This is a genomic window from Collinsella sp. AM15-2 (genome assembly GCF_003471985.1).
Classification (GTDB): domain Bacteria; phylum Actinomycetota; class Coriobacteriia; order Coriobacteriales; family Coriobacteriaceae; genus Collinsella.
This window is the reverse complement of sequence record NZ_QRKO01000013.1, coordinates 1-57,671: the sequence shown is the minus strand read 5'-3', so window position 1 is coordinate 57,671 and position 57,671 is coordinate 1. Positions and strand designations below refer to the sequence as shown.

General features: G+C 57.0%; 46 protein-coding genes, 3 tRNA genes and 1 pseudogene (1 of these 50 running past the window's edge). 21 read left to right on the top strand and 29 right to left on the bottom strand.

Going from position 1 to position 57,671, the window contains the following annotated elements:
- Positions 1-607 carry the 5' portion of a DUF2142 domain-containing protein gene (locus DW171_RS06910; protein ID WP_055252548.1) on the bottom strand. Its footprint begins 1,448 nt before the window's first position, so 607 of the gene's 2,055 nt are visible here — the first part of the coding sequence; it begins with the start codon at positions 605-607; its stop codon lies off the left edge, out of view.
- 873 nt (positions 608-1,480) lie between these two features.
- On the opposite strand from DW171_RS06910, the gene DW171_RS06905 reads away from it, so the two are divergent.
- Positions 1,481-2,482, top strand: coding sequence for a glycosyltransferase family 2 protein (locus DW171_RS06905; protein WP_055252547.1), 1,002 nt, complete (start codon positions 1,481-1,483; stop codon positions 2,480-2,482).
- Position 2,483: 1 nt separating this feature from the next.
- On the top strand, positions 2,484-4,064 hold the full coding sequence (locus DW171_RS06900; protein WP_118237750.1) for a hypothetical protein: 1,581 nt from the start codon (positions 2,484-2,486) through the stop codon (positions 4,062-4,064).
- Between the two features lie 423 nt (positions 4,065-4,487).
- On the opposite strand, the gene DW171_RS06890 is transcribed toward DW171_RS06900, so the two are convergent.
- From DW171_RS06890 to DW171_RS10430, 11 genes are all read right to left on the bottom strand, one after another.
- Positions 4,488-4,808 (bottom strand): DUF2304 domain-containing protein, encoded by a 321-nt coding sequence (locus DW171_RS06890; RefSeq protein WP_055252467.1) that lies wholly within the window; start codon positions 4,806-4,808, stop codon positions 4,488-4,490.
- A gap of 4 nt (positions 4,809-4,812) precedes the next feature.
- Positions 4,813-5,505 (bottom strand): glycosyltransferase family 2 protein, encoded by a 693-nt coding sequence (locus DW171_RS06885; RefSeq protein WP_055252468.1) that lies wholly within the window; start codon positions 5,503-5,505, stop codon positions 4,813-4,815.
- A 49-nt stretch (positions 5,506-5,554) separates the two neighbouring features.
- Entirely contained in the window at positions 5,555-6,787 is a 1,233-nt protein-coding gene (locus DW171_RS06880) for a lipopolysaccharide biosynthesis protein (RefSeq protein ID WP_055252469.1), read from the bottom strand.
- Entirely contained in the window at positions 6,788-7,927 is a 1,140-nt protein-coding gene (gene wecB, locus DW171_RS06875; RefSeq protein ID WP_055252470.1) for a non-hydrolyzing UDP-N-acetylglucosamine 2-epimerase, read from the bottom strand.
- A gap of 25 nt (positions 7,928-7,952) precedes the next feature.
- Positions 7,953-8,759, bottom strand: a complete 807-nt coding sequence (locus tag DW171_RS06870; RefSeq protein ID WP_158570933.1) for a glycosyltransferase family 2 protein — start codon at positions 8,757-8,759, stop codon at positions 7,953-7,955.
- 16 nt (positions 8,760-8,775) lie between these two features.
- On the bottom strand, positions 8,776-9,963 hold the full coding sequence (locus DW171_RS06865) for a glycosyltransferase (protein WP_055252472.1): 1,188 nt from the start codon (positions 9,961-9,963) through the stop codon (positions 8,776-8,778).
- Positions 9,964-10,068: 105 nt separating this feature from the next.
- Positions 10,069-11,208, bottom strand: coding sequence for a glycosyltransferase family 4 protein (locus DW171_RS06860; RefSeq protein WP_118270795.1), 1,140 nt, complete (start codon positions 11,206-11,208; stop codon positions 10,069-10,071).
- Between the two features lie 647 nt (positions 11,209-11,855).
- Entirely contained in the window at positions 11,856-14,672 is a 2,817-nt protein-coding gene (locus tag DW171_RS06850; protein ID WP_118270794.1) for an N-acetylmuramoyl-L-alanine amidase, read from the bottom strand.
- Between the two features lie 207 nt (positions 14,673-14,879).
- Complete coding sequence (locus DW171_RS06845; protein ID WP_055252476.1) at positions 14,880-15,983, bottom strand: hypothetical protein; 1,104 nt, start codon at positions 15,981-15,983, stop codon at positions 14,880-14,882.
- A gap of 140 nt (positions 15,984-16,123) precedes the next feature.
- Positions 16,124-16,246, bottom strand: coding sequence for a hypothetical protein (locus DW171_RS10385; protein WP_255413388.1), 123 nt, complete (start codon positions 16,244-16,246; stop codon positions 16,124-16,126).
- Between the two features lie 48 nt (positions 16,247-16,294).
- Positions 16,295-16,945, bottom strand: a complete 651-nt coding sequence (locus DW171_RS10430; RefSeq protein ID WP_226790514.1) for a DDE-type integrase/transposase/recombinase — start codon at positions 16,943-16,945, stop codon at positions 16,295-16,297.
- On the opposite strand from DW171_RS10430, the gene DW171_RS06835 reads away from it, so the two are divergent.
- The 4 genes from DW171_RS06835 (at position 16,938) to DW171_RS06820 (ending at position 20,909) form a co-directional block, all read left to right on the top strand.
- Positions 16,938-17,261, top strand: a complete 324-nt coding sequence (locus DW171_RS06835; protein ID WP_118270792.1) for a phage holin — start codon at positions 16,938-16,940, stop codon at positions 17,259-17,261. The two genes, DW171_RS10430 and DW171_RS06835, sit on opposite strands and share 8 nt — an antisense overlap.
- 64 nt (positions 17,262-17,325) lie before the next feature.
- Positions 17,326-17,817 carry a hypothetical protein gene (locus DW171_RS10320; RefSeq protein ID WP_226790515.1) on the top strand — a complete coding sequence of 164 codons (492 nt, stop codon included), beginning with the start codon at positions 17,326-17,328 and terminating at the stop codon, positions 17,815-17,817.
- On the top strand, positions 17,810-19,084 hold the full coding sequence (locus DW171_RS06825) for an SIR2 family protein (protein WP_158571031.1): 1,275 nt from the start codon (positions 17,810-17,812) through the stop codon (positions 19,082-19,084). The genes DW171_RS10320 and DW171_RS06825 overlap by 8 nt, the downstream gene beginning before the upstream one ends.
- A gap of 43 nt (positions 19,085-19,127) precedes the next feature.
- Entirely contained in the window at positions 19,128-20,909 is a 1,782-nt protein-coding gene (locus tag DW171_RS06820) for an ATP-binding protein (RefSeq protein ID WP_158570936.1), read from the top strand.
- A gap of 418 nt (positions 20,910-21,327) precedes the next feature.
- On the opposite strand, the gene DW171_RS06815 is transcribed toward DW171_RS06820, so the two are convergent.
- Entirely contained in the window at positions 21,328-21,624 is a 297-nt protein-coding gene (locus DW171_RS06815; RefSeq protein ID WP_055252705.1) for a hypothetical protein, read from the bottom strand.
- A gap of 433 nt (positions 21,625-22,057) precedes the next feature.
- Between DW171_RS06815 and rhuM the strand changes: the two genes are divergently transcribed.
- The 3 genes from rhuM (at position 22,058) to DW171_RS06805 (ending at position 24,454) form a co-directional block, all read left to right on the top strand.
- Positions 22,058-23,002 (top strand): RhuM family protein, encoded by a 945-nt coding sequence (gene rhuM, locus DW171_RS06810; protein WP_118270789.1) that lies wholly within the window; start codon positions 22,058-22,060, stop codon positions 23,000-23,002.
- Between the two features lie 184 nt (positions 23,003-23,186).
- Positions 23,187-23,729, top strand: a complete 543-nt coding sequence (locus DW171_RS10170) for a hypothetical protein (protein ID WP_055252273.1) — start codon at positions 23,187-23,189, stop codon at positions 23,727-23,729.
- Positions 23,729-24,454: a nucleotidyl transferase AbiEii/AbiGii toxin family protein gene (locus DW171_RS06805; protein ID WP_158571030.1), complete on the top strand. Its 726-nt coding sequence runs from the start codon at positions 23,729-23,731 to the stop codon at positions 24,452-24,454. Before DW171_RS10170 ends, DW171_RS06805 begins: the two co-directional genes overlap by 1 nt.
- On the opposite strand, the gene DW171_RS06800 is transcribed toward DW171_RS06805, so the two are convergent.
- The 6 genes from DW171_RS06800 to DW171_RS06775 form a co-directional block, all read right to left on the bottom strand.
- Positions 24,404-24,970, bottom strand: a complete 567-nt coding sequence (locus tag DW171_RS06800) for a hypothetical protein (protein WP_187360521.1) — start codon at positions 24,968-24,970, stop codon at positions 24,404-24,406. The genes DW171_RS06805 and DW171_RS06800 overlap by 51 nt on opposite strands.
- 191 nt (positions 24,971-25,161) lie before the next feature.
- Positions 25,162-27,648 (bottom strand): glycosyltransferase, encoded by a 2,487-nt coding sequence (locus tag DW171_RS06795; RefSeq protein ID WP_118270787.1) that lies wholly within the window; start codon positions 27,646-27,648, stop codon positions 25,162-25,164.
- A complete protein-coding gene (locus tag DW171_RS06790; RefSeq protein ID WP_118270786.1) occupies positions 27,649-28,716 on the bottom strand; it encodes a glycosyltransferase family 2 protein in 1,068 nt (355 codons plus the stop codon).
- 12 nt (positions 28,717-28,728) lie between these two features.
- The gene (locus tag DW171_RS06785; protein ID WP_158571029.1) at positions 28,729-29,847 is read right to left on the bottom strand and encodes a glycosyltransferase family 2 protein; all 1,119 of its coding nucleotides are present in this window, start codon (positions 29,845-29,847) and stop codon (positions 28,729-28,731) included.
- A gap of 74 nt (positions 29,848-29,921) precedes the next feature.
- Complete coding sequence (locus DW171_RS06780; protein WP_117640954.1) at positions 29,922-30,962, bottom strand: glycosyltransferase; 1,041 nt, start codon at positions 30,960-30,962, stop codon at positions 29,922-29,924.
- 6 nt (positions 30,963-30,968) lie between these two features.
- Entirely contained in the window at positions 30,969-32,072 is a 1,104-nt protein-coding gene (locus tag DW171_RS06775) for a glycosyltransferase (RefSeq protein ID WP_118270784.1), read from the bottom strand.
- Between the two features lie 256 nt (positions 32,073-32,328).
- Between DW171_RS06775 and DW171_RS06770 the strand changes: the two genes are divergently transcribed.
- Positions 32,329-33,348 carry a glycosyltransferase gene (locus DW171_RS06770; RefSeq protein ID WP_117786538.1) on the top strand — a complete coding sequence of 340 codons (1,020 nt, stop codon included), beginning with the start codon at positions 32,329-32,331 and terminating at the stop codon, positions 33,346-33,348.
- Positions 33,349-33,368: 20 nt separating this feature from the next.
- Here DW171_RS06770 and DW171_RS06765 read toward each other — a convergent pair whose 3' ends face one another.
- From DW171_RS06765 to DW171_RS06755, 3 genes are all read right to left on the bottom strand, one after another.
- A complete protein-coding gene (locus DW171_RS06765) occupies positions 33,369-35,156 on the bottom strand; it encodes an AAA family ATPase (RefSeq protein WP_255413389.1) in 1,788 nt (595 codons plus the stop codon).
- A 214-nt stretch (positions 35,157-35,370) separates the two neighbouring features.
- Positions 35,371-37,185: a hypothetical protein gene (locus DW171_RS10165; protein WP_158571028.1), complete on the bottom strand. Its 1,815-nt coding sequence runs from the start codon at positions 37,183-37,185 to the stop codon at positions 35,371-35,373.
- Positions 37,186-37,324: 139 nt separating this feature from the next.
- On the bottom strand, positions 37,325-37,756 hold the full coding sequence (locus DW171_RS06755; protein ID WP_118270782.1) for an Rrf2 family transcriptional regulator: 432 nt from the start codon (positions 37,754-37,756) through the stop codon (positions 37,325-37,327).
- Positions 37,757-37,980: 224 nt separating this feature from the next.
- Between DW171_RS06755 and sufC the strand changes: the two genes are divergently transcribed.
- The 5 genes from sufC to sufU are packed head-to-tail and all read left to right on the top strand — an operon-like array spanning position 37,981 to position 43,226.
- Positions 37,981-38,781: a Fe-S cluster assembly ATPase SufC gene (sufC, locus tag DW171_RS06750; RefSeq protein ID WP_117638112.1), complete on the top strand. Its 801-nt coding sequence runs from the start codon at positions 37,981-37,983 to the stop codon at positions 38,779-38,781.
- A 12-nt stretch (positions 38,782-38,793) separates the two neighbouring features.
- Positions 38,794-40,206: a Fe-S cluster assembly protein SufB gene (gene sufB / locus DW171_RS06745; RefSeq protein ID WP_022094821.1), complete on the top strand. Its 1,413-nt coding sequence runs from the start codon at positions 38,794-38,796 to the stop codon at positions 40,204-40,206.
- A complete protein-coding gene (locus DW171_RS06740; RefSeq protein WP_117716830.1) occupies positions 40,206-41,477 on the top strand; it encodes a SufD family Fe-S cluster assembly protein in 1,272 nt (423 codons plus the stop codon). Before sufB ends, DW171_RS06740 begins: the two co-directional genes overlap by 1 nt.
- A complete protein-coding gene (locus DW171_RS06735) occupies positions 41,474-42,799 on the top strand; it encodes an aminotransferase class V-fold PLP-dependent enzyme (RefSeq protein WP_199412243.1) in 1,326 nt (441 codons plus the stop codon). The genes DW171_RS06740 and DW171_RS06735 overlap by 4 nt, the downstream gene beginning before the upstream one ends.
- Positions 42,792-43,226, top strand: a complete 435-nt coding sequence (gene sufU, locus DW171_RS06730) for a Fe-S cluster assembly sulfur transfer protein SufU (RefSeq protein WP_117766943.1) — start codon at positions 42,792-42,794, stop codon at positions 43,224-43,226. The genes DW171_RS06735 and sufU overlap by 8 nt, the downstream gene beginning before the upstream one ends.
- A gap of 658 nt (positions 43,227-43,884) precedes the next feature.
- Here the strand turns inward: sufU and DW171_RS06725 are convergent.
- On the bottom strand, positions 43,885-44,697 hold the full coding sequence (locus tag DW171_RS06725) for a transposase (RefSeq protein ID WP_118270781.1): 813 nt from the start codon (positions 44,695-44,697) through the stop codon (positions 43,885-43,887).
- Positions 44,698-45,100: 403 nt separating this feature from the next.
- Here DW171_RS06725 and DW171_RS06720 point away from each other — a divergent pair, with 403 nt between their 5' ends.
- From DW171_RS06720 to dinD, 4 genes are all read left to right on the top strand, one after another.
- Positions 45,101-45,835, top strand: a complete 735-nt coding sequence (locus DW171_RS06720) for an iron-sulfur cluster assembly scaffold protein (RefSeq protein ID WP_006235554.1) — start codon at positions 45,101-45,103, stop codon at positions 45,833-45,835.
- 18 nt (positions 45,836-45,853) lie between these two features.
- Positions 45,854-46,858, top strand: a complete 1,005-nt coding sequence (locus DW171_RS06715) for a GGGtGRT protein (protein WP_055252290.1) — start codon at positions 45,854-45,856, stop codon at positions 46,856-46,858.
- 256 nt (positions 46,859-47,114) lie between these two features.
- Positions 47,115-48,641, top strand: a complete 1,527-nt coding sequence (locus tag DW171_RS06710; RefSeq protein WP_118270780.1) for an FAD-dependent oxidoreductase — start codon at positions 47,115-47,117, stop codon at positions 48,639-48,641.
- Between the two features lie 161 nt (positions 48,642-48,802).
- Complete coding sequence (gene dinD / locus DW171_RS06705) at positions 48,803-49,663, top strand: DNA damage-inducible protein D (protein WP_118226724.1); 861 nt, start codon at positions 48,803-48,805, stop codon at positions 49,661-49,663.
- 264 nt (positions 49,664-49,927) lie between these two features.
- Here dinD and DW171_RS06700 read toward each other — a convergent pair.
- From DW171_RS06700 to DW171_RS06690, 3 genes are all read right to left on the bottom strand, one after another.
- Positions 49,928-50,000, bottom strand: a tRNA-Lys gene (locus DW171_RS06700).
- Between the two features lie 43 nt (positions 50,001-50,043).
- Positions 50,044-50,119 (bottom strand) — tRNA-Lys (locus DW171_RS06695).
- Between the two features lie 22 nt (positions 50,120-50,141).
- A tRNA-His gene (locus tag DW171_RS06690) sits at positions 50,142-50,218 on the bottom strand.
- Positions 50,219-50,384: 166 nt separating this feature from the next.
- Here DW171_RS06690 and DW171_RS06685 point away from each other — a divergent pair.
- Together DW171_RS06685 and DW171_RS06680 are read left to right on the top strand one after the other, a co-directional pair.
- Positions 50,385-51,566 carry a pyridoxal phosphate-dependent aminotransferase gene (locus DW171_RS06685; protein WP_118270779.1) on the top strand — a complete coding sequence of 394 codons (1,182 nt, stop codon included), beginning with the start codon at positions 50,385-50,387 and terminating at the stop codon, positions 51,564-51,566.
- Positions 51,567-51,703: 137 nt separating this feature from the next.
- Positions 51,704-52,594, top strand: a pseudogene (locus tag DW171_RS06680) (ROK family protein).
- Between the two features lie 114 nt (positions 52,595-52,708).
- On the opposite strand, the gene DW171_RS06675 reads toward DW171_RS06680, so the two are convergent.
- The 3 genes from DW171_RS06675 to rho form a co-directional block, all read right to left on the bottom strand.
- Positions 52,709-53,158, bottom strand: a complete 450-nt coding sequence (locus DW171_RS06675; RefSeq protein ID WP_117798239.1) for a VanZ family protein — start codon at positions 53,156-53,158, stop codon at positions 52,709-52,711.
- Between the two features lie 7 nt (positions 53,159-53,165).
- Complete coding sequence (locus tag DW171_RS06670) at positions 53,166-54,566, bottom strand: hypothetical protein (RefSeq protein ID WP_118270778.1); 1,401 nt, start codon at positions 54,564-54,566, stop codon at positions 53,166-53,168.
- Between the two features lie 313 nt (positions 54,567-54,879).
- The gene (rho, locus tag DW171_RS06665; protein WP_118270777.1) at positions 54,880-57,321 is read right to left on the bottom strand and encodes a transcription termination factor Rho; all 2,442 of its coding nucleotides are present in this window, start codon (positions 57,319-57,321) and stop codon (positions 54,880-54,882) included.
- Between the last annotated feature and the right edge of the window lie 350 nt (positions 57,322-57,671).

Here is a 57,671-nt window from a genome sequence, read left to right as displayed (position 1 = left end):
CGCCGACAAGGAACAAGCAAATCAACAGATAAGTTAAACGACCCGCAACTACACCGATTATCTTAGAGACAAAGTAACTAGGCACCAAGCAAATTATTGCGACAAAGAGGGTCATCAGCGTGACACCCGGAATAGAGTAGACAAACAGTTTGCCAATAGACCTTTGATACGAATGCCCTGAAGGCCCGATCTTGGGAACCGCGGCGTACGAATTGGAGACATGTACGATTATGCAGCCCGAAATAGCGACGAAAAAGATTAGAATACGTCGCTTGCTCCAATCTGATAACTCTAACGGGGTAGACAACGGCGCTCCCCAAAGCGTAAACACCTCAAGAAGAATGGCACCTATAGCGCTTAACCCAATGATACAAGCGAGCATCTTGGGAGAAGAAACGCCATATTTGGTCTGTTTCGGAGTCCTAAGAAAGAAATGATACGAATAAGCAATGAGTACAGCTCCGACAAACGCAGCCAGGGCATAGACAAAAGCCGCGGAAGGACGTAGCTTGATAAAGGCCAGCGACGCAGCAGATAAAACGCCGACGAGCAACGCGGCAATTACCCCAATATCCGCCTTACTCAGATCGGCCTTCCCAATAGTCATCTTTCTTTATCCTCCAAACCTCAAGCGGGGCTAAGGGCAGTTTCAGAGTTTTCCCCTCACTTGCTATTCTGCACTGGTTAGTATCGATACAGCATGCCTGGGCTCAATCGATTTCTCATCATCTGATGATACAGTGAGCCCTCTTGGCTATTTGCTCATTCTCAAGTTCTTGTTCCAAGATTAGCAACATCCCGCGCAATTTTGAACGGCGCCTTGCAAGGCATGCCCTAGACGCAATAAATAAGATGAGAATTACACATGAAGCGGAAAACCAAATAATCAGAGAGGCAATGGTGCTATCCGCAGAAATCTCACCATTGCCTCCCTTGTACCATTCTGAGAAGGCCCAGCCGATAGTAGCTCCCGGAAAACCCATGCCACTGACATAAGCGAAACGATCTCGCCGTCCCCATTTGCGGCATCAAGCAGTGCAAGCAGGATTCTTACTTACTGCGCCAAACCAAGCTCCATCTTTTGAGGAGCCTCGGATGTGCAGCTTGAACAAAAAGAAATTCTAACCAAACGCCTCCCGGAAACTTTCTTATCGTTGTTACTCATTTTGAGCTCATACTCCGCACAGCCCAAAATCCCAGAATCGCCGTGACATCGTTTATGCGAAAGCATATCCGGGATTTTTATATTTAATATCCCTAACACACTCCCCAACTCACCTGCAGCGCTACGTATCTTCTTGATCGTCCAATCACTTCATAAGCGCAAGCTATTCAACGCGAGAATTCTCGCGGCGTTTCAGTTTGGGGATTTTTACCATGGTTGATTCGTCAGGAGATGACGAGTCTAGCACCGGGGCTGCGCCGCGAGGTGGAGTATAATCACTTTTCGTTGAACGTTTTGTCCGTGAAAGGCAAGTGCATGCAAAGCGATGATACTCAGACTCCGTCCCCGAAGCCGATTCTGTGGATGGTCATTCCTTGTTACAATGAGGAAGCTGTCTTGCCGGAAACATCTGGGACGTTTTTGTCTGAGCTCAGCGGATTGATTTCGGCCGAAATCGTAAGTGATAAAAGTAGCATTCTGTTTGTAGACGATGGGTCGAGTGATAGCACATGGACCATCATTGAAAGACTCTCAAACGACGATGCTCATTTCAGGGGAATATCACTGTCAAGAAATCGAGGTCATCAGAATGCCCTTCTTGCGGGGCTTATGGAAGCGCGTAAGTACTGTGACGTCTCCATTTCTTTGGATTGCGACGGGCAAGACGATATCTCGGCCGTATCTAAAATGATTGAAAAGTACCTGGACGGTAGTGACGTCGTATATGGCGTTAGAAACGACAGGTCTACCGATACGTTCTTTAAAAGGATGACTGCGGAGGCTTTCTACGGCATGATGAAAGAGATGGGGGTAGATACCGTCTTCAATCATGCAGATTATAGGCTCTTGAGCCTTGCCGCTCTGGATGGGTTGTCGGAATATGGAGAATCAAATCTGTTCTTGCGCGGAATGGTTCCGTTGATTGGGCTTCCCAGTTCAACCGTTGAGTACTCGCGCGCAGCTCGCGTTGCGGGTGACAGTCACTATCCCCTACGAAAGATGATCGCTCTCGCTGTTGACGGGATAACGAGCCTTTCGATTAAGCCTATCCACCTAATTAGCGCGGCGGGCGCTGTAATTGGCCTCGTTGGCCTATTGGGGACCTTTTGGGCGATCCTCTCTTATTTCTCTGGGGCGACGGTTTCGGGCTGGACGAGTACCATCTGTGTCATCTTGTTTTTGGGTGGCACGCAACTCCTGAGCCTCGGTGTTATCGGCGAGTATGTGGGCAAGGCGTATCTTGAGACAAAGAGTCGCCCGCGCTATCTAATCGAAAAGAGAACGTATGAAAGCAACCGACGAAACCTAAGGGGCTAACGTGGTCGAATCTTGTCCTGCGACACGTGGAGTCGTTAAGATTCCGTGGTTTTTGCGTTTTGGCAGATGTGTCGCTTTGGCGTATTTCTCGCTTGCCCTGCTTGCCGTTGCTTTCCTTGCCCCGCGCCTGCCTTATGCCTGCAAAGGGGAGGAGGCATCCCTTTCTTTACCTAGTCTGGCTGTGGTTGTGATAGTGGGGCTCGTTGTCTCTGTGGCATTGGCTAAGAGACGGCCAAAGGCGAACGTGGACTTCCTTGGTCTTCAAATGTTTAGACGCGTTAGCATTTCATTGGCCGTGGTAGTTTTCGTGCTTCAAATCTGCCTAATCAATAGCATATATTTTGAGACAGGCTGGGATGTCGGTGTGCTGATGTCGGGGTTGTCCGATGAGGGAGCCACGCTGGATTATTTCTCGCGCTATCCCAACCAGCTGTTTTTGCTTTTTATCTTCAAGACTGTGGGCCACTTTTGCCAACTTATTGGATTCCAAAACGTATACCTCATGCTTGACGTGGTGGGAGCAGCGTGTGTTACTTTGGCTGTTGTTCTGACCTCCTTTGTTGTGGCGAGGCTGGCGGGTTTTGGTCCTGGGTACTATACGCTTGCGTTCGGCTGTTTGTACTTGAGCTTCTCTCCTTGGATTGCGGTTCCTTATTCAGATACGTATGGAACTATCTGCCCCGCGCTGGTCTTGTTTCTGTACAACAATACTGGCCGAAGCCCGTTACGCACATTCGGCATGCTCTTTTTCGGCGTGGTCGGATACTTTATTAAGCCTACGGCCATCTTCGTTGTTGTCTCAATTGTGCTTATAGAGGCTGCATGCGCGATAAGTCGTCGAAGGTTTGTCGTTGACGGGCAGTTGGATTGCTCTCAAATCAAATCGCTCTTTTTCCAATTCGCTGCGATCACATGTGCTCTTGTTCTCTCGTTTGGCGCCAACTCACTCGCAAGGGAGGCGGGTCCGGTGATTGACGCCGATAAATCCTTTTCGATGGCTCATTTCTTGATGATGGGATTTAATGACGAGACTTATGGGTGCTACTATGAAGACGACGTTATCTATTCCGCCTCATTTGGTAGCCAACAGGATAGATCACATGCAAATTTCGAAAAGTGGGCTGAGAGGTTAGAGTCTCTGGGTCCCCAGGGTGTTTTGAAGTTGATGGTCCAGAAGACTATTTCGAACTATTCGGACGGTACTTTTGCGTGGGCTGCTGAAGGAAACTTTTTTTTGAGTACTCCTCATTCTGACAACACGCTGTCAAAGTTCTTTGGAGAAGACGGCTCTTTCACGCTGTTCCAGGTTTTTGCCCAGCTTTGCTGGATGTTTGTCCTGGTCGGTATGTGTCTGAACTGGCTGAAGTTCCCTAGATCAAAGACGGAGTATGTGGTTTTATGTTCGGTGTTCTTGCTCAGCGTGTTTTTGATGCTGTTTGAGTGCAGGGCCAGGTATATGTTTCTCTATTCTCCATTTTTTATTGCGCTCGCGGTGCTTGGATGGAGAAACCTGATTGATGTGTTTGCGAAGCGATTCTCGGAAAACAGACTGTCTGGCCGAGAAAGACTCCGCGGGGTTTAACTTGCGGCGAGAAACCTCTTTCTAGACCAGTAGTTCTACATCATAACAACGGCTATGGCGGCAATCTTTAACTATTCTGTAGTCCAGGTTCGCCAAGTAGGTTCTAATCCACATGCAAATCTCATTGATGACCAGACCTGGTAGTGCAAGGGGTTGAATTGTCACTCTTGGATATTTAAATGAAGGCCGCATTTAGATGGTAGCTATCGAGGAGGGACCTGCCGGCATCCGTAGCGCATTGAATGCCGTGAACATGTCGTGCATGAAGCGAGGGCTAAGCTGTGGGTGAGCTTGTCGAGCACGGTCACGTGCACCCCGGGGTAGTTCTTCACTACGTAGTGCACGAAGCTGGACCCGATGAAGCCGCAGCCACCGATGACGATGATGTTGGTGGGTTCGAAGGGCATAAAGACTGGTGTCATGCTACTTGAGAGCGAGCTCTTCAACAAGTGCGTTCACGCGACGTCTGAGCTCTGCAATCTTTACCGTGTTGGAGAACTCTCGATAAAGAAGCAGCGCAATTGCATAGAGGAATACGAAGTTCGACGGGCTTTCGAAGCCAAGGGCCCCTGCGAGCCAGAAGGCAATCTGGGGAACGGCTGCAAACACGACAAAGCTCAAAGCAAAGAACAACCAGAACACGGAGTCGAGAACCTGTATCTGAGCCTTACGGAGCTTCTTCACTATCACGAACAAGATGGCAAATGCACCCAGAATGAGTACGACCCTTAAAACGCTAGACATATAATCACCTGAACCACTGAACGAAAAGAATGGAGATGCAAGCTCGCGCCATGTAAGCAATCGACTTGGAGATATTAAGATAGCTCTCCCCCGCCTGGCGTTCACGCATCTCAACTTGAACCTCGCTCACCTTCGCCCCCTTTTTTATAAGAAGTGAAATGCTCTCGGGCTCAGGGTTAAGCGAGTCGTCCTGCGCGAAGCGCTTAATCATTTCCTTGCTAAACATTCTCATTCCCGAGGTAGGGTCAGCTACGCGCTTTCCCGTAGTCAGCTTGATCATGACTGTAATAAGGCGTGAGCCAATCATTCGAGCGGAGATTTCCTTTTTCACGTGGAGGAAGCGTGAGCCAATTACGATATCAGCGTTTTCATTAATAGCGGTCTCGAGCATTTCATCGATATACTCAGGCATATGCTGACCGTCCGCATCAAACTGAAGGGCATAATCGTAGCCGTTGCGGAGCGCGTACTTCATGCCCGTCTGAAATCCAACGGTGAGGCCAGAATTGACTGGCAGTGTTACGTAGTTGTACCCACGATCGCGACAAATCCGCTCAGTTAAATCCTTGGAGCCGTCGTTTACTACGAGATAGTCAACACTTGGAGCGACACCTACCAGCTCGTCAACCGTGGCCTCGAGCGATTCTTCCTCATTATACGCTGGAATAATAACCAGCAATCGATGATGCTTATCCATACATCCACCTTACCTTTTATCTTCCGAAACGTAATCCAGGCATCACATACTATTTCCAGTAGCCTTTTAGCTGAATAACTAACACGGTTGCCATGAAGCCTATTCCACAAAGAGCAGAAATGAGACAGACATATGTAACACCATCCATCGAATACAGAGCAATTAAAGGTAAGGCGCAGAGAGAGGAAATTAGAGCAGCAACATTCCCAACAAAGGCACCCCGGAAGTTTCTGATAGCCATTAGCAAATCGTTTACAAACCACATATACCCCGTAAGCATCGCAAGCGCCACAAGCGGAGGAAGTAGATATGAAAAGCCAGACATCTTTTTCCCATACACAAGAACAAGAACCGGCTCACCTAAAACCATTACTCCAATAGCGCACACCAGCCCCAGAACAACGATCCCGACCGTCGCCTTTGTCAAAAGCGCATTGAAGCCTTTCCTGTCCCTAGCAGCAAAACTCTCCGAAAAATAGCCTAGAAGAGGATTGTAGATATAGGAGGCGCCCGTCTGAATAAGCGCAACAGGAGCAGCTGCGGCAGCATAAATGCCAAGAGCAGCCTCCCCTTGAACACCAACAAGGTATTGCCTTGGAATCGAAGATGCTGACGCCGCGGCAATGGACGCAAGAACGATGGGGAGACATCTCAAGGCCAGTCGAAGGCACTTTTTGAACGAGATGCTTGGGGCCAATGGGCCGAATTGAAGGGTCCTTGGCAAATCGTAGACAGCACCAACGAGGATCACGACAACGGTCATTGCAACTATCGCCGCCTCGAGCGATTCGCATAAGCCAAACACTACGGTAAAGGCAACAAGAGATAGAATCCCCTGAAAAGACAGAGACTTACCGATGTAATCCATTCGATGATGGCGCTGATCGCACGCGTGAAAGACGTCTACAACCAAGGAAATAGACTTGTAGACGGCATAGAGCAGAATAGCTGCAATCGCTCCCGATTCGCATGTAAACAGCGAATAGCCGGTGCACAGAGCGAGCGCGACTCCGCAAGTGAAAAACCGAAACGCCAGGTATTCACCCGTGGTATTCTCATTCTCAACATCTGAGACCTGGTACGTATACATGCGATACTGAGCGATAGGGGCAAAGATGTTGTAGATGGACATTGCCAAAGAGAAAACGCCGGATGCCTCGTAACCTGAACCAAGGCGAACGATCAGAATCGTAATCAGCCATTGGCAAGCAAGGTTAACGATGGAACCGAACGAGTTCCACAGCATATTCTCTTTAAGAGAGAGCTGCTTAACCTCACTCATCTACCGAACCAATGCTTCCCCGAGACTTTGCAGCCCCTTCTCCAGAACATCAGCAATTCGCTCACTCGCATGACCGTCACCATACGGGTTGCTGGCATGAGCCATGCGGGAATATGCTTCTTCATTCTCTAAGAGGTCGCAACATGTTGAGAAAATAGCATCTTCACTTGTGCCAACAAGCTTAAGCGTGCCCGCCGCAACGCCCTCAGGGCGCTCGGTCGTATCACGCATCACCAAAACCGGCTTACCCAAGCCCGGGGCCTCTTCCTGAATGCCGCCTGAATCGGTAAGAATCAAGTAGGAGCGGGCCATGAAATTATGAAAATCAACCACGTCTAGAGGATCAATTAGATGAATGCGGTCGCAGCCGTCCAACTCTTCATGAGCCGCCTTGCGAACGACAGGATTCAAATGTACAGGATAAACAGCGCGCACGTCATCATGCTTTTCAACAATTCTGCGAATAGCCCTGAACATGTGGTGCATGGGCTCGCCAAGATTCTCTCGACGATGAGCCGTAATCAAGATCAGGCGCCTATCTCCAACCCAATCAAGCTCGGGATGCGAATAATGATCGCGCACCGTCGTACGAAGCGCGTCAATGCCAGTATTTCCCGTCACGAAAATTCGACTGGAATCCCGATGCTCAGAAAGCAGGTTGTTGCGAGCTGCTTCAGTTGGAGCAAAGTGCCAAGCGGCAAGTATGCCGGTTGCCTGCCTATTAAATTCCTCGGGATACGGTGAGTGGATGTTGTATGTACGCAGACCCGCCTCGACATGGCCCACGGGAATGCCCTTGTAGAAGCATGCAAGTGCGGCGGCAAAGGACGTCGTCGTATCACCGTGAACAAGAACAACGTCGGGCTTGAGCTGATCCAGCACGCCGTCCAAGCCATTAAGAACAGCCGTGGTAACATCGAACAAAGTCTGTCTTTGTTTCATGACGTGCAAATCAAAATCGGGCACAACCCCAAACTCCTCAAGGACCACGTCGAGCATCTGGCGATGCTGGCCGGTAACGCAAACCTTCGCGTTAAGGCCAGATCGGTTCTTCAGCTCCTTTACGAGAGGACACATCTTGATTGCTTCGGGCCTTGTTCCAAATACCAACAGGACCGTCTTCTTCGACAAAGAGCTCATGCTGCACTCCATACTTCACTCAAGCCTATTTGCACAAACCAAACATTTTCAATAACGAACGGTACATAAATCCACAAAACGGAATGGCTTTTGCCCTTATTCCGACTGTGCTATGCATCAACTCTGAAACGTACAGGCGATATCCCTTCCAGTTCGTAATGAGCAGCCGATCAGTATTCTTCGTGTAGCCATCGGCAAGGTATTCGCACACGTAGAGAGGAAAGGCGTACCCACGAATTAGATATCCATCGTTGCTGAATCTATTAAAGACAACTGCTTCAGGAACAAACCGCTCATCTTCAAAAACCGGGAATCGGTACTTCCTCAACCGTTCCGTCACAAAGGCCTCGGCAAGGTCACCCGTAATCCCCTTCGATCGGCGATCAATTGACGAATAATCGATGTACGAACCCACATTGTCTTGCAGAATTCCTCCCGTAAGCTTGTTGCCCGGAAAAATACGAACTCCCGACAAGGCAATCAGGCGCTCGTTAGACATAACGGTTTCACAGTTCTCCCCAATACGCTCCAAGGCATCATCGGTTAGATAATCGTCGCTGTCTACCGGGAAAAACAAGGCTCCCTTCGCCTCATCAAGACCCTTATTCCATGCAACGTGCTTTCCGCTATTGACCTGGAAAAAATAGCGGATAGGAAATTTCACCTGACAATCTTGCTGCATCGCCTCGACGAGCTTTCGCGTATCATCCGTGCTTCCATCATCAACAATTATCCATTCGAAATCTCGAAAAGATTGTCTTTTCAGACTTTCGAATAGCTTGGGAAGGATATATGCGCGATTATAAGTCGGGGTAAAAACCGTTATAAGCATAGACGACCCGCTCACTTTAGCAACTGGACCCAACGCTTCCCAAATCCCTGGCAAACGGGATGAGGGAATTTGCAAAAGAAACCTTTTGCACCAGGCGATCACATGAATCCCTGTCGCATACCGCATTGTCCATTTTCAAAACGAGATCATCCACATCCCCGTTATACAGAAGTCCAACACCATGTCTATCAATCTCTTCGGCAATGTCGTAAACGTAAGGAGTAGTGATTACCGGCCTGTGCGCCGCGACGTATTCCAAGAACTTGTTAGGGTAAGCAAAGTGGTTCGTTGGAACGTCCTCTCTCAACATCACGAAGAAGTCCGCAGCACAGAACACGCTAGGGAGGTCAGATGGCTTGAAGCTATCGAATTCAACGTCGTCACAATCACCGATTGCGGCGCGTGCAGAAGTAACGTCACCAGACAAAACAAGTAGCTTTGCCCCACGCCTCTTCAGTATTTCGCGATACAACTCTGCAGTTTGCGGAAGGCATTGCCACGACGAAGCTCCGCCTGAGTAAACGAGCAGCCACTCGTCATCTTCTACGCCGTACTTCCTCCTATAATCCTCTCGATACTTAAGCTCCTCCGCACGACCAAAGCTTGGCTTCGCCCCCGTCGCACACGGAACAATGTAGAACTGACCCTCTTTGCAGCCGCACTCTCGACAAAGGAAACTGCGATACGCTCGAGAAACACAAAAGATACGGTCGAACTTACGCAAATATTTGCGCTGCTCGTATCTCTCAACAAAAGCGGCGGCACGGTGGAATGAGCCAAGGAAGAGGGGCTCGTCGCGTGCAAGAAGGGAGCCGTCGCCGTAATAACCATGAACATCAGCACATACAAAAGCTCCCGACGCCTCGGCGGCGCGCTTCATCCGGTCGACATAACGAAACAGCCCCACGCCAGAAAGGATGATCGCCTTGTAGGAGCCACTCAAAACCTTTTTTTCCGCAGTGGTAATTAGCTCTTCATATCCCGACAGCAGCTGCATGGGATTCATAAAATCCCGCCGAACATAAACGCCGGGTCCAAAAGCTTCACCACCCTCAGAAACACCCAAGCGAACATTGCAAAGAGCCGCAACATCAGACTCAATGCCCCACCCATTCTTTAGAGCATCTGCTCTATTTTTAATCAGGCTAAACTCGCCGCCCGAGGTGGCAACATTCCTTGAGGTCACAATAAGAATATCGTGCATCACTATACCTTCTCATTCTCCTACTTCTGAAGAAAACAATATCCGAACGAGGAAACAAAACCGCGGCAAACCCCAGTCAACGGAAAAGCAACACCAACGTAATTGCTACGCACCAAGAAGTTCAACGAGCCTCTCTGCAGTATTGCCCCACGTACAATACTCTCGAACTCTACTCTGGACCAGCCGTCCCTTTCGCCGCGTCTCCGCTTTCGATGCGCACGCCACTCGTATTGCTGCGGCAATTTGGTCGGGAGCACAGCCATCCAACAAAAAACCGCAATCTTCCTCACCAAATACTTCGTCAACTCCGCCCACCAAGGGAATGATTGCCGGGGTGCCGCACGCCGAAGACTCGAGAAGGGTCGTACAAAAACCCTCTGATCTCGTAGGAAGACACAGCACGTCTGCGGCCTGAAGCAAGGACGACACATCCGCCGGACGCAAAGGACCAACATAGGAGACATTCTCAGGAGTAGAATCCATCAACTCACGCAGGGGACCATCACCCGCAACCACCAACTTTACGGGCGTTTCATTCAGTTGCTTCATAGCCGCAAGAAGGGAGTCGATACCCTTCTCGGGAATCAACCTTCCAACAAAACAGGCAAGAACAGAATCCGTCCCGACGCCCAATTCGGCACGAAAATCTCGATTTGAGGCATTGGAGCAATAAGCATCAACGTCAATCGCGTTAGGCAGGATATCAATGCCAGAAATACCAAATTGTCGAAGCCAATCCAGGCTTTTCTTAGAAACACCGCAAAACACTGGATGAAACCGCTTGGCAATCGAAGTAATTATGTGTTCATAGGCGCGAACGAACACATCCAATACTGCGTTTCCGAATGTAAGATACTGCGATCCATGGTCAAGAACGATGGGGGTAAGATGATGGCGCCTGGCGAACCGAAGCCCACAGATTGAATGGGGATAAAACCTCGTATTAACTAGGACGCCATCGAAGCACTCGCCATCAAGAGCCCTCAGCATGCTCCGATAAGCTCTTCCAAAACGCGAGACAGGGAACCTGCCACCAAGCAATGGAAAACACGGCAGTCTTACAACCTCAATACCATCGTCTGTTACCTCTCGAGACGGCAGCGAATCGCAATTACACGTGACCACGACCGGCTTATGGCCCATGCCAATGAGCGTAACTGCGAGGTTTCTGGTATAGGACTCAACACCGCCAATGTGAGGCAGATATTGAGCGGAAAAGATTGCTATTCTCAGCGCTTCAGCCATTGATTCTTTCTTACTCTCTCGTCATCTCTATCTCGCTCTAGAAAAGCCAGAACGAGCTTGAATCTTGGCATAAGAGCTCCCAATCTCTTAGCAAAAGATATAGTTTATGGTAGCAGACCGCCCTACAAACAAAAGGACGGAGCTCACGCTCCGTCCTTTTGCTACTTGACGGTCACGGGATTAGTCGTAAAACCGTTACCCAGATACTCGCTTGGTCGACGAGGGACATGGTCGGACCGGACCAGTCGACCTCCATGTTCCTGCCCGCCTTGCGGCCGACCCTGCTCACGACGTTCCTGCTGACCGTGAACTGCCTGTATCGCTTGCAGAAGCGGTCGTAGGACATCGCCGCCTCGCCCCGCGCGGCGCATCCTCGCGGTACTCGCCGTGCAGGAAACTGAGCGTGATGCCGACCTTCGACGCGTGCAGTGCAGAGGCGATCACGTTGAGCGACAGGTTCGACGACGTCAGCCTGAGCACCACCCTCGCCGGTATCCTTCTCGCCAAGATCAGTTCCTTTCTCTCGACTACCGGTATGGCGTCTCGAGCGTATAGGCGGCGAGCCGGTGGGTCGCGGGCGCGGATGTGAGCGGCACTAAAGCGCGCTACAGGTGGTACAGAGAAGGACGATTACTCATGTAGACCCATTACATGCACAAAACATCAAGGACAATTGCATTTAAGCCTTCGCCGTAACCTTTACCGGGAACGGCCCAACGTCCATTTAGGTCCGTCGTCTTGGGAGCACACCCACGGGAAACAAGATTAAAGCGTGGGTCAATACACGGATTATTCAAAGGTTCAGTTGTTGCGTACGCTTTTAAATGCTGCGCCTGAACCCTAAGCCCTTCTCTAACGGAAGAAAAAGTATATCCGGGATTTCCAGGACCGGTGGCTCCAACACCTCCAAAATTGCACTGATTTGCCTGGACCAAATTTCCGAATCTTAAATAGCCCGTCTCTTTCATGACTTGAGCATATAAAACTTCAGGACATACTCCCTCAAATGAGGCTTCTTCGTAAAGGATCTTACAAAACTCATCAATAGAGGCGCTGCCTTTGCTTTTATACACGCTTGTTGGATAAGTATGCTTCCCAACAGTCCTGCCGTAATGAACGGCAGCATCCTCGTAAGAAGTGAAAGACGAGGACATTATATAGCCCTCAAATCCAGTCATGCTCGAACCATTACGGTGCTCTTTCATCCCATATTCGAGATAGTGGAGATAATACTCTTTTAAATTACTTCCGTAAGCCTTCCTAAGATCGAGGTACCTCGTTCTATAACTATAAACGTCGAACGCCTCGGAGCCGCGGCGGCCCTCCGACATTCCGTAGTTGATGAAGTGCCGCAGGACGGCCGAGTCGTCGACCACAGTCACGCCGCCGTAGGTCGACTTGGTGAAGGCCTTCTCGACGTCGCCGTTGCGGGAGAGGTAGAACTCGGGGTCGTAGACGGGAGCGTAGTCCACGCCGCCCGCCTTGGTTGCGGCGCCCTTGAGCTTCGAGCAGCCGGTGGCGTGGCGCCCCTCCTTCTTGCCGTACATAAGGTAGTGCGAGTAGTAGCTGGCGAGGTCGGTGCCGAAGGCGGCGCGGAGATCGGGGTACTCATTGTAGTAGCTCTGCACGTCGAACGCCTCGGAGCCGCGGCGGCCCTCCGACATTCCGTAGTTGATGAAGTGCCGCAGGACGGCCGAGTCGTCGACCACAGTCACGCCGCCGTAGGTCGACTTGGTGAAGGCCTTCTCGACGTCGCCGTTGCGGGAGAGGTAGTACTCGGGGTCGTAGACGGGAGCGTAGTCCACGCCGCCCGCCTTGGTTGCGGCGCCCTTGAGCTTCGAGCAGCCGGTGGCGTGGCGCCCCTCCTTCTTGCCGTACATAAGGTAGTGCGAGTAGTAGCTGGCGAGGTCGGTGCCGAAGGCGGCGCGGAGATCGGGGTACTCATTGTAGTAGCTCTGCACGTCGAACGCCTCGGAGCCGCGGCGGCCCTCCGACATGCCGTAGTTGATGAAGTGATCCAGGGCCTTATCTTTGCTTCCGTTTGCCCATTCGTTAACATCTGGATACTTATTGAGATAGTAGTCGGCATCGAAAACAGACGAATAATCAAGCCAAGAGGATTTGGGGAACTGCGCGATGATGGCATCCGCATCAGCTTCTCCAAGACGTTTGCACCCGGCATCACTAAAGTACTTGTTCGCATCGCCCCAATTGGAGATAAATCCGTGTTCAATCAAAATACCGGGGATTCCAGCTTCACGAGCACAACGAATAACGGCGAATTCGTCGCCTACCTGCATCTGAAAGACACCACGGTTTGTAAGTCCGAGAGCAACAAGATTGTTCTGAACCTTCTGGGCCAGTTCGTACGAAACCTGGGTATAGTCAGCCCCGTTCACGGTAGGCGAATATACCTCGGCACCATGAGCTGCTGACGAACCCGAATTGATATGGAAACTGATATAGGCCTGAGCGCCCTGTTTGACGCAACGCTGAACGCGGTAAAGGAAGTCGTTGCTTCCGTAACTGCCCGACTGCTCACGAGCGAGAATTACCTTAAATCCGTAATTCTCAAGCTTGGTCTTACACGCGCTAACAATCTTCCAAGTTAAGTCGGCTTCGCTCTTCCCATTGCCCTGAGCGCCAGAATCGGATCCACCGTGACCGGCATCAAGTGCAATCACACGAACGTTTTTACGAGCTGAACGGGAATCGATGCTATAAGCCGCAATGCCGTCATCATCTTCAGAACCGGAAAGCGCCTCTTCAATAGAGAAAGCCTCGACAGGATTGCCGTTCTCATCGGCATAGTAGACCGACATATCATCGGAATTGTCAACGCGATCAGATGAAGAAGACGAACTGACTACGTCAAAGCTGTAATCCTCAGACGAGAGGTCCACTGAATAGACTGCTTTCGAATCCTTCACCTGATACGTAATACCGGTTAAAAAATACCGCGCTACCAACAAATCTTGTCCGAATGTAAAGCCCGCAGCATTCCCAGAGAAAGCCGAAGCTTCAACGGAGCGCTCTTCGCCAAAATTGCTGACGAATGATAGGGACGCAGAGGTCAAAACATCAGAATCAGATGCAGTTGCGAACGCCGCCTCTTGCATAGCACCCAAAGAAAGAGAGGGCTGCGCAATGTACAAGTATTGGAAAGAGGCATCGACAGAAGAGGAATCGGGAGATTGGGCCGGCTGAGCGGCCGATTCGACTTCCGAATTACAAGAGTCGGCTTCGGCGGTCTCCTCAGTATCCTCACAAGAGTCGGCTTCGGCGGTCTTCTCAGTATCCTCGGAAACGAAATCCGAAAGTGAAGAGGAGCTAGAGGTCTCGGCTTCATTATTTGAGAGCGAGGAAAACTCAAGTGCATAGGCCGACGAAACGGGAGCAAGGAAGGAAGAGGAAACCAGAACAGCGGTAACCAAATTAGCAACTGCGCAACGAACCTTTTTCATATATGCACTCCCAATAAATTACGTAAATCTAAATAGTAGACTTTAACCAAAACAAAATAGAGCTCAAGCAATTCTAACTGAATTACTTGACCTACTGTTAACCCAATTTCGCCCTTACACCATTATCGGAACCGAGCTGAGGAAGGCAGCGTAGGAGAAACGCGATTACGAATTTGTGCACAGCTTGGGACTTGGCCCAACAATGGCCTACCTTGGCAAAGAGACCCCTGCAATCTTGTCCCACAAAACATCAAACACCCTACCCGGATGCTTGAACAGCGCCCGATACAGAACCTGTCGAATCGCCTCGACGCAGGACGCGACAACATACACGCCGGTCACTACAAGCATTACGGACAGCAGCCCCCACGCTGGGTGGCAGTGGGAGAACACAAGCAAGTTCTTCCACAGCAGCTCCTGCATGTACGCGCTGTCCGTGGCAAGGTACACGCCAAACGACAACGTGGCCAAGTAATTGACAGCAGGCCAATGCGCAGGTTGAGCATTAAAGACAAACAAGCACACCGGAAGTGCGATCGCAAGCGACAAGAGGCTTCCAGGATTAGTCACCACCGATCCGTACACGCTGGAAGCGAAAGCGCTCAAAAGGAGCACGTCCTTTTGAGCCACAAAGTAGCAAACGTACACAGCAACGTACGAAAGAACGGGCAGCACCAAAACCCTCGGACCCGCCCCACCGCAATAATGCCACTTAAACCAACATGTCACGCACGCGATCACGACCGTCTGACCCGTCAGGGAGGAAACAAAGCCACCAATTGTCGAATACGGCACAACGGGCAAGACCCCATATAGCACGACCAGTAGCATACAGAGCTCGCCCAGCCGCCGGCTCGTCAACGCACGCAACCCGTCGAACAGATAGGGTGCCACAAGAATCAGCAGAATATACACCGTAGGAAACCACCACAGCGAGGCGAGCGGAGCAAAGACGGCAGCCATCAGCTCTCCAGCTTGCAGCCCATCCCCCGCATTAAACACGCCAAAGTACAGGACGAGCGGCACACTGTAAAAGAGCATCTGCCCCAGCAGGGTCCAAGCCCTTCGCAGCTGACCCTTAAGTGTCAGTTGTGCGTCGGCCAGATACCACACCGTAATGATAAAAAACACGGCAACGGCAATACGCCCCGAAGGGTACAACACGCCGTGCAGTACCATGCGTGCAACGGTCCCGGGGAAAACGGAAATAGGCTCAGCATTATGAATCACGAAATGATGAGCCACTATGAACCACATCGAGATGATGCGCAGAAGCTCAACCTTTGAATTGCGCCCTTTTGAACGTCCCAAGCTCTCCCCCATCAACCGTGCAACTTTTATGAGTCGCTAACGTATCCCGCATACCAACAATTTAGCCAATTACACCTGGAGGGCAAGTTGTGTCACGAAAAGTGGTGTAAGCCCCTCCAGGGCCGTTGTCGGCCGATATCCTACGCGACCTTACCGAGCTTGTCCATGAAGGCGGCCTTCAGCGCGGCAACGGTGGCGCCCCCGACGCGCTTGTGGCGGCACCACTCCGCGACGTTGCGCTCCAGGTGGACTGCTTCTGTCAAGGCTAAACTGAACACCGGGGACTGCAGTGGAAACCCCGGACTGTGTTCCTACGCTACAGGACCTAGGCTTCTTCGGAACTGCATCGGGCTCATATAGCCCAGGTCGCTCTTGCGGCGCTTGTCGCGGTACCAGAACAGATAGGCGTCCGGCATCTCCATGAACTCCCCCATGCCAGCATCGTCCCAGCCCCTTCCGTGGAAGGACTCCACCTTCAGCCTGCCGAAGAAGCCCTCCGCCCTTGAATTGTCGGGTGAGCACCCCTTCCTCGTCATCGAGCGCACGATGCCGTGCCCATCGCAGATGGCGATCCAACCGGGCCACCGGTAATGGCTGCCGCGGTCGGAGTGCACCCAGTGGTGCTCACCATACGCAAGCTGCGAGCAGGCCCGCAGGAGCGATGAGTTGGCAAGCACCGCGTTCGGGGGCGTGCCGATGGACCAGCCGACGGGCATTCCGTTGAAGCAATTGATCGCCGGCGAGAGGTGCACTTGCCGGCGGGGATGCGGAATTCCGTGATGCCTGTGACCCACAGCCCGTTTGGCTGGCCGCGAAGCGGTGTCTGCCCCTCTCGTCCAGGCAGGTGTTCCCAGGCGCCACGTAGACCTCGCCCACGTACGGGCTGTACCTGCGCCTCCTCCGCGGCGCGCAGGCGACCAGCCCCTTTGAATTGCCCATGGAAGGAGAAGACCTATGGGCATCAACTGGAGGGTCCGCACGAAGCCGCTGGCGTTCTGGCTGGGCATCGCGGGCGCGGCGGCGACACCGGTGCTCGCGTACCTGGGACTCGGCTACGAGGCCATTCCACGCGCATGGGCGGCCCGCGGCGCGACCGACCCAGCTCGGCACCCGGAGCGAACGCAAGTTCGGCGCGGGCGGCCCCCGACGGGCGAGCACGTGGCAGTGGTTGCTCCGCTGGGGGGCATAATAATGAACGGTTGGCCTGCGTCCCGTGGCGGTTGCTGCAAAGGCTCCGCTTGGGAACAGATGCAATATTGCGTCCGCACCTTCTGTTAGAATTGTTCACTAGTGTTTTATGCTGCGGTTTTCTGATCCGCCGGCATGGGCTAAGGGGTGTTTTTTGGCTGTACAGGGTAAATCAAAGGAGCGCGTTCAGGACGTTGGCGAGGTCTTCACCAACGAGTGCGAGGTGAACGCCATGCTTGACATGGTGAAATCCGAGACGGAGCGCATCGACTCCCGGTTCCTGGAGCCGCCGTACGACAACGGCAACTTCCTCGCTGAGGTGCTGCGACGCAAGCTTTCCGTGGTGGCCTCGCGCTACCGCAAGAGCGCGACCGACTGCATACACGGTGCCGTCGCGGCGAGAAAGGCTGGCGCAGAGAAGCCGAAAACCGCGGCCGACAGCGGCGCGGCCGGCGTCGAACAAGGCCCAGTTGAACGCACTGGGAGCCGGGTGCAAGGTGCGCCACAAGGCATGGGGCGCCGGCACCGTGACGAGGATAGACGGCGGCTCGATCTACGTGAGCATCGGGGGCAAGGAGCGGATGTTTCAGTTCCCGGGCGCGTTCGAGCAGGAGTTCTTGAGTTTATTGGGAGCATGCATGTCTGACAACGCAATAAACATACCGGGCAACGTGTCCTCCGATATGCAGAAAGAATCCTCCAAACCCCTTTTTACCTTGCAGAGGGGTGCAACAAGGCGTGAGGTAAACGCGGTAGAAGCCAGACATTTTGTTCAAGGCATTCTTTCCAGGTCGATTAACCTAGCCACGCTTATCGGCTCTGGCGCATCTACTCCGGCCATTCCCCTGATGGGTGAAACCTTCAGGAACTTGCGAGCGGACCTCAAGCTCAACGATCCCGATCTATCTATCCTTCTGGAAAGTCGGATAACTAAAATTGCCTGTCGAGATAACGAAGACCCTGCGAAGTACTCGAACATAGAGAACCTCCTCTCGTGGCTGAGTCAGCGCATCGAGGGCTCTCTAGATAGCGCCGATGACGACAAGAGGGTTTCCGATGCAGTTCGCAAGGCCTTTCTCGAGTCCGTCGACATCAAATACAGCGCGGAGCACTCCGACGTCCTTGATAGCTATCGTAAGTTTGTTCAGGGACTTGGCGTATCGCGACAGATCCTTGCGCGCGGTGGTCAAGCTGCCTTCGACGTCGTTAATCTCTTCACAACAAACTACGACCTATTTCATGAGATGGCCCTTGAATCGAGCGGCTACGCCTATGTGGACGGGTTCTCGAACGGGCTGATACCCACATTCAACCCGCGGGAATACCATCGCAGGCCGATTGACCTCGACGAGAGATTCAGGGATCACTACGAACCGGTGAACCCCTTCTTTCGCCTTTACAAGATGCACGGGTCCATCAACTGGAGGATTTATGACGGAAACGTCGTAAGGGTCCCCAGGTTTCCCGACATCACCGACGAGTACCAAGGCGACAGACAACTTATCGCCCCGATGACTTCCAAATACGCCTTGACCCAGGGCTCCCCCTATAGCGATATGTTCCGCGAGTTCGTAAATGCCCTCGCCGTCCCCAACACAGTCCTTCTGACTTGTGGATTCAGCTTCGCGGACTCTCACATATCAAACCTTATCAGCCAGGCTCTTGCGAGGCCCGATTTCACGCTCCTCGCCTTTATCGGCAACCCGGCAGAAGCAGATGTCGGTTCCCCTACACGTGTGTTCTACGATAAGGCAGGTGGCGCGAACACCTATTTCGTATATCCAAGTGAAAGGGAACTGGACCGCAAGCGCCCGCTATACTTCTCGGAATTTGCTGACTTTATCGGGCCCGAGATCACCTTCGGAGACGATGTGGCATCTGGATCTTTGGGGCTTGGTGACAAGAATGACTAATGAGGTTCCCAATCCGGGTTGGCTCATCGGCACCATCTGCTATATGGATCAGGAGAAGATAAGACTACGCGCATCACGTTCCGACTTTTCAGACCGGATGCTCGATGGCGAGCCAAGGCATCTAAACGGGCTCAATCAATATCTCTTTTCCTATCTCTCTATCTCGACAAAGATCATTTTTCGCGTGACTTCCGTAGAAGAGGCCGAGAGGCCGTATTCCGACCAGCCTTCGTCGAGGTTTAGCACGAGCTATATCTTCACCGCCGTCCCCATTGGAGAGATTGAAGGATCTTCCTACGTGCCCGGCGTAGTTGACCTCCCCATGGTCGGCTCCAATGTCTATGCCTGCGATGAATCAATCCTCAAGAGGGTCTTTTGCGTGCGGGAAGGAGTCGAGATTGGGTCCCTCGCTGGGTACGATTCAGTAAGACCCACTTTTGATATCGATTCCCTGTTCTCTGGTCATCTCGCTATTCTCGGTAATACCGGCTCGGGAAAGTCCTCAACCGCGCGGCTCCTGCTTGATAGGGCGGCATCGCTCTTAGATGCCGAGGACGCGCTCGATGCAGAGCCCCGATTCTTCGTCTTCGATCTGCACGGCGATTATGACTTTCTCACGCGCGGCGGTTACGGCTGCACGAGACGAATCGGCGCTGATGAGTACCACCTCGCGCCCGGAGAGTTGTCGATGGATGACTGGTCAGCTATTCTCGACCCCTCGCGACGCATCCAGAAACCTCTGCTTGAGAGGGCCGTGAGATACTCCCACCTCAACGAGGAGGGCAAGAAGAAGCTATTTGCTGCCTTTGCATATACCGCAATTCGGGACACGAGCATCGATAGCCACGCAGCGAGGAAGTTTCAGGTCTCAAAGTATTACCAGCCGATTGAGGGAGAACTTAACAAGATTCTCGAACGCGAGTCCGGACCTTTCTCTCGCCCTCAGACCGCTCATAACCTGTTAGTGTCTTTCAACCTGGAATACGGAAACATATCGAAAGATGTCGTCGAAGGGCTTGAGTCCCTTTTGAAGGAGTTCATCGAGGACGAATACATGTCCGATGGACTTCCCAATATCGAACGCATCTTATGTGAGTACGAAAAACCTAAAAGCGAGGTCTCAATCTCTGACGTCGTTGATGCGCTTGACTTCGTGTTCGACGAAGAAGAAGTGCGGGGCAACCGTCAGATAAGGTCGTATTCAGAGGGGCTGGTTACTCAGCTTAGAAACCTTAGGGAAAGGTATTCGCAAGACCTCTTCTCACTTGAGCGGGGCGAGTCAATTGCTGCCCTCTTAAACAAGGGGCATGGCATTCTTGTGCTAGACGTATCTCAGATAATCGACGAGTCAGGATTGAAGTTGTTTTCCCACTACGTTGCGCGCACCCTCTTTCAGGCTAGCCTAGATGCAGGAAGAGGCTCCTCGACACCCATCTATCTCATTTTTGACGAGGCGCATCGCTATATCAGGGATGCAGACCTGACAGACGACTCAGTGTTCAATCGAATTGCACGGGAGGGCCGTAAGTTTGGCATTTACCTTACCGCCATCAGCCAAATCCCCAGTGAGCTTTCCCGCGTCGTGCTCTCTCAGACGGGAACCTTCATAATCCACCGCATTCAGAACTCTTACGACCTCGATTACGTTCGCCGCAATATCCCTTCCATATCAAATGGCCAGGTCATGCGCCTTCCCGCATTCGCCCCGGGAACCGCGACCGCGCTGGGAAGCTCCATTACGGTGCCCCTTGAACTACAGATAGACGATGACTTTGCCGACGAGACGCCAACGATCCGGATGATGAAGAGCAATCGGATTCGATAAAGCTATTTGTGGCCGGCCCGGAGAATGCCCGCAACGGAGACGTTGTGGGCATTTCCTTTTGCCCGCTCGGGGCATGGGAGTCATACGTGGGTGAGTAGGATGGTAAGCCGCAGGGCAGCAAGGGCAGCCGGAGGAGCCGCAGGAGCAGGCGCCGCAGGTAGAGGCGGTGTCGAACTACTGCGAGCTTCTCAACCGGCGGGACGCGCGCTACGCCTAGCAACAAGCCAGAACAAGCACAGTAATTTTCAGCGCACCATACACGCACTCGCTGCTAAGGTTCGGCCCCAGCCACGGATCACCCGTCAAGAAGAACTCCAGCCAGTGCTGCATAAACAGTGCCTGCTCGCGCTTCCAACGGCGCAGCTTTTCCTCGCTGGCCTCTTCCCTGCTGCGCGAAGTGAACTCGTAGTGGTGCAGCTCAGCATAAGGTGTAAAGATGGTGCGGTAGCCCCCATACGCGCAGGCAAAAATCCGCATCGTTAAAACCGACGGCAAACTTCTCGTCGCAGCCTTCAACCCGTTCATAAACGTCGCGACGGACCATCTGGCAGGCGCCCGTAACGGCGCTGAAGTTGCCCGGGTGCACGGCACGGGCAAGATATCCCTCGCGCTTTGCCGAAAAGTCCCAGTTGGCATGGGCAAGGGCGCCGCGCACGCCGACCACAATGCCAGCTAGCTGAACCAGATGGCCAGCAAAGTAGAGCTTGGCACCCACTAAAGCCCATTACTTGCTCAGGATGACCAGGAAGGTCAAGAGAAGTAGGAGAAGGATAATCCTATCCATCTGGCTACCCCCTGCCTTGTAGAACCGCGGCCCGGAATACAGCTGGCTTCGGAGAACAAGGCAGAGGACGACACACCGCCGCGTCCAGCTAAAATTTAAACAGAAATACGTACGCATGTTCGCGTTTCGTGGTACACTGTATCTACCAGAATAAGACAGAGTGAAAGTCGCTTCGGAGGCCCCCAATGGTACGAAGCGCCGGCGCCGCGGATCCCCGCTGCCCCGACCCTGGCTTAGCCGGCGCACGCGACGCCGACTGACCGGCGGGATGCCGGTTGAAGCTACGCAATACCGGCATGTTGAAACCACTCGTCCTCCGGCGTGCGGATCATAGCATGTCGACTAAACCGAAGGGGCATACATCATGGACAATTCCAACGCAAGCCAGCAGATCGCTTTGTACGAGGACCCCGACCACGCAGTCCACCTTGACGTGCGCGTCGACGGCGATACGGTCTGGCTAACCCAGCAGCAGATGGCGACGTTGTTCGGGCGCGGAGTGCCGACTATCTCCAAGCACATTCATTCCGCAGCAAAGGAAGAGCTTGCCGGAATTCGAACTATTTCATTTTTTGAAATAGTTCGCTTAGAGGGAACAAGAACGGTCAAACGTCAGGTCGAGCACTACAACCTCGACATGATCATCTCGGTTGGCTACCGCGTGAAGTCTCAGCAGGGCGTGTACTTCCGCCGGTGGGCAAATGGCGTGCTCAAGCAGCATCTACTCCAGGGATACTCCATCAACCAAAAGAGACTCGAGGCGCTCGGAACGGTCTTCAAGGTCCTCGAGAGGTCGAGTACTCCGGAACTCTCCGGTGCGGCAGAAATTCTACAGAAGTACCTTCCGAGCCTGACTCTGCTCGATGAATACGACACGGGAAGGATGAAGGCGCCCCGGGGCAACGAGCCCAACTGGGAGCTCGGTTACACCGAAGCCCTCGAAGTCATCCGCAGCCTACCGTTCTACTCGTCGTCCACCCTGTTCGGACGAGAGCGGGACAACCAGTTCGCCGGAATCATCAGCGCCCTCTATCAGGGCTTTGGCGACCAAGACCTATATCCCTCCGTTCAAGCAAAGGCCGCCAACCTTCTCTACCTCGTAGTGAAGGACCATCCATTCTTGGATGGCAACAAGCGCTCTGCAGCGGCGCTCTTCATTCACTTCCTCGACAAGAACGGGATACTGCGCAACGGCGAAAGACTCCGCGTGGAGGGCAACGCGCTCGCGGCCATGACGCTCATGATTGCCCTCTCTGACCCAAGCGAGAAGGACTCCATGGTTACGCTGGTGGAGAATTTCATCGCGTAGCGCCTTCGCCCGAGCACCAGAATCGACGTTCCTTCATATAGCAGATGCAAACGAGGAAAGGGCCATCAAAGTAAGGCACCGTCATGGCGAGGGAGGTGCCGCAATGAGTCGTTCCATGAAAAGCCATATAAGCCTACAATTGTCATCAGATGTAGGCTTATATGGCTTTCGAGGGGAGGCCGGCATGGTGATCACCTACCGGGAGGCGCTGGCTGAACTCGGGAGCAGGTACCGCGTTCGCAAGGCGGTGTCGGAAGGGACGCTCCACCCCGTCGGCCGAGGGATGTACTCGACCAACCGGGACGAGGACGCCCTCGCCGTGATCGCGAAGCGCTACCCCGGGGGCATCCTGACCGGGCAGACCGCGCTCTACGCCCACGGGCTCGTGACCGCGCCCCCCGACCGGATCGACCTGGCCACGAAGCGCGGTGGGACCAAGATACGCGACGCCGCCGTGCGCCAGCACTTCATCCCGGAGGGATGGCTGGGCGTCGGGAGGTCGACCGTCTCGGTGGACGGGACCGAGCTTGCCGCTTACGACCCCGAGCGCATGCTCCTCGAGCTCATGCGCTCGCGCAACAAGCTGCCCTACGACCTCTACCGGGAGGCCGTCGCCTCGTTCCGCAGGCGGTCGGAGCGGCTGGACATATACAGGCTGCAGGACTACGCGGAGGCAATCCCGCACGGCGAGGCACACCTCGAGCGCGCCATGGAGGAGGTATTCTGATGGACCTGAACGAGATGAGGGCGCGCTACGAGCGCGAGGAGGGCTACTCCTGCCTCAACGCGACCGCGCGCGTCTGCCAGGACGTGATCCTCTCAAAGCTGGCGGCATCCGGCATGCGCGACCGAGTGACGGTCAAGGGAGGGGTCCTGATGTGCGCGCTGTCGGGGAGCGGGCGCCGCGCAACCCAGGACATAGACCTCGACTTCGTGCGGTACCCGATGACCGACGCCTCCATTCGCTCCTTTGTGTCCGCCCTCTCGAACCTCGGCGACGGCGTAACCGTCCGCATCGCCGGCGAGATAGAGGAGCTGTCGCAGCAGGACTACAAGGGCAGGCGCGTCAACCTCAAGGTCAGCGACGGGCGCAGCACGTTCGACACGAAGCTCGACCTGGGGGTCCACGCGAGCGCTGCGATGGAGCAGGACGAGCTGTGGTTCGACGTGGCACACCGGCAGGAGGGCGTCTGCCTGCTTGCGAACTCGAAAGAGCAGGTGTTCGCCGAGAAGCTCAAGTCCCTGCTGCGCCACGGCATCCGAACGGCCCCGGAAACTCGTTTCATGGAGCGTTTCATGGAAAATCCCCCCAATCTAGCAACGGTTCAGAGTCTACTAGATTGGGGGGGACGCGAGCCAAGTCGACAAGGGCAGTTAACCGGCGGCTATTCATGCCTCGATTTAGAACCGCTCGAGAATCTCCGCGGCGTTCTCTCGCAGATAGATATCTAGGTCCGGCACGGCAAACTGCACGTAGCCCCTCTGCGGAGCTTGAATAACCTCTCTTTGAAGCAGCTTAGCCCTAATAGAGCTGACCTCATTGGTCTTTTTACCCATGCGTTTAGCAATCTCAGATGATTTGGACTGCTGCTTATCCTCGCACATGGCCAAAAGGTATTTGATATCGTTGAGTCCAAGTCCAGAAATCGCGGGCTCGTGAACAACATCGTGAAAACGAGCCTCTGCCAGCGCAATGCCTTCGGTGACGTCGCCCTCGCTCACAATGGCACTTTTGGCACGATGCAAGTTGGCGCGTTGCCAAATGGAGTAACCGACCAGTTGCACCAGATAGGCATAGCCCTTAGTGGCCTTAGCGGCTCTCGACAGAAGATCGTCCTCTATGGTCAAACCAGTCGCGACAAAGCTATCGCCCATAGAGAGCGCTACCTCCACCTGGTTGATAGGCGCCAGATCTTCGGAGAGGGCACGACGCAAGAACGTAAGCGCCTTGCCGTTAATAAGATCCATAACGCCGGCGGGTAAGCCGGCAAAGGCAAGTGCGATATCTACTTATATCGAATAATATCGAGCTGTATAAGCTTGTATAAACTTATCGCGGAAGTATCGAGCTTTCGTAATATGACTTAGTTAGTAGTCCACCATTGCTTTCTTCCAAGCTCATAGCGAAAGAAAGTTCAGGACTTCCTAAACCCATTGCCTTAGACCGAGAAATACTCACTCTCGGCAGATAGGTTTGGCCCCAACCACGGATCGCCATCGAGGAAGAACTCCGGCCAGCGCTGCATGAACAGTGCCTGCTCTCGCTTCCAGCGGCGCAGCTTTTCCTCGTTGGCCTCTTCCCTGCCGCGCGAAGTGAACTCGTAGTGGTACAGCTCGGCATAAGGCGTAAAGATGGTGCGGTAGCCCGCCTCCCATGCGCGCAGGCAAAAATCTGCATCGTTAAAGCCAACGGCGAGCTCCTCGTCGTAACCTTCAACCTGCTCAAACACCTCGCGTCGGACCATCTGGCAGGCGCCCGTTACGGCGCTAAAGTTGCCCGGACGCACAGCGCGGGCAAGATAGCCCTCACGCTTTGCCGAGAAGTCCTGGTTAGCATGGGCAAGCGCACCACGCACGCCAACCAAAATGCCGGCATGCTGCACCAGATGATCGGCAAAATAGAGTTTGGCACCCACCACGCCCGCATCGGGACGCTGCAGATAACCCATCATCTCTTCGATAAAGTCCGGGCTTATGACCTCGGTATCGTTGTTGAGCAGCAGTAGATAGTCGCCCTTAGCATGCTCAACGCCAAAGTTGATGATCTGGGAGTAATTGAACTCACCCGGCCAGTACACAACGCGCGCAGTGCCCTTACCGCCAGACGTAGCGGTCACGCGCTCCGGCAGGATTTCGTAATACGCAAACGTCTCCGGGGCTTCGCTGTTGTTCTCCACCAAGACGATCTCATAGTTGGCATACGTGGCCTTCTGGGCAATCGACATCACACAGGCATCGAGCGTCTCAACGTGGTCCTTGGTGGGAATCACAATGCTCACCAGCGGCGCAGGCTCCGGCAGCGCATAGCGCATGCGATAGACAAACGGCGTCTCGGTCTCCTCGACCGTTCCGCAAATGCCCAGCTCGTTAAAGTGACGCTGCAGCGCAAGGCGCCCGGCTTCAATGGCATACGGCTTGCTATCGGCAGAGCCATCGGCGGTCGACCCCGGATGAACGCGCCAGTGATACAGCACGTGCGCAACATGCTCAAACCGCGCGCCCGCCGCAAGGCAGCGAAGCGTCAGGTCGTAGTCCTGGGCGCCCGCAACGTCTTCTGGGGACATGCCAATACGATCGATAAGCGCCTTCTCCACCATCAGGAAATGCGTCACGCAGTTATGGCTATAGAGCAGGTCAACGTTGAGCTGCGTCTTAAAGACCGGCTGGCCCCACTCCCCCGTTTTCTGGAACATGTCCTCGTCGCAGAACAGGACCTGGGGACGCTCGCCCTCGGCAGCCTTGTTCAGCGCGGAAACATACTGGAATAACGCGTCCGGTTCCAGAATGTCGTCATGGTCCAAGAACGCGATGTAGTCTCCAGTCGCCTGCTGAATACCAGCGTTGGTGTTGAGCACAATGCCGCCGTTGCCAGGCAGCTCAATACGACAAACCCGCTCGTCATTGGCGGCAGCCGCAAGATTGGCCACCGCATCCCATTCGGGCGAGGCGTCCATAAGCAGCAATTCCCAGTTGTCATAGCTCTGGGCTAGCACCGAGTCCAGCAGCTCGCGCAGGTAGACCCGATCGGTTTTGTAGCACGGCACCACAATGCTCACGAGCGGCCTATAGGCAAAGGTCACCGAAGCGACACGCTGGCACGCCAAATCGCCCGACTTTGCGCGATGCTGCTCAAACCAACGTCGATAAGCTGCGTCGTCTGCACGCGCGTCCTTCATGCGGTTCCAACTGTCGTCGACCATGCCGTTGTACAGGCGACCATCCATAGCGCAAAAACCACTCTGAATCTGCTCCGTGAGATCGCTCGCAATCGCGACAAAATCTCGTATATCCCAAGGCATCTCAACGCTCAGATACGTTTTATTGACACGGCATCCGTTCTGTTGCGGCACATCGGTCTGCGACTCAAACACATGCACGGTGACATCGATGGCGTTCATATGCGTATCGAAGATCTGGAACTCAGGTGCGCACTGGGGGTCTCCCGCCCAGGTAACCTCATAGCGCCACACCGCGCCGGCGTCTGCCGGCAAATAGCGAATGGCATCGATCTCGTAGCGACCGCTGCATTCGCCGCGCTGCGCATCGCGAATCAGTGCGCACAACGCAGACTTTGCTTTGTAGTTAATCTTGGATTCCAGCTTGGCCACGCGGCTATCGAGGCGAATGGAGCCCAACCTTTGGCCACCGGATGCAAAAACGACATCCATCGACGAGCTGTCCAAAAAGGGAAGCACCAAGACGGCGAGCTCGCGCTCGTAATCGGAAACGGAAGGGCAAAGCGCCAGCACACGGCCATGATCGACCGGGAGCACCAGCGACGGCACACAAGAACCGCTCGTCGTCGCATGGGCAAACGCTTGAGAACCCTCCCGTTCAATAAGCGCGGCGACATCCTGACCGGCAAAACGAAGCAGCACAAACAGACGGCCCTGACTGCGGCAAAGTGCCAAACGCTTGATACTCATCTACACTTCTCGCTTTCCCAGGGCGTTCGCTGCCATACGTTTGCAGGCACCCAGGCGTCCAAACCTCAAGACGTCGTAATCGAACATGAGCTTTTTGCACTCACGGGCATTGGGGGCCTTGCTGGTAAGCGCCGCACGCACCATAGCGGCAACAGAAGGAGCGCATTGTGCGAGCGCAGCATCGCTGCCCACGGCAGAACCGGCAAGCGCCGCGGCAACAGCGGCAAACACCTTGCTGCAGTCCGAACCCAGCAACCTGAGCGCATCGTACAGCACCAGATCGCATAGGAAGTACGCCAGGTCATCGGCATACTGGACATCGAGACCGTCGCGTTGCCAGTCAGCCAGCACCGCGGAGTAAATCTTCACGTGCTCCAGCAGTCGCGTCTCGTCGTCATAACGCATGGTGTCCATAAGCGAGCCCTTGCGCGCCACGCGGTAGTCATACAGCTTGTTCGAGATAAGCGCGGTCTTACGCGAACGACCGTACACGGCAAAATCGAAGACCTGGTCCTCGCCATACTTAACGGTTTCGTCAAACACGATCCCGTTGCCCAGCAAAAACTCACGCTTGCAGGCGGTGCGCCATGCAAAGGGGCGAGACGCTTCCTTAAACAGCAGGTCAGAGCTATAGCCTTCAAACGACACATCGCGCGGGCTCAGCACATATTTAAGCCACGGATACCCCGCCTCGAGCGGATACGGATTCGCGCCAAAGGTCAAAACGTCGCAGTCCTCGCGCTCAAAGGCATCGACGATCACGCGGCATGCATCGAGCGTAAACCGGTCGTCGGAATCCAAAAACGCAACGATAGGCGCCGTGGACGCAGCAATGCCCGCATTACGCGCGCTCGACAGGCCGCCGTTCTCCTTATCGACCAGCGTAAAGCGCGCGTCCTTTTCGCAATAGGCAGCCGCAATATCGCGCGAACCATCCGGCGAGCCATCGTTAACCAGTACGCCTTCCCAATCGGGCATGTCCTGCGCAAGCAGGGAGTCCAGGCACCAGGCCAGGCACTCCTCCACTTTATAGATGGGAACGACAACAGAAATCTTGGAAGTAGCCATAGTCAAGTGCTCCTACTGTGCGGCCGGAACGTCATCGGGGTGCGGATTGTCGCCGTAGACGTGCTGATACGTCAGCACGCGCCAGACCAGCGGCAGGCCGCCGATCTTAAAGTAGTGCTTAAACGTATTGAGCTTGCCCGGTTTCTTAAAGTCAAAGCGCGAATCGATATAGACACGGGGCGATTTGACCATCAGGCGCAAGTCGGTCTCGCCACGCGGATCGAACAGCGACAGGTCAAAGCGACCGGCATCCCAATCGGCCTTGAGCTCGGGCGAGGCTTTCTTCCAAAACTGCTCACGCAGCTCATCGACCAGGCGTTCATCATTCCAACGGTACGCATCGACCTTCATGCGCATTAAAATGCCCTGGAGCTGAGCCTTGAGCTCGGGACGCTCGTCCAAAAAACGTTGCATCTCGGCATATTCGTCGCACACGCAAAACACCTTGTTGGGCGAATTAACGGAGCTCTTCTCGTTATCCTGGCGATAGCACAAAATGGGGTCCGCAATAAACGCGGCACGCTCGGCGCAAGCCCAAACCTTAAAGTTAAAGCCTGCGTCCTGATACGAGGCACCCGGCGTGGGAAGGAACCGAATCTGATTGTCGTTGAGGAACTCGCGTCGATAGATAGCCGACCAAATGGAAGGTTTGCGGTAGAAGATCCCCGGACGATCGACGGGGCGATACGCCGCGCCTGTCATGTGCTCGTCAATAATCCCAAACAGTTCACGGCGCTCGCTGGGCGTGGACCAATACAGGTAAAAGTCGCCCTTTACCACATCGGCATGTTCAGCATCGGCCTTGGCGACCAGCTTTTGGAGCGAGTCCTCAAACATAAAGTCATCGGACTCAAGGATGCCCACGTACTCACCGCGCGCCATCTCCAAGCCGCGGTTCATCGAGTCGCCGTAGCCGCTGTTGGCCTTGTCGATCATCTTGACGCGCTCATCGCGCTCCATGTACTCGCGAATGATATCCGGCGAGCTATCGGTAGAGCCATCGTTGATGCAAATGATCTCAATGTCCTTGAGCGTCTGCGCCACGGCGGAATCGAGGCACTCGCGCAGATAGCGCTCGACATTGCAGATGGGAACAAGCAGCGAAACTTTAGGGGTATCAGAGTTCTGCAAGAGAACCTCCTGTTGAATAGCGTGTAACAGGGTTTTTTTAGCAGCCGAGTTGCGGCGGGCGGCAGCGCTTGGAATTAGATAAAGCGCTCCAGGCAGGCTTTGAGACCGCGAGTCGAAAGATAGAACAGCGTGGCGTCTGCCATCGAAACGCCCGAGGTCGCCGCAACGAGCTTGTGGGCAACACGGCAAACGGCGCCCTTAGCAGGCATATCCGCCCACTCCGTTCCCAAAAACGTCGTGAGGTCCATGTTGACGCGAGCCGCCACGCGATGGAAGTCATCGGCATCCAAGCGCGCCAGGTCGAACACAATGAGGTCTAAAAACCAAGTTATCAGCTCGCCGGGACACAGGTCCAAAAGACCGTAGGCCGCCCAGTCCTCCAAGACCTCCTCGAGCATCCTCATGTGGGTGTCAAGCTTTTTGGCGCGAGCCTCGGCACTGTTGAACTCGTGCGTCGCCGATTCGCTCTCCATCACGTAGTGGTAGAACTTGTCCGGCATGACGACGGTCTTGCGGGCAAGCGCATAAGCCGCAAATTGGAAGACGACGTCCTCGCCCAAAGCCAAACCGGGGGCGAAGCGAATGCCTTCGCGATTGAGCAGCTCGCGCGAAAAAGCCGCACGACAGGCATAGGGCTGCGCATTCGAATGGAACAGCAGTTGGGGATCAAGGGCGCCGAAGGTACCGGCTTTGGGGCTCATGAGTTGCTGGACGCGTTTGGGGGCAGCATCGGCAGGTTCACAGACGCCGCCAAAAACGGCGGCCTCGGCATCTGCAGACTCCATGGCATGCAGCACGCGCTCGACCGTCTGGGCATCGATGCAATCGTCGGCGTCCACAAAAAAGACGGTCTCGCCCTCGGCGGCATCGATACCGGCATTTCGAGCACACGAGACGCCCGCGTTTTCCTGGTCAATCACCAGCACGCGATCGTCGGCCTGCGCGATCTGGCGCAACACGTTCAACGAATCATCAGTCGAACCGTCGTTGACGCAGACAACCTGAATCGAGCGCTCGGACTGGGCCAACAACGAATCGAGGCATCGCTGAATGGAGCGCACGGAGTTGTAAACGGGGACGACAATGGTAGCTTTAGGACACGAGGCCTCTCCCATGCCGACCTACCCCCTCAGCGATTCGATGAGGAAGGCGGCGACCACGCCAGGGCCTCCAACCGAGGCGTAATACTTAGCGCGCCCCAAGGCACCATCCGTCGCAAAACTCGGATGCTCGTCAACCCAGCCCTCAGGATCTTTGAGGATGGCAGCGAGATTCGCGCGCTTCCACGGCTTGAGGTCGTCAAGCGAAAACTCCCCCGCGTCCAAGGCCGCCTGAAATTCCTTAGCCATCTGAACCAGGAACTCCTTATAGAACTTAGGCGCCAGGCGCACGTAGTTCCACATGTACGAATCGTACTTAATGAGCTGATTGAACTTGAGCATACGCTCGACGTCATCGCTTGTGTGATTGCGAGCATAATCCTCTCGAATCCAACGCTCAATCTCGGCATACTCGGTATTGACGCAAAAGACCTTAGCCGAAGAATTGACCGAGGAATTCTCGTTGTCCTGGCGATACGACAACACGGCATCATGCAGATAAACAGCTTTATCGGCACACGCGATCACCTTAAAGGCAAATGACGTGTCCTGAAAGGATGCCCCCGGAGTCGGCAGGAACTTGATACCGTTGTGCTCAAGAAAATCGCGACGGTACACGGCCGACCAAATCGACGGCTTTTGCTTAAAGAACTGCGTCGTATCGCTCGGGTTCACCGGCTTGCCGCAATCCTGAGGTCTAAACATCTCGTGCAGCGAACGGCGCTCCTCGGGCTTAGACCAGTAGAAATCAAAGTTCGCCTTTGCAAAGTCGGCATTATTGGTATCGGCGGCCGAGACAAGCTTTTCGAGTGCGTCGGGCGCCATAAAGTCATCGGACTCCAAGATGCCAACGTACTTGCCACGCGCCATCTCCAGGCCGTGGTTCATCGAGTCGCCGTAGCCGCTGTTGGCCTTGTCGATCATCTTGACGCGCCCATCGCGCTCCATATACTCGCGGATAATCACCGGCGAGTTGTCGGTCGACCCGTCGTTAATGCAGATGATCTCAATATCCTTGAGCGTCTGCGCCAGGGCGGAATCGAGGCACTCGCGCAGGTAGCGCTGAACATTGTAAATGGGAATAAGCAGCGACAGAACAGGGCTGCCAGAGGCGTTAGTAGACAAATGTGCTCCTTAGGAAATACCTGTCGTTTCATAGTATCAAAGGGTCAGCTCGCCAGCAGGCGTTTATATAATCTATGGAGCCTCTTGCGGGCAAAGTAGCCGCACGTCATGCGGCGGGCCCATGGCAGGTTCCTGCGTTTTATTCAAAGCTTGCCGTCAAGGTGCGCCGAGCCTTTACAATAGGACAGTCCCAAGGACGTATTCGATAGCTTCCGCGCAGCGCTCGCCCGCCGCGCGTGAAAGGATATATTGCCCCATGCCTTCAACCCTTCCCGCCCCCATCGATAAGCTCGCCATCGTTGTCGTTACGTACAAGCGCCAGGAACTCCTGGCCAACTTGTTCGACTCCATGACCGAGCTCACGGCAACGCCCTGGCGCATCGTGATTGTCGATAACGAGAATTCGCGCGAGACCGAGGCCATGTGCACCGCATTTAACGAGCGCCTGGCCAACCTGTGGGGCATCGACACCGAGCAGCCCGACGCGCAGGGCGGCACCGACCGTGTCATCTACGCCCCGCAGCTCGAAAACGGCGGCGGTGCGGGCGGCTTCTCCGCCGGCACTAAATGCGCCTACGATCTGGGGGCCCAGTGGTTCTGGGTGATGGACGACGACGTGCTCGTCATCCCCGAAGGCATCGAGCGTCTTGCCAAGTGGACCGACCGCTACGATGTCATCCAGGGTTCGCGCCTGGACTTTGACGGCGGTGCCTTCTTTTGGCAGTACCAGCTCATCCTTTCGCTCGGCATCCCTAACCCCATCGCCAAGTGGGATCTGGGTCCCGAGGGCTACCGCACCATGAACCAACTGTGCTTTGAGGGCGGCATGTTCTCGCGCCGTGTGGTCGACAAGATTGGCCTGCCCGACGCGCGCTTCTTTATCTACGGCGACGATGCCTGCTACGGCTACGTAGCCAGCCAGCACTTCCCTGCCGCCGTGGTCGCCGACGTGGTGCTCAAGCGCGCCCGCGCCGTCTCTAACTGGGATATCGCCGGCAAACGACAGCTCAACTCCACGAGCGACACCAACCGCTACTACATCATGCGCAACCGAGGCTTCCTCGCTCGCTATATGCAGATCTACGGTGACTACCACCCCATGCTGTTCCGCCTGGGCAATGCCGCGACCTTCTGCAAGGAATTCATTCGTCTGGCAGCAGTCGACAAATGCTTTAAGACCGGCATTCCGGCGCTGCGCCGTGGCATGAAGGACGCCCGCAAGATCGTAAAGGATCCCAACTGGAAGCCCATGCCGCCCCTGAAGGACGCGGAGTAGTAAAGGGCTTTCGCCCGCCGCTACAGTCGTTGGCACACCACGGACACACGCTGACCGTCAAAACCAAAGCCCCAACGCATGCGCCCGACGGCGGGGCGCGGCACGCGGATATCATCGATGCCGTCGCGCTCGATTTCGAGCAGCGCCTGAACCGCCAACAGTTCCAGGCCCAGGGCATCGACGCCAGGGTCGTACATCATGTTGATCGTAATGAGCGGTCGCTCATCGAGCATGCCGAACGTGTCAGCCACGTCAAACACCCGACCGGTGGGAATCACCTGGATATCCCAGCGATCCGAGACGCCACTTCGCTTGGAGCTGGGATTGCAATAGCCAGGCAGTCCAAAGCAGAGCCCCTGAAGCACCAGATGATAGGCTGTCGGCATATCTGATTGGCCCACATCGATGCCCAGATCGCCGATAGCACAGCTCAAAGCTTGCTTTACAGCGTCCTCGTCTCCTCGACACAGCCCGTCATGGAACGAGTCGATAACTCCAACGTCCTCAACGGCGCACTCAAACCATTCCAGAATTACAAGACGGAGCGCCTGACGCACTTCGTTGTTAGGCAGACGCAGGGAACGAAGGCACGCGCCGTTTTCCGAATGCCCCGTCATGTCCGTCGTAAGAAATCCAGACAGATACAGCGCTGTCCAGATATCTTCGGGCTTGGCGGCATCGGCCTCCTCGGCATGCACATGCACTGGCACCTCAATAAACCCATGCGCCTCAAGTAAATCGAACAATGCGGACAGGCGCATGAGATTCCAGTCGCCGACGCATGCGCTCAGACGGTCGGCGTAACCATACAGATCTGCCCGAACGGGCGCGACGCAACCGCGATGTGCGTAGTCCACCACGCGCTCCGGGCTCGAGCAATAAAAACCACCAAGCAGATAGCCCTCGAGCCACTCACGCGCGTCATCCAGACAGCCGTTGCGACCGATGCAATCCAACAGCACTTGGACTTCGTCGTCCGAAAAACCGAACCATCGATCACACCAACTCGACAACGCTGTCGCCGACCGATAGGAAACCCCACGTTGGGACAACGCAAACTCGGCATGACCGGGGCGTTCGCACATCAGACACGTCAATCGCAACGAGTCGCCGGCATCGGCAATGGTGTCGAACAACATTCGGCTGAGCGACTCTAGGGAATCCACGCTACCGTCGTCCTTAGCGTCCAAACGCTTTGGACATACCGCGTCGTAGTCGTCTATCAGAAGAACAACCTGCTCATCGAAAGCTGCCTGGAGCAGTTTAATAAGCACGCCAAGCGCCGCATCGATCTCCTTATCGCTGGCCACCCCACGCGCCGCCCTCTCGATAAGACGAACCTCACGTCTTGACAGATCAGGCGCGGCAAGCAGCGGCAGTAATCGGGCGCACTCGCGCACGACAGCCCCGCGAATTGCTGCCGCAGCACCAGCGCCATGCCTCGAAGCGGCAGCTGTAAAGTCGAGCATGATGACCGGATAACTCGCGTACTCATCACGATAGCGACCGCCGCCCGCCTGCCAAATCTGGGTACCAGCGAACAGGCTTCGATCCGGCAGCCGGCGATCAGGTCGTTCCAAATAGCACTTGAGCATCGATAAATTCATGCTCTTGCCAAAACCCTTGGGCCGACAGCAAAGCGCAACAGGTGCTTCACTGTCCAATATATCGGCAATAAACATAGTCTTATCGACGAGTAAACACCGATTGATTGCATCGGAAAAGTCGTGTGCATCAACCGGTAGAGCTGCGCTATCCGCATGATTGAGCAACCGTGCACCAAACGCATGAGCAAAACCACAATTCACCTGTTCAGACACCGTAAACTCTCCTTCTAACGCAGCACGATGCCCATTGTAGCGAGCGGGTAGAGCGCAACAATATCGACATGCAAACGTTTCGGGCAGCGGTAGCAACAGCCCCCCGAGGGGGCATAACAAATCGTTGCACAACAAAAAAAGGGGGGCCGATGCCGCCGCACCGGACCCCGTCCCAAACTCTTATAGAAAACGATCTGGAAGATTACTCCTCCAAGCCGTCCTCCCCAGAAGCCTTCTTCTGCTGATCGAGCTTATGCTTACCACTTACGATAGACGTAGCGCCCAGTGTGGCCAAGCTTGCACTGGCAAGGCTCGCCATCACAATCAGATCGCCCGTCTTGGGCATGTTGCCGCCCGAGGACTTGGTAGTTGTAGTCGTCGTGGTCGTGGTGGTCACCGTTTTGGAGTCATTTTGCTCTTGGACCTGGTTGTCAGCACCGCTCTTGTCGTCGTCTTCGGACTGTTTCTTTTCGCCCTCGGCCTTGCTCTTGTCCTTCTCCTCAGATTCAGACTTCTTATCCTCGTCCTTCTTCTGTTCGGACTTGTCGCTCTTCTCCTCAGAGCTAGAACCCTTATCGGATTCGGTCTTCTCGGAAGCCTTGTCCTTGGAGTCGCCCTTTGCGGCTTCGATCTTTTCCGTGGAAACCTGATCAGAGTTGCCCTTGTTCTGGGTCGAGCCGTTATTGACGCCAGCCATCAGCGAAGAGCCCAGCGTAGAACCAAGCTGCTCGGAGAAAGAAGGCTTCTTGTCCGGCGAAGCAACGGGAACGTCCGGCGCCTTATTCGAGTCATCCTTGGAAGCATCGGAACCAGGGGTTGCGTCAGAGCCGGAGCCGTTGTTAGAGCCGGTGCCAACGGACGAATCGATCGAGCCGGTGGATGGGTTAGAGGTGCCAGCGCCGGTCGAACCAGAAGCGTCGCTGTCCGTATTGCCGGCAGAGCTTGAAGACGAATCGCCCGCAGCAGAGCCGTTTGAATCGGAGCCGTTCGAGGTGGAGCCGTTGTTGGTAGTGCCATCAGCAGAGCCATCACCGTCAGCACCGGTCGAGGGCGCATCCATCCTGTCATCGTTGGCATCGTCGCTCGAGTCGTCATTCGAATCAGGCGTCGGCGAGGGCGCCGGCGTAGGTTCGGGCTGCACGGGCGTCGCAGCGGCAGCGGCCTCGTCCTCGGCGATATAAACCAAACAGTCCTTCAGCTCGTTGCGGTAGCGGTTCTTCCAGCCCTCATGATACTGGGGCTGGCTCGAATACTTGGTCGCCACGTTATTGACCACACTGTTGGAAAGCGCCGTCACAAACTCGCGATCAGTCATACTGTTAGAAAGGTTTGCCCAACGGAAGAAGTCCCTGCAACCACCGGTGCCGCACATGTTGGTGATGCTCCACACCATGCCCTTAACGCAATCGGCACGGCCCGAAATATCAATGCCCAGGCCGCTCTTGAGCCACGCCTCGGTCACCGCATAGTACGAGTTGTACGCATACGCATCCTGCAGAGCCGAGAACTCAACAGGGTCGGTGTTATAAGCACCTTGGAAAGCCTCCTGCGCAATACGGCCCAACTCGGTGAGCTGGCCGTTCTCGTACATGGCATTGCTCGTGTTGGAAATCTCGCTGCCGCGATCAATCGCATCCTTGAGCATGCTGTATTTTTCGGGGTTGTAGTTGTAGGCCTGCTTCATAAACGGAATGAGCGACCATCGACGGTCGAACTGGTAATAACCCAGCGCGTTATAGCCGTCGCCATACGAAAAGCCCTGGTTATAGTTGCCATGGCTCTCGTACTTGGTAAAGTACTTCATCTCGGGGGTCACGTTAACAAACGAAACGCCCTGGACCGACCTCAGCACGCCCGAGAAGGACTGCTGGGTATAGAGACCCTTATCGATATCGGTCGCATCCGAGGCAACGCCCGGCGTGGGCTCCTCGGCAGCGGCGGGTGCCGGCACGGAAACGGCGCCAAACGAAAGCGCCAGCGTCAGGCCCGCGACAATAGCAGAATGCTTGCGCTGCATAAGATCCTCCCTGCATTGGTGTAGTTAAAGTGCAGTTTGCAAAGATAGAATTAAGTATTGCAGCTCACCCGTTGTTGCACAACAACCCCTCGGTAAACGGCAACAACCCTCCGCGAAATCTTAAGGAATTGCGCTAAACCTACAGCTTGATGTTGAAGTTGACTTCGGGGACGGCGGCCAGGTCGGCCAACGTCACGCCGTCGACGTACTTTTCGATCACGTCGTCCAGACCACGCCAGAATTTGACGGTCGAGCAGAGATCGCTGCGGGCGCAGCTGTTGTCGATACCATCGCACGCCACCGGAGCCGTGCTGCCCTCGACGGCGCGCAGGATGTCGCCAGCACGCACCTCGGCCGGGTCCTTGGCCATCATGTAGCCGCCACCCTTGCCGCGCACGCTCTTAAGCAGGCCTGCCTTCATAAGCGGACGCACAAGCTGTTCCAGATACTTTTGCGAGATACGCTCGCGGTCGGCGACCTCGCGCAGGGCGATCTTGCCCTCGGCGTCACCAAGCGCTGCGATATAGATCATCAGTCGGAGGGCATAGCGGCCCTTAGAAGAAATGAGCATACCTACCCTCCCATCGCATCTGGGACAACATAACCAGGTTTGTTTGTCCCAAATCTTAAGTGAGTGGGACAAACACAACAGGTTATTTTGTCCCAGAATTTGAAAAGTCGAGTGGATTAGTCGGGTTTTCCCTTGACTAACGCCGAACCCATAGTAACTTTATTCCGAGAAGATTCCTAGGGTTTCGCACACCCATGAGTACACCATATACAGAGAGGGACAGCATGAGCGCAAATCCGCTGCTTTCCATCGAAGGTCTGACCGCCTCCGTGGACGAGAAGACCATCCTCCACAACGTCAACCTCAACGTCGCCGCCGGCGAGACCCACGTGCTGATGGGACCCAACGGCGCCGGCAAGTCCACCCTTGGCCACCTGGTCATGGGCGACCCCGTCTACACGGTCAACGACGGCCGCATCGTCTTTGACGGCCAGGACATCACCGAGCTCACCACCGACAAGCGCTCGCGCGCCGGCCTGTTCCTGAGCTTCCAGGCCCCGGTCGAGATCCCGGGCGTGCCGCTGTCGAGCTTTTTGCGCGCCAGCATCGCCGGCCGCCCCGGCCTGGAGATGAAGGGCAAGGAATTCCGTCGTCGCGTCAAGGAGCTCGCGGCCGAGCTCAACATGGATACCGCCTACCTCAACCGCGAGCTAGGCGTGGGCTTCTCGGGCGGCGAGAAGAAGAAGGTCGAGATGCTCCAGCTCCTGTTGCTGCAGCCCAAGCTCGCCATCCTCGACGAGACCGACTCGGGCCTGGACGTCGACGCGCTTTCCACCGTCAGCCACGGCATGGACGCCTACCGCAAGAGCTGCGACGGTTCCATGCTCATCATCACGCATAATACGCGCATCCTGGAGCACCTGGATGTAGACCGTGTCCACGTTATGGTCAAGGGCCACATCGTGCGCGAGGACGACGCCTCGCTCATCCCCTGGATCGACAAGAACGGCTTTGAGACCTTCGAGCGCGAGGCCGCCGAGCAGCGCGCCCAGGCCGAGGCCGCCGCTGCCGGGCAGCAGGCGTAAAGGGGCGACGCAATGACCAAGAACCGCACCGAGGTCGCGGACATCGACCGCAGCCTCTACGACTTCACCTATGGCGAGGAGGGATTCGAGCGCCTCGACGCCGGCATCACGCCCGACATCGTGCGCGAGATCAGCGCCAAAAAGGACGAGCCGCAGTGGATGCTCGACCTGCGCTTAAAGTCCCTCGAGATCTTCAACCGTTTTCCCGACCCGACGTGGGGCCCCTCCATCGAGGGCCTGGACATGGACAACATCGTCACCTACGTCAAGCCCAACACCGACCAAAAGCACGACTGGGAGTCGGTGCCCGACGACATCAAGAACACCTTTGAGCGCTTGGGCATCCCCGAGGCCGAGCGCAGCTATCTGGCGGGCGTCGGCGCACAGTACGACTCCGAGCTGGTCTACCACAACATGCAGGACACGGCGTCCAAGATGGGTATCGTCTACTCCGGCATCGAGGAGGCCCTGCACGATCCGCAGTGGGAGCCGCTCATCCACGAGAAGTTCATGACGCTCATCCCGCCCACCGACCACAAGTTTGCGGCCCTGCACGGCGCCGTATGGTCGGGCGGCTCGTTTGTCTACGTGCCCAAGGGCACCAAGCTCGACTTCCCGCTGCAGAGCTACTTCCGCCTCAACGCCAAGGGTGCCGGCCAGTTTGAGCACACGCTCATCATCGTCGAGGACGATGCCGACCTGCACTTCATTGAGGGTTGCTCCGCGCCCAAGTACAACGTGGCCAACCTCCACGCTGGCGCCGTGGAGCTCTTTGTGGGCAAGCGTGCGCACCTGCGCTACTCGACCATCGAGAACTGGTCCAAGAATATGTACAACCTCAACACCAAGCGTGCGCGCGTGGACGAGGACGGCGACATCGAATGGATCAGCGGCTCCTTCGGCAGCCACGTAGGTTACCTCTATCCCATGAGCGTGCTCAACGGCCGCCGCGCCCGCTCGAGCTTTACCGGCATCACCTTCGCCGGCGCCGGGCAGAACCTCGACACCGGCTGCAAGGTCGTGCTCAACGCGCCCGAGACCTCGGCGACCGTCGAGACCAAGGGCATCTCCAAGAGCGGCGGCATCCAGACCTTCCGCAGCTCCATCGTGGCGACACCCAAGGCCGAGGGCTCCAAGGCAACCGTGAGCTGTCAGTCGCTCATGCTCGATGACCAGAGCCGCTCCGACACCATCCCCGCTATGGACATCCGCGCCAAGAACGTCGATATCGGCCACGAGGCCACCATCGGACGCATCGGCGACGACAAGGTGTTCTACCTGATGAGCCGCGGCATCTCGGAGGAAGAGGCCCGCACCATGATCGTCAACGGCTTTGCCAACCCGGTCTCCAAGGAGCTGCCGCTGGAGTACGCCGTCGAGATGAACAACCTGATCAAGCTCGAGATGGAAGGAGCGATCGGATAATGAAACAGACCACGAACACCGCTGCTACCACCCTTGAGCAGGTCAATGCGATGCCGGCTGCCACTTGGGGTTGGCTCAAGATGAACCAGACTAAGCTTGAGCTTTCGGACGAGCTTGCCGTCGCTCCTGCCGAGGCCGTCGAGGTCGAGGGCTTGGACGAGCAGTTCCGCGGTGCTGCCGACGCCTTCGACACCGCCATGGAAGCCATGGCCGAGCGCTTCCCCGAGCGCCGTACCGCTGCCCCCGGTGATGCCGCCGACCGCGCCCGTATCACGCCCGAGACCGAGCTCGACGTGCCCGCCACCTCTGTCTACCAGGTCGGCGCCATCAAGCTCGAAGAGGAGCTCTCCCCCGCCGAGGCCTTCGAAACCGGCATGGGCGAGGCTGCATACGCCTACATGGCCGAGCACGCTACCAAGCGCATCGTCATCGATATGCCTGCGTACCAGCACGCCACGGTTACCGTGCGCGTAAGCGGCGACGACGCGGCGGCTGCGATTGCCGCCATCGACGTCGTCGCCCGCCCGCAGGCAACGCTTGACCTGCATATCGCCTTAGACTCGCCCGCCGAGGGCGAGGGCGTCGTGGGCTCTGTGCTACGCGTGTGCGCCCACGAGTACGCCACCGTCAACGTGACCTGCACGCAGACGCTCGACGACAGCTGGATTGCGCTCGACGACACCGGGCTGTTCCTAGACGAGGGCGCGCGCGTCAACGTGCAGCATACCGTGCTGGGCGCCGGCGCCAGCGCCACCGGCCTTGCCAGCGACCTGCTGGGCGACACTGCCAAGGTTACGATCGATACCGATTACCTGGGCGCCCGCGAGCAGGTGCGCGACTTTAACTACGAGCTGCGCCACCGCGGTCGCAAGACCGAGTGCGAAATCGACGCCAACGGCGTGCTGACCGGCACGTCCAAGAAGGTCTACCGCGGCACCATCGACCTCGTGCACGGCTGCAAGGGTGCCGTCGGCACCGAACGCGAAACCGTGCTGCTGGCCAACAAGGGCGTCGACAACAAGACCGTTCCCGTCATCCTCTGCGACGAGGACGACGTCGCCGGCAACCACGGCGCCACCATCGGCCACGTCCGCGACGAGCAGCTGTTCTATCTCGCCTGCCGCGGCCTTGACCAAAACGCCGCCGAGGACCTGTTCATCCGCGCCAAGCTGGAGGACGCCGCGCTTTCCGCCACCGACGAGCGCACCCGCGCCGCCGTCGTCCGCCTGGGAAACAACCTGATCGACAACTTTGAAGAGGAGCTCGCATGATCGACACCGAGCACGTTAAATGCGACACCTGCACTGCCCCCGAGCCCATGGAGCTCGACGCCAGCGACGAGGCTTCGCGCGGCTGGCCCACCGTGGACATCGAGACCAACCCCTACAAGGGCCAGTTCCCGCTGTTCCAGCAGCACCCCGAGATCGCCTTCCTCGATAGCGCCGCCACCGCGCAGCGCCCTGCCTGTGTGCTCGACGCCGAGCGCGACTTCTACCAGCGCATGAACGCCAACCCCCTGCGCGGACTGTACTCGCTGTCCGTCGAGGCCACCGACGCCATCGCGAAGGTCCGCCAGCAGATCGCCGACCTCATCGGCGCCCCACAGGCCAACGAGGTCGTCTTCACCCGCAACACGAGCGAGTCGCTCAACCTGGTCGCCAAGAGCTTTGCGCCCACAGTGCTCGAACCGGGCGACGAGGTCGTCATCACCATCATGGAGCACCACTCGAACCTGATTCCGTGGCAGCAGGTCTGCCGCGAGACCGGCGCCAAGCTCGTCTACCTCTACCCCACCAAGACCGGCCAGCTCACCACCGAGGAGGTTCTTGCAAAGGTGGGTCCCAAGACCAAAATCCTGGCCGTGGGACAGGTCTCCAACGTGCTGGGCGTCGAGAACCCGGTCAAGAACCTCGGCAAGCTCGTGCACAAGTACGGCGGCTACCTGGTCGTCGACGGTGCGCAGTCGCTGCCGCACATGCCGGTCGATGTGGCCGACCTGGGCGCCGACTTCTTTGCCTTTAGCGCGCACAAGGCCATGGGCCCCATGGGCATCGGCGTGCTGTGGGGCAAGATGGACCTGCTCAACGCCATGCCGCCCATGCTCACCGGCGGCGAGATGATCGATTCGGTCACCGAGCAGGACGCCGTCTGGGCTCCTGTCCCCGAGAAGTTCGAGGCGGGTACGCAGGACGCCGCCGGCATCTTCGCCACGGGTGCGGCACTCGACTACCTGGTCAACACGGTGGGTTACGAGAACATCCAGACCCGCGAGCAGGCACTCGTCCACTATCTGATGGGCGAACTCATGCAGCTCGACTTTGTCCAGATCATCGGCTCCATCTATTGGGACAACCACCACGGCGTTGTGAGCTTTAACGTCAAGGGCATCCACCCGCACGACGTCGCGAGCATCATGGACATGGACGGCGTCTGCATCCGCGCCGGCCACCACTGCGCGCAGCCACTGCTCACCTGGCTGGGCGTCGAGAACCTTGCCTGCTGCCGCGCCAGCGTGGCCTTCTACAACGACAAGGCCGACATCGACAAGTTCATCGCCGGTCTGCATCACGTTTGGAGCACGTTCAATGGGTAACCTTTACACCTCCACCACATTTATGGAGCACAACTCGCACCCCGACTATAAGTACGAGATGGATGCTCCCACGCACGAGCACGACGGCATCAACCCCAGCTGCGGAGACGAGCTCACCTTGCAGTTGCGCGTCGAGAACGGCGTGATCGAGGAGGCCTCCTTTACCGGCCACGGCTGCGCCATCAGCCAGGCCAGTGCCGACATCATGGCCGACCTCATCACCGGCGAGACCGTCGAGGAGGCACGTCGCTTGGCGGGACTCTTCCTCGCCATGATCCGCGGCGAGAAGCTCTCCGAGGAGGACTTGGAAGACCTGGACGAAGCCGCCCAGCTTCAGGACATCTCGCACATGCCCGCCCGCGTCAAATGCGCCGAGCTCGCCTGGCGCACCCTCGACGGCATGCTCGAGGGGCAAGCAAACCAGTAGCGTATGCCCCGAATCCAAGGTTTTTGATTGCCGAGCCGCCCGATACGGGCGGCTCTGTTTTTTCTAATGAGCGCGAACGCACAAAGTCCGCGCGTCCGGCACCCCGTCTGTCATTTACCACACAGCCAGACGCGAACACGGGCGTTTTCCACAGCACCAAAGGCCTGCGGCAGGGCCACGAGCACGCCTAGCATCGTCCCATGCCCCATCCAGCTGGGCTCCGATTCGCTTCGCGCCTGCTGCAGACGGGTCCCATAGGGAGCGGCGTGCATTTTTGCGAGTATTCAGCACGCCAAGCTGTGTGTATACGCATCGAAAGCGTTAATCAACGTCTCCAGGCACATATATAGTGCGTTTTAGAACAAGCATCGTGGTCTCAGGGGCGCAAACATGAGCTTCGGGAGTGCATCGGCAGACATAAATAGTTTCGGGGCCCGTATGTTGCAAAATTGCGACGGTAGTGGCAGTACCGCGATGCTGAAAACTCCGTTTTTTGCACGGCGCAGATGGGGGTAGGCACGGGCAAACCCGGACTGAGCCCTTATTTTATGCAAGATGGCGATTGTTCTATGCATATTAAGAAGTGCAGTTACCGCACCAAGCTTTTGAACGCTTGTTGCGGCGTATGGACGACCCCATCTGCGGTGCACAGGCGATCCTACATCACGTTTCCGCCAGTCCGCATCGCCGTCCGCGCGCGGGCACGCACAATACGAGAGACGGTACTTTTGCCAATCCCGGTATAGCGCTCAATCTGGCGCACCGTGAAACCGGCATCGTGTAATCCAACAATAACGGTATCGCGCCGCGCCGGCGGTGCGGCTTTAACCCCGCGGAGCGGAACCCCGAGGCTCTTCGCCAACTTGTCGGCAAAGGCGTGGCGTTCCCACTCCGTCTCTTTCATATCGCCCAGCGTTGGCTCGCCGCCCTCGGGCGTCGAAAGCGAATAGGCAGCAAAGGCCTCGGCAGAACCAAAAAGCTCAAGCATGCAAGAAGGATCGGAAAATCCCCTCGTGGCATCTGCCGCATCACTGTCGTAAGCGCGCAGATGCTCCGCAAAGCTGCTCCAGGGATAACGCTCGATTAGGCCAACGCCCGCCTCCTGTGGATCGGCGTGTACGGAGCGAATAGCCTCCATCACCTGCCAGTCGGTATCGAGCGAGCGCCGGTCAAAACGGTTCTGGAACAGATGCCCCGTGCGCCCCGTGCGTTTATTGAACCGCCGCGCGTACGTCAAAAGCAGCCGGTGCATCGCCGCGCTCATCGCGTCCTCGTAATCTGCAAGCACCAAATGCACGTGATTGCCCATAAGGCACCAGGCTACAACCGTCACGCCCGCCTCGCGGCAGCAATCACGCATCAGCTCCAAAAACTCCCACCGGTCTTCATCGCCCTCAAAGATGAGCTGCTTGCCCACACCGCGGGCACAGACATGGTAAAAGCCGGTAACCGTTCTCCAAACGCGCTGCATGGCGCTCCCTTCGCCGGGATCTGATTGCCATCCAATACAGCACGATTGAAGCGTGCCATCAAAACATTCACGCAAAACAATACACTCGCGCGGCCAAAGGCAGTAAACGGGCGGCGAACGGCACCGTTGCAACAGGTCAGACCCCGCAACGCATACAAGAGCTGACCAAAAGCTTGCCCAAGACGAACCCCTTCTACGGAAATTCGCGACCACAGAACATATAGTTAAACCGTTTCAATTAAAACTTCCGGACTTCTCGCTACGAAAACTGAGCCGTTCGCCGAATATTCCGTGCATTTCGCGGTATTATAGGGGCTGCATGTCATGTCCCTTTCGAAGGGTCGCCCGGCAATCGCCAGCCACGACCCCCAGACGGGACGCCAACACGATAGAGAGGAGAGGCATGCAGTACTCACAGGAAGTGGAGAACATGTGCCCCGTTGCCAAGGGTGCATACCACGGCCCCGCACCCATCCCCGAGGAGGGCAAGTGGGTCCAGGCTAAGGAGATTTCCGACATCTCCGGTCTTACGCACGGTGTGGGTTGGTGCGCACCTCAGCAGGGCGCCTGCAAGCTCACGCTGAACGTCAAGGACGGCATCATCGAGGAGGCCCTCGTTGAGACCATCGGTTGCTCGGGCATGACCCACTCTGCCGCCATGGCTTCCGAGATCCTTCCCGGTAAGACCATCCTCGAGGCCCTCAACACCGACCTCGTCTGCGACGCCATCAACGTTGCTATGCGCGAGATCTTCCTGCAGATCGTTTACGGCCGCAGCCAGACCGCGTTCTCCGAGGGCGGCCTGCCCGTGGGCGCCTCCCTCGACGACCTCGGCAAGGGCCTTCGCTCTCAGGTCGGCACCATGTTCGGCACCAAGGCCAAGGGCGCTCGTTACCTCGAGCTCGCTCAGGGCTACGTCACCCGCATGGCTCTCAACGACAAGAACGAGATCATCGCGTTCGAGTTCCTGAACCTCGGCAAGTTCACCGACGCCGTCAAGGCCGGCAAGACCCCCGAGGAGGCCATCGCTGGCGCTATGGGCCACTATGGTCAGTGGGAGAACGCTGCCAAGTACATCGACCCGCGCACCGACGAGGAGACTCACTCCGTCGCCAGCGTGTTCCCGGTTCACGAGTAGAAAGGGAGGGAAATAACTATGACTGTTACGTTCGAAGGTTACGAGCGCCGCGCTGACAAGATCAACAAGTGCCTCGCCGACAACGGCATCGCCTCCCTCGAGGAAGCTCTGCAGATCTGCACCGACAAGGGCTTCAACCCGCGTGAGATCGTCAACAACACCCAGTCCATCGCCTTCCAGAACGCCGAGTGGGCCTACACCCTCGGTTGCGCTCTCGCTGTCAAGCGTGGCGCCAAGACCGCTTCTGAGGCTGCCGCCATCATCGGCGAGGGCATCCAGGCCTTCACCGTTCCCGGCTCCGTCGCCGAGGACCGCAAGGTCGGTCTGGGCCACGGCAACCTGGGCGCTATGCTGCTCTCCGACGACACCGAGTGTTTCGCCTTCCTGGCTGGCCACGAGTCCTTCGCTGCCGCTGAGGGCGCTATCGGCCTGGCTCTGAACGCCAACAAGGCTCGCAAGAAGCCGCTGCGCGTTATCCTCAACGGTCTGGGCAAGGACGCCGCTCAGATCATCGCCCGCATCAACGGCTTCACCTACGTGAAGACCCAGTTCGACTACTACACGGGCGAGCTCAAGGTCGTCGAGACCATCCCCTACTCCGATGGTCCCCGCGCTGCCGTTAACTGCTACGGTTCCGACGACGTCCGCGAGGGCGTTGCCATCATGTGGCACGAGAACGTTGACATCTCGATCACCGGTAACTCCACCAACCCCACGCGCTTCCAGCACCCCGTCGCTGGCACCTACAAGAAGGAGCGCCTCGAGGCTGGCAAGAAGTACTTCTCCGTCGCTTCTGGTGGCGGCACTGGCCGTACCCTGCACCCGGACAACATGGGCGCCGGCCCTGCCTCTTACGGCATGACCGACACCATGGGCCGCATGCACTCCGACGCCCAGTTCGCCGGTTCTTCCTCCGTGCCTGCGCACGTCGACATGATGGGTCTCATCGGCATGGGCAATAACCCCATGGTCGGTGCCACCGTCGCCTGCGCTGTCGCCGTCGAGGAGGCCCTCAAGGCCTAGTCGCGCCCGCGCGATGCTCACATAGTTGAGCTTTGGAGCCGCTACCTTTCGGGGTAGCGGCTCTTTTTGTTTACGCTGTCGCAGGGCAGCTAATGCCGATATATCAGTTGGGGCGAAATACGAGATGTGATGAGACGGAGCGTCAGAACGTCCATGACGCCCACCTGCCATATTTGCCCTTTACCGATTTGCCGAGTCTTTGCGGCCCCATTGCCGATCACCCATGCGACAATGCGCCGGACGAGAAAGGAATCCGATGGAATCGACTGATGTACTGGTAATTGGATCTGGCATTGCGGGCCTTTGCGCCGCCATCGAAGCGGCACGCACGGGCGCAACCGTCGCTGTGGCAAGCGCCGGCAAGACTATGAGTGGATCGAGCTTCTTCCCCGGAACCTGGGGCCTGGAGCTTATCGGACCCGTTAACGAAGACGACGAACAAGACCTCATCGATACCATCCAGACCGTTGGTGGCGGCGTCGCCGACCCCGAGCTTGTCCAGACGTTTGTCCACGGCATTCCCCAGGCAATTGAATGGCTCGAGCAAGACCTGGGCGTTGAGCTCCAGCGTCCGCAAAGCGCCGAGAGCGCCCAGCAAAAGCAGTTTATCCCCTGCTTTGACCACAAGACGCGCATGTGGCGCGGCCTCACCCGCAAACCCCTTGAGGACGCTCTGACAGCCCGGATCGAGTCGCTCGGCATTCGCCTGCTCCCCCGCCATGAGCTTATCGACCTTGTTGAGGACACGAACGGCAGAATAACCGGAACCGTGCTCTACGACCTCACCGAAAATCAAATCGTGCCCTTTGCTGCCAAGGCCACGATCATCGCAGCCGGTGGCACAAGCGGCCTGTTCGAGCGCAGCCTTACGTCGGCTGATGTGCTCAGCTCCTCGCAGGCCATCGCGCTGGCGCACGGCGCAACACTTACTAATATAGAGTTCATGCAGATGATGCCCGGCTTCATCGAGCCCAAGCGAAACCTTGTATTTAACGAGAAGACCTGGCGCTACGTCAAGTTCGACCAGTCGGTCGATATTGCCGACGGCAAGCTAAACGATCTGCTCGAGCAACGCTCCGGATATGGTCCCTTCACTTCGCGTCTGGATTCTCGCGCTATCGACCTAGCCATCGACCAAGCGGGAGCCGAAGACCTGGCGCTCCACTACGACTTCCCCCGCGAGGACGTCCCCGAGTTTGTGCAGACCTTTGCCACCTGGCTACAAGACGAGCACGGCATCGCGCCGACCGACGAGATGCGCGTGGCGATGTATGCCCACGCCGCCAACGGCGGTATCAAAATCGACAAGACCGCGTACACGGGCGTTGAGGGCCTCTACGCCTGCGGTGAGGCAACAGGCGGCATGCACGGCGCCGACCGCATCGGCGGCTTGTCGAGTGCCAATGGCATCGTATTCGGGCGCATCGCGGGCGCATCGGCAGCTCGAGCAGCGCTGGACGCTCCCGAGGCGGCCGCTCCGATGGATATCGCCCTCCCTCAGTATGGCATTGCCACAACAGATGCCGAACGCCTGACACACAGCCTTAAGCACACGATGAGCACCTATTGCATGATCAACAGGACCGAAGCAGGTCTATCCAAGGCCCTGCAACAGCTTGAAAGCCTGAAAGACGAGGCAACTGCGCTGAGCAAGCCGCATGCCAATGACAGCGAGATCGCAGCCCTCGCCCGCCTGCAATCGCAGAATCAGCTGGCAACGGAGATGGTCAAAGCCATGCGCAAGCGGACCGAAAGCCTGGGTTCGCACTATCGATCGAATTAAACTGGACACCTATCTAGAGCAGAGCACAACTAATCGATATCCATGGGCCCCGTGACCTCGAAGTGGCACGGGGCCCATTCGTGTCCGCACGGCAGCGTATCCTTATTCTGAGTACAGAGCGGGCAAAGCGCGCATAGACAATAGATCAGCGAGGAGGAGATATGGACAGTAGAGATATCGAGAAGTGGCGTGTCGAACTTGATAGCTACGCCAATGTGGAAGACGGCGTTGAGTATTGGCTCGCACGCGATTTAATGGAACCCATGGGGTACACTCGATGGGAGAACTTTGCCGAAGTTGTTAAGAGGGCAAAAGTCTCGTGCGAAACAAACAAAACTCCAGTTGATTCCCATTTTCGTGACACCACGAAAATGGTAACTGCCGGTGTCGCCGCTCGCGCGGTTAAAGACTACAAACTTACGCGCTATGCATGCTATTTAATCGCCCAGAACGGAGATTCAAACAAGCAAGAAATCGCGCTCGCACAGGCGTACTTCGCCGTGCAGACGCGCCGCCAAGAGCTCATAGAGCAGCGCTTCGCAGAGATTCAGCGCTTGCAGGCGCGCCACTCGCTATCTGATTCAGAGAAACAGCTCTCGGGTATTGCGTTCAAACGCGGCGTGGACTCCAAAGGATTCGCAATCATCAAGTCGAAGGGCGATGAAGCGTTATTCGGCGGCAGAAGCACGGCGGAAATGAAGCAACAGCTCGGCGTATCCAAGAGCTCGGCATTGGCGGACGGGCTAGCCGATGTTCTCATCAAAGCAAAGGACCTTACGAACTCGATGACGGCCTTCAACGCCGAGGAACACGACCTGTACGGTCTGGACCAGATCAAGCAAGAGCACGTCGAGAACAACACAAGCGTGCGTGGCAGCCTCATCGACCGCGGAATTGTACCTGAGAACCTACCGCCTGCCGAAGATACAAAAAAGCTCGAGCGTCGCGTGAAGGCAGACGAGAAGAAACTCAAGGAAGGTACTGACGGTTTTACCGATCCCCAGGGTAGACTCGATCTGTGAAAGCGGCCGTGCCCTTTCGGGTTCGACCCCATGAAAGGTCAACAAAAAAGACGGTCAACTATCGCTGACCGTCTTAACATGCTTTGGTGGGCCGTCAGGGGGTCAGCCTGCTTTGCAGGCGGCCGCTTCGGCGCTTTGCGCCTTGCGCGCTGCGCTGGTAAATGCTTACGCATTTCCTCAGCTTCGCGCCCCGACGGGTTCGACCCCATGCGAGGTCAACAAAAAAGCGACCAGCCTAAGCCAGTCGCTTTAACATACTTTGGGTGGGCCGTCAGGGGGTCGAACCCTGGACCTTGGGATTAAGAGTCCCCTGCTCTACCAACTGAGCTAACGACCCAAAACTAAAGTCTGTCGTAGCGGACTTTAGAGGAGATATCGTGTGGTGGGCCGTCAGGGGGTCGAACCCTGGACCTTGGGATTAAGAGTCCCCTGCTCTACCAACTGAGCTAACGACCCGATATCAACACGAAGCAAGAACTGGGGTGGGTAAAGGGACTCGAACCCTCGACCTACGGGACCACAACCCGTCGCTCTAGCCAACTGAGCTACACCCACCGTGTCCTGTGCGCTTCGCGCTCGACTATTATTGCAAGGAACGCCACGCGATGCAAGCCCCAATTTTCAAGAATTTTGAAAAGAGTTTTTCGAGACCATTTCGAGCATTTCCCACCGGTTTCATAGGAGTAAACTTGCCCCACTGCAAATGCTCGAAAGGACCGGCATGAAAGAACTCTCCAACCGCACGGCAACGTTTACCGATTCCGTCATCCGTCGCATGACGCGCATCTCCAACAAGTATGGCGCCGTCAACCTGTCACAGGGCTTCCCCGACTTTGATCCCCCGGCGCAGCTGCTCGATAGCCTCAGCACCATCGCCACCGATCCCAAGCCGCTCTACCACCAGTACTCCATCACCTGGGGCTCTCAGGCCATGCGCGAGGCGCTTGCCGCCAAGCAGGAGCACTTTATGGGCATGCCGATCAACCCCAACGAGAATATTGTAGTCACCTGCGGCTCCACCGAGGCCATGATGGCCGCCATGATGACGGTCACGAACCCCGGCGACAAGGTCGTCATTTTCTCGCCGTTCTACGAGAACTACGGCGCTGACACCATTCTCTCGGGCGCCGAGCCCATCTATGTGCCGCTCAACCCGCCCACCTTTGACTTCGACCGTGAGGTCCTCGAGGCGGCCTTCCGCGACAACGATCCCAAGGCGATCGTCCTATGCAACCCGTCCAACCCCTGTGGCAAGGTCTTTACGCGCGAGGAGCTCACTTTTATTGCCGACCTGTGCAAGAAGTACGACGCCTACTGCATCACCGACGAGGTGTACGAGCACATCGTCTACGCTCCCCACGAACACGTCTATATGGCCACGCTGCCCGGCATGTTCGAGCGAACCATCAGCTGCAGCTCGCTGTCTAAGACGTACTCCATCACCGGCTGGCGCCTGGGCTACACCATTGCCCCAGCCCAGATCACCGAGCGTATCAAAAAGGTCCACGACTTCCTCACCGTCGGCGCCGCCGCGCCCCTGCAGGAAGCCGTCGTCACTGCCCTCAATTTCGACGACAGTTATTACCAGGAGGTCCTCGACCTCTACACCGCCAAGCGCGACGTGTTCTGTCAGGGACTCGACAGCATCGGCCTCACGCACAACGTGCCGCAGGGCGCGTACTACGTGATGATGGACATCTCTGAGTTTGGCTATGACAGCGACCTCGACTTCTGCGAGGATCTGGCCTCCAAGGTGGGCGTGGGCTCCGTTCCGGGCTCCAGCTTCTTCCGCGAGCCCGTCAACCACCTCATCCGCTTCCACTTTGCCAAGCGAGACGAGACGCTTAACGCGGCGCTGGAGAACCTCAAGTCTCTGCGTGATAAAATCGAGCCGCGCGGGTAAGGACGGTCAGTAACTAAAGGCACTAAAGAAACCTCGTGAACCCGTTGGGCCACGAGGTTTCTTTTTATAGCGACCTCATTTATTTTTTAGAGCGCTATACTTTAGTCACGGAGCGACTCGTCCCAGAGAGGAATACTATGGCAGAGCAGCAGCTTATCGGAGCGCTCGAGGCCGGCGGCACCAAGATGGTCTGCGCCACGGGCTATGCAGACGGCACGGTCCTGGAACGCGAGCAGATTGCGACCACGACCCCGTAGGAGACCGTCGAGGCCGTCAACGCATGGTTTGCCGACAAGGGCATCGCCGCGCTGGGCATCGGCGCCTTTGGCCCCACCGCAGTCAACCCTGCCTCGTCCCAATATGGCAAGATCTTGGAGACCCCCAAGACGGCATGGCGCTACTTTGACCTGCTGGGCACCATTCAAAACGAGCTCGACATTCCCTGCGGCTACGATACCGACGTCAACGTCGCCTGCTTGGGCGAGGTCACCTTTGGTTGCGCCCAAGGCCTCACGGACGTGGTGTATCTGACCATCGGCACCGGCGTGGGCGCCGGCGTGCTTTCGGGCGGCCAGCTCGTGCACGGCATGATGCACCCCGAGGCCGGTCACATCCTGGTCACGCGCGACCCGCGCGACACCATTGGCGAGCACAGCGGCTGCCCCTTCCACGACAACTGCCTCGAGGGCCTCATCGCTGGCCCCGGCGTTAAAAAGCGCTGGGGTGGCAAGAGCGCCGGAGAGATGGCCGATGACCCGGAGGCCATGGACCTGCTCGCCGGCTATCTGGCGCAGGCGCTCATGACCTACATCCTGTGCTACGCACCGCAGAAGATCGTCATCGGTGGCGGCGTGGCCGACCACACCCCCATCGTGCCGCTCGCACGCAAGAAGTGCGCCGAGATGCTCAACGGCTACATCGTCACGCCCGAGATGGCCGACATCGATAGCTACATCGTCAACAACAGCCTCGAGGGCAAGCAGGGCATTATGGGCTGCCTGGCCCTGGGCGCACAGGCGCTTCAGTAGCAGACGCACCCACAGGACGTGGCGCGCCCGGCAAATCCGACCTACGGAACGACGCCACCACGCCTCATATAAGCTCTCAAATAAAAAAGGCCGCCTAGGACCAAACAATACGTCCTAGGCGGCTTTTTTGGCGCGCATCAGCGGCCGTAAGAGATATCGGAGCACAACGCCCGTTGCCGCTCCACAGCAGTCGATCATCACATCGGTGATCATGCCGGCGCGTCCCGGTACAAAGAGCTGAATCGTCTCGTCGATCGAGGGAATCAGCAGCAGGAACACCGCCGTGGGCAGCAGCACGTCAAAGGTGCGCCGCCCCTCATAATCAAAGGCATGCGTTGCCAGGATGCCGAGCACCATATACTCGGTAAAATGCGCGCACTTGCGAACAACAAAGTTGGTCACCCATGCATATGGAAGTCCCACGCCGTGCAGGAAATCGCGGATAGCTTCCATGACCGTTAGGCTCAGCGAGCCCGACCCCGAGCCGGGAACCAGCGAATTGCCCCAGATCAAGAGCGCCATCAGGCAGGTCACGACCGCCCATTTTCGATTGATCTTAACCATGCAGAAGTTATGCCTCCGCGCGGAGCGGCGCGAAGCTGGCGGTACCGCCCTCGATAACGCTCAGATAGGCACGGCCCGTACGCTTGGCGGTTGAGGACTGCAGGCGCTCGATCTCTTCCTCGAGGATCTGATTGACGCGCTCGTGACGACGATTTTCCATAATGCCGGCGGCAATAGCCTCGGCTCGCTCGATGCTCTCGCGCGAGATGCGGGCAGTATCCTCAGGGAACACAGCGCTGTGACGGCCGACATAGGCGGGGGCAGCAGGCTGAGGGGCAGCGACGGGAGCGGGAGCTGCAACAGGAGCAGGCTCGTCAATCTCATCCAGAATCGCGGTGGCGGCGGCCCACATGTCCTCGTGGCCCGAGTAATCGGCCATGGGGACATCAACCTCAAGCGAGGCATCCGGAAGGTCGCCGGTGTCGATGCGGTCTTGGGCATCAATCGTTGCGGTGATGGCTGCAGGCTCATCGAGGTCATCGAGATCGATGTCCGCGACACCGGAGATGATAGGCATGCTGGCGAGGTTTGCGTTGTACGGCGCAGCCTCGGCCGCCTGCTGCCGGGCAGGAGCGCCCCAAAGCGAGCTTTCGGCGGCGCGGCGGGCGGCAACGGCCTCCTCGTCCGCGGCCATGGCTTCATCAACGTACGAATTGTCGGCAGAAGCGTTCGCGTCCGCCGAGGTAGCGCTGCAGGCGTTATTGGCTGCCGCGTTGGCAACGAGTGCCACGAAAGCCGCCGTGCTGCCCGCAGGGGCGGCCTGGGAGCCCGACACGGCGCGTGCCGCAGCGGCGATGTCATCGCGATTGAAGGAGCCGGTCTGCCCGCCGTTGGTGAGCTCGTCGATGGCGACTTGATAGACGTCGCGCGAGCGCGCAGGGTCGCAGCTAACCGGCGAATCGTCGTCGAGCATGCTGTCGATCATGGACCAAGCCTCGGCCTCGTCCATAGCATCTGCGGCTCGAGCGATGGTAGGGACACCATCGTCGGCATGACGGCGTTGGAACGCACCAGTCAGGCCGGAAAGGAATGCCGAGGTAGACTGCTCCGACTGAGCCTGAAAAGCAGAAGCCGCAGCGTATGGAGTCGCATCCTGCTGCTGAGCTGGAATCGAGGCGGTCTTGAACTCGCTTTGATGCTGATTGAGATTGGCGGCACCGCCCATGGCATCGGGCTGGAACAGACGCTCTTCACGCTGCGCACGATACTCGGAGATACCCAGCGAGGCGGCATAGATACCCACGCCCGCCACCGCGCCCACGGCGAAGGGAACCGCACCCGCCACGACCGTCTCGTTCACCGACGAAAACGGCAGCGTCGCGGCATACATAACCACGGGAGCGGCAAGGCCGATCCCGCACGAAAGTCCGGCAAGGACTGCTCGTTGTGTTGCATCAGAAGAAGCCATGAGCTCTCCCCATCTTCCAGCACCCAAATCGCATCATTCAGTTGGCTGCGCGAGAGAAGATGAAGCGGGGCTATGCCCCAAAGCAACGGTATATGGTTCGTTTCATCTGCGTTTTCCGTCGCGAAGCTTAAAAGCTATTATGCGAAACCGCCCTGCCGATTGCAAGCGACGATGTCGGATTGAAACGGGAAACCTGCTGCTCGTCGGTCTTACGGTCAAAAATAAGCGCGGAGCGGCGCTATAGAAAAGGGCCGAGGCTCAAAGCCCCGACCCTTTATCGCATTGATGACTATCGCTGCGTGTGGATGACAACCTAGAACGTCTGCTCGTAGTCGCTGTGTTTTTTGGCCGAACGCACCAGGAACTCCTGGTTGGTGTTGGTGCCCTTAAGACCCTTGATAAACGATGCGGCCGCGCGCTCGGTGTTGTTCATGCCGGCAAGAATGCGACGCAGACCAAAGACAAACGGACGCATCTGCTCGTCGACCAACAGATCCTCGTTACGCGTACCGGAGGCAACGGGGTCGATAGCCGGGAAGATGCGGCGGTCGGCCAGGTCGCGGTCGAGCTTAAGCTCCATGTTGCCGGTGCCCTTGAACTCCTCAAAGATGACCTCGTCCATCTTGGAACCGGTGTCGATGAGGGCAGAGGCCAGGATGGTGAGCGAGCCACCGTTCTCGATATTGCGGGCTGCGCCTAGGAAGCGCTTGGGCGGATACAGGGCCGCCGAATCGACGCCGCCCGAAAGGATGCGGCCTGAGGCGGGCGCCGCCAAGTTGTAGGCACGGGCAAGACGCGTGATGGAGTCGAGCACCACCACAACATCGCCACCCAGCTCCACGATGCGCTTGGCGCGCTCGATGACGAGCTCTGCCACGCGGGTGTGGTTGTCGGCAGGCATATCGAAGGTCGACGCCACAACCTCACCCTTGATGGAACGCTGCATATCGGTGACCTCTTCGGGGCGCTCGTCGACGAGCAGGCAGATGAGGTGCACCTCGGGGTTGTTAATCGAGATAGACTGGCAGATCTTCTTGAGGATCGTGGTCTTGCCGGCCTTGGGCGGGGACACGATCAGGCCGCGCTGGCCCTTGCCAATCGGCGACACGATGTCGATGGCGCGACCGGTGATGGAATCCTTGCCGTGCTCCATGCGCAGCGGCTCGTTGGGATAGACCGGGGTGAGGTCGCCGAACTTGGGACGGTTGCGAATCTGCTCGGGGTCCAGACCGTTGACGGTCGTGATTTTGGCGAGGCCGGCGCGCTTGTCGCCGCCGCGCGAAGGACGCAGCGAGCCCTCGATGACGTCGCCCGTGCGCAGGCGCGCGGAGCGGATGAGGTAGGCGGGCACGAAGGCGTCGTCGTTGGACTTCATGTAGCCATGGGCGTGGATGATGCCGGAGCTGTCCGGGCGAATCTGCAGAATGCCCTTGATGTCGCGGAAGCCCTCGGCCTTCGCAGCGGTGACGTAGATTTCCTCGACGAGCTCGGCCTTCTTCTTGCCGGTCGTCTCGATCTCGAACTCCTTAGCCTTCTCGCGCAGCTCAGCGACCTTCATGGCCGCGAGTTCCTCGCGCGAAAGCGTGGGCTCGGTGGGAGCGGCATTACGCTCCTTGTTGCGCTGTTTGCGATCGCGCTGGCGGTTGCGACGGTCGTTGTTGCGGTCGTCCTTACGCTCGTTGCGCTCGTCGTTGCGCTTGTGCTGGCGACGGTTGGGACGAGTGCCGTCTTCGCCCTCAGCGGGGGCGGCACCATCGGTTGCGGCGGTGTCAACATTGGCCGCGGCGGCGTCATTGGCCTCGGCGCCAGAATCAACCTGCGCTTCGACATCAGCATGCTGCTCGGCGGCCTTGGCCTTAACGGACTTCTTGCGACCGCGCTTGGGCTTCTCGGATGCAGGCTGTTCGACGTCCTGGGGCTCGGCGGCATCAGTCGATACATCGGCGGTCGTCTCGGTGGAATCCTCGGACGCGCCCTTCTTGGCAGCCTTAGCCTTGGACGTGCGCTTAGCAGCAGTGCGACGCCTGCGACCGGGACGGACGTCGGCGGGCTCGGCATCGGCAGAAACGGCCTCGGAAGTCGTAGCATCCTGGACGGGTTCATCGGCAGCAGTTGAGGACTTGGCGGTCGCCGCAGCATCCCGAGCGGCGGCGGCTGCGGCTGCGGCCTTCTCGGCCTCGACAAAGGCCTTAGGCTTGCGACCGCGACGGTGCGGGCGCAAAGCCGGATCGACAACGGGAACTTCGCTGGCCTCGACAGGCGCAGCGGGCTCAACAGACGATGCACCCTCCCCTGCCGCGGAACGGACCGAAGTCTCAGTGGGCTCGGGGACTACCTGTTCCGCAACCTGCTCGGCCTTAGCAGCCGTGCGACGGCGTGTGCGCGGTGCCAGCTTCTCGGTCGGCTGGTCGGCGGCAGGAACCTCGGTGGCGGCAGGGGTCTCGAGTACAGACGGAGCTGCAAGCTCGGTCAGAGCCGCGGCCTCGCGCTCGGCAGCACGACGGCGGGCGCGCACCACCTGAGCCTCGCTAATCTGCGCCAACGCACGTGCCTGCGCGACCTCATCGGAAATCGGCGCCGAGGAGTCAGCTGCAACGGTGAGCTTGGCGCGCGTCGTGCGCGTGGTACGGCGCTTTGGCTTGGTGACCTCCTCGCCGTCAGCGGCAGGCTTGGCCGTGCGGCGCGTGCGCTTGGGCTTTGCCGGAGCAGCCTCCTCACCAGTTGCAGGCACGGCCTTCTCAGCCGCTACAGGCATAGGCGTCGAAGCAGCCTTAGGCGTCTCAGGAGCCGAGGCTTGAGCGGGCGCCGCGACCTGGTCCGACGCAACCGGTGCAGCGGGAGCGGCCTGCGTCGTCGTTATTTCGTTTTCTTGCTGTTGATCAGACACAGTGTTTGCTCAACTTTCTTTTCAAGCCCTGTGATCACATGCTCCCTGCATAAACCTTCAGGGCGGCTAAACAGTCTAGTTCCGTTCAAAACGACGGACATCATTGATCTGTATCGAGATGATTGCGTCAACTACGCAGCGTTAGTGTAACACAACCGCCGCCACCTGCAACTTAGTCATTGGGTGTTCCTATAGTTTTGTCAACCTTCGACGCTACT

Excerpts from the sequence above, each read along its gene's own strand:
- DW171_RS06670 (WP_118270778.1), bottom strand. The coding sequence starts at position 54,566 with ATGGCTTCTTCTGATGCAACACAACGAGCAGTCCTTGCCGGACTTTCG.
- DW171_RS06740 (WP_117716830.1), top strand. The coding sequence starts at position 40,206 with ATGAAACAGACCACGAACACCGCTGCTACCACCCTTGAGCAGGTCAAT.
- sufB (WP_022094821.1), top strand. The coding sequence starts at position 38,794 with ATGACCAAGAACCGCACCGAGGTCGCGGACATCGACCGCAGCCTCTAC.
- DW171_RS06780 (WP_117640954.1), bottom strand. The coding sequence starts at position 30,962 with ATGGGAGAGGCCTCGTGTCCTAAAGCTACCATTGTCGTCCCCGTTTAC.
- DW171_RS06835 (WP_118270792.1), top strand. The coding sequence starts at position 16,938 with ATGGGCATCAACTGGAGGGTCCGCACGAAGCCGCTGGCGTTCTGGCTG.
- DW171_RS06885 (WP_055252468.1), bottom strand. The coding sequence starts at position 5,505 with ATGGATAAGCATCATCGATTGCTGGTTATTATTCCAGCGTATAATGAG.
- sufU (WP_117766943.1), top strand. The coding sequence starts at position 42,792 with ATGGGTAACCTTTACACCTCCACCACATTTATGGAGCACAACTCGCAC.
- DW171_RS06685 (WP_118270779.1), top strand. The coding sequence starts at position 50,385 with ATGAAAGAACTCTCCAACCGCACGGCAACGTTTACCGATTCCGTCATC.
- DW171_RS06825 (WP_158571031.1), top strand. The coding sequence starts at position 17,810 with ATGTCTGACAACGCAATAAACATACCGGGCAACGTGTCCTCCGATATG.
- DW171_RS10430 (WP_226790514.1), bottom strand. The coding sequence starts at position 16,945 with ATGCCCATAGGTCTTCTCCTTCCATGGGCAATTCAAAGGGGCTGGTCG.
- DW171_RS06865 (WP_055252472.1), bottom strand. The coding sequence starts at position 9,963 with ATGCACGATATTCTTATTGTGACCTCAAGGAATGTTGCCACCTCGGGC.
- DW171_RS06725 (WP_118270781.1), bottom strand. The coding sequence starts at position 44,697 with ATGCAGCGCGTTTGGAGAACGGTTACCGGCTTTTACCATGTCTGTGCC.
- DW171_RS06850 (WP_118270794.1), bottom strand. The coding sequence starts at position 14,672 with ATGAAAAAGGTTCGTTGCGCAGTTGCTAATTTGGTTACCGCTGTTCTG.
- DW171_RS06770 (WP_117786538.1), top strand. The coding sequence starts at position 32,329 with ATGCCTTCAACCCTTCCCGCCCCCATCGATAAGCTCGCCATCGTTGTC.
- DW171_RS06860 (WP_118270795.1), bottom strand. The coding sequence starts at position 11,208 with ATGGCTGAAGCGCTGAGAATAGCAATCTTTTCCGCTCAATATCTGCCT.
- DW171_RS06710 (WP_118270780.1), top strand. The coding sequence starts at position 47,115 with ATGGAATCGACTGATGTACTGGTAATTGGATCTGGCATTGCGGGCCTT.
- DW171_RS06880 (WP_055252469.1), bottom strand. The coding sequence starts at position 6,787 with ATGAGTGAGGTTAAGCAGCTCTCTCTTAAAGAGAATATGCTGTGGAAC.
- wecB (WP_055252470.1), bottom strand. The coding sequence starts at position 7,927 with ATGAGCTCTTTGTCGAAGAAGACGGTCCTGTTGGTATTTGGAACAAGG.
- DW171_RS10170 (WP_055252273.1), top strand. The coding sequence starts at position 23,187 with ATGGTGATCACCTACCGGGAGGCGCTGGCTGAACTCGGGAGCAGGTAC.
- sufC (WP_117638112.1), top strand. The coding sequence starts at position 37,981 with ATGAGCGCAAATCCGCTGCTTTCCATCGAAGGTCTGACCGCCTCCGTG.
- DW171_RS06735 (WP_199412243.1), top strand. The coding sequence starts at position 41,474 with ATGATCGACACCGAGCACGTTAAATGCGACACCTGCACTGCCCCCGAG.
- dinD (WP_118226724.1), top strand. The coding sequence starts at position 48,803 with ATGGACAGTAGAGATATCGAGAAGTGGCGTGTCGAACTTGATAGCTAC.
- DW171_RS06820 (WP_158570936.1), top strand. The coding sequence starts at position 19,128 with ATGGATCAGGAGAAGATAAGACTACGCGCATCACGTTCCGACTTTTCA.
- DW171_RS06805 (WP_158571030.1), top strand. The coding sequence starts at position 23,729 with ATGGACCTGAACGAGATGAGGGCGCGCTACGAGCGCGAGGAGGGCTAC.
- rhuM (WP_118270789.1), top strand. The coding sequence starts at position 22,058 with ATGGACAATTCCAACGCAAGCCAGCAGATCGCTTTGTACGAGGACCCC.
- DW171_RS06755 (WP_118270782.1), bottom strand. The coding sequence starts at position 37,756 with ATGCTCATTTCTTCTAAGGGCCGCTATGCCCTCCGACTGATGATCTAT.
- DW171_RS06800 (WP_187360521.1), bottom strand. The coding sequence starts at position 24,970 with ATGGATCTTATTAACGGCAAGGCGCTTACGTTCTTGCGTCGTGCCCTC.
- DW171_RS06790 (WP_118270786.1), bottom strand. The coding sequence starts at position 28,716 with ATGGCTACTTCCAAGATTTCTGTTGTCGTTCCCATCTATAAAGTGGAG.
- DW171_RS06715 (WP_055252290.1), top strand. The coding sequence starts at position 45,854 with ATGACTGTTACGTTCGAAGGTTACGAGCGCCGCGCTGACAAGATCAAC.
- DW171_RS06795 (WP_118270787.1), bottom strand. The coding sequence starts at position 27,648 with ATGAGTATCAAGCGTTTGGCACTTTGCCGCAGTCAGGGCCGTCTGTTT.
- DW171_RS06890 (WP_055252467.1), bottom strand. The coding sequence starts at position 4,808 with ATGTCTAGCGTTTTAAGGGTCGTACTCATTCTGGGTGCATTTGCCATC.
- DW171_RS06675 (WP_117798239.1), bottom strand. The coding sequence starts at position 53,158 with ATGGTTAAGATCAATCGAAAATGGGCGGTCGTGACCTGCCTGATGGCG.
- rho (WP_118270777.1), bottom strand. The coding sequence starts at position 57,321 with ATGCCTGTAGCGGCTGAGAAGGCCGTGCCTGCAACTGGTGAGGAGGCT.
- DW171_RS06905 (WP_055252547.1), top strand. The coding sequence starts at position 1,481 with ATGCAAAGCGATGATACTCAGACTCCGTCCCCGAAGCCGATTCTGTGG.
- DW171_RS06720 (WP_006235554.1), top strand. The coding sequence starts at position 45,101 with ATGCAGTACTCACAGGAAGTGGAGAACATGTGCCCCGTTGCCAAGGGT.
- DW171_RS10165 (WP_158571028.1), bottom strand. The coding sequence starts at position 37,185 with ATGCAGCGCAAGCATTCTGCTATTGTCGCGGGCCTGACGCTGGCGCTT.
- DW171_RS06870 (WP_158570933.1), bottom strand. The coding sequence starts at position 8,759 with ATGCTTATAACGGTTTTTACCCCGACTTATAATCGCGCATATATCCTT.